Below are 57,430 nucleotides of genomic sequence, written 5' to 3'. Positions count from 1 at the left end.
TTCGTTCTACGCTGTGCAACCGGTTGTGATTGCGCAGTTCGGTCACAAACAGTGCGCCGGCGCGCATTGGCCCGACGGTGTGCGAACTGGACGGCCCGATGCCGATTTTGAACATGTCGAAGACGCTGATAGCCATCACGAAGGTCCTTCAGGTGAGATGATGCACGGGAATTTGGTATTCCCCTTTTTCTGTTACTCATCTTTGGCTTCGGCTGTCGAAACGACAAACGATTGTTGCTATGCAACGCTTTAGCGGAACTCTTCAATGAGCAGAATCTTCAACGCACAGATGCACGCCTGGCTACAGGTGTTCGCCTGCGCGGCCCGTCACCTGTCCTTCACCCGCTGCGCGGAAGAATTGCACGTCACCCCCGGCGCGATCAGTCAGCAGATGCGCCAGCTCGAAGAGCGCCTGGGCTTTGCGCTGTTCCACCGGGTCGGGCGCGGGCTTGAGCTGACCGCTGAAGGTCAGCGTCTGGCGGTGGTCGCCAACGAAGTGCAGAGCCGTATCAGCGAAGAACTGCGCCTGCTGTATTCCGGGCGTATCGGCGGGGTGTTCAAGCTGCGTTGCATTCCATCATTCTTGAGCAAATGGCTGATGCCGCGCCTGCCACGCTTGCAGGCGGCGTTTCCCGACATTCAGTTGCGTATCATTGCCGAGGACAGCAGCGGGTCGTTGCGTGATGACGATTTCGATCTGGCCATCGACCTGAACGACGGCAGCTATCCGGGGTTGTCGACTACGCCCTTGCTGGAGGAAGAGCTGTTTGCGGTCTGCTCGCCTGACTTGCTAGTGGGCAAGCCGCCGCTGGATACGCCGAGTCAGCTGGTGCACTTCCCGTTGCTGCACGACATCACCGCCTGGCGCGGCAGCTATGAATATGCGGAGTGGGAGTTCTACCTGACGGCCATCGGTGCCGATGGCATCGATGTGCGTCGCGGTCACACGTTCAATCGTAATCACCTGACCATCGACGCCGCGCGCATGGGCATGGGCGTGGCCATTGCGCGTAAGGCGCTGATCACCGATGAGCTGGAGCAGGGCTTGCTGATCGTGCCCTTCGGCCATCCGATCAAGGCCAGAAAGAAATACGTGCTGGCCTATCGCGAAGGGGCGCTGAGCACCCCGTCACGTCGCGCAGTGCATGACTGGCTGGTGAACGAGGCGCTGGGCTGACTCGCGCCGAATCAGGCAGTGTGGATCAATGGAACAGCTCAGCGATCAATACCGCGCCAATGAACGTACCGAAGTTGGCGAGGAACGACACCAGTACAATCCTCCAGCCCAAACGGCGGAAGGCCGGGAGGTCCTTGGCAATCGACAGACCGGCGAAGGTCAGCATCGGAGTAATGACCGCCAACAGGTTGATCGAACTGGTGATCCGCGCAATCTCGGCGGCCCAGGGGCAAGCTGGCGAGGTCAGGAACATTGCCACCAGCGACACCATGCACACCGCAGGGATCTTGCGGCGAAGCAGGTTGCAAAACACCTCACCCACGAAGGCACAGAAAATCATGATGCCCATGCCGGTGAAGGCATCGCCTGACAGTGTCTTGTAGCCGACATAGTTGGCAATCAGTGCCAGTGCACCCGCAGCCAGCCACGCACTGATCTTGCCCGACCAGCCCAGTTCCGGCACCTCCAGCGACACGTCGCTGTGGCGCAGGCCTTCCTCGCTCATCGATGCCTTGGTGGTGCGGCCGATCAGCGGCTCGAGCACACGATAGCCCCAGACCGCCAGTGGCAGGGAGATGAACAGGGTGAAGTAGGTACCGATGGTGGTGGTGATCAGGTTCGAGGCTGCCGCCAGCGTCATGACTTCCTTGGCGACTTCCGGTGTTTGTTGTGCGGCAATCGCCCCGGCAGCGGCGGCCATCATGCTGCCCGAACCGATGCCTGAGCCCATCGCCAGCGAGTTGGGATGGAAGATCCCCAGGCTGGCGATAAACCCGGCGACGATGGCAATGAACAGCGCGCCGAACAGGGTGCCCGTCAGGTACTCGGCCAATACGCCGCGACCTTCAGGAGAGTCCATGCCATAGCGCTCGCCGATGATTGCCAGGCTCGGCTCACGGCCGACCGAGAAGGTCGCACCGATGGCTTCGCGCTTGATACCGAGCATCAGTGCGACCGGCAGACCGAGCATCACGGTGCCGACGAAGTGGCCGAACTCCTGAAACATCAGCGCCCACCCGGAGGCGAACACCACCGGCAGCGAGCCGCCGACCACCAGGCCGAGCTTGGCAATGAAAAGCAGCAGGGCAGGTTGCAGGATGGAGGCCGAGCGCAGTTGCGTGCCGTGATCGATGCCAATGGTGCCTGGCATACGGCGGCTGGCAAGGCCGATCATCGCGCCCAGCAGCAGCGCCCACACCATCGGCAACAACACCACCTTGCCGGGGCCCAGCGGGATACTGACGGCACCGATCATTTCGGCAATGGTGAGGATAACGGCGGCCCAGACATACAGTTTCACCGTCGATGAAACGGCCTGATTGTCACCCGACACTGCAGCGTGTGAGTTTTGCATGATGATCCCCTTGCCTGCTGAATGGCCTTTTTCAGGCCTTATCAATCGTTATTCTGTTTTTCAGGTCGGCGCGGTGAAGCGCCAGGGCAGCGTTGAAAAGTCCATGAAGTCATGGAGACCGTTATCCGGCCAGGTATTTTTATGAGGTCTGAATGTGATCCAGACCCAGGCTGCTTCGAGCCTTTGCAAGGGGATCACAGGGTGCGCTATTTGAAGGGATGAGCCTTTGAATACGGCACTTTGCTGTCCACACGCAACCGCAGTATGCATAGCACGAGGTTGCACACCAATATTGCGAATTTTATTTATCGTTGCTTTAAACAGAACACAGAACGCCCCGGAATGTGACGCAGCGCGCTCATCATTATGCACAAGTGCGCTTTTGATTCTGGCCGAAGGCCGTAGGAGCGAACTTGTTCGCGAAAACGATGTTTCAGGCGATACATTCTCGTGAAGGCTTGCGGCCCCTTCGCGGACAAGTCCGCTCCTACGCCCGTTGGGCAGAATCAAAACGGCCTTTTGCCCAAGGGGTAGCGAACCGGGAATGTGACGCAGCGCGCTCATCGTTATACACAAATGCGCTTTTGATTCTGGCCGAAGGCCGTAGGAGCGAACTTGTTCGCGAAGACGACGTTTCAGGCGATACATTCTCGGGAAGGCTTGAGGCCCCTTCGCGGACAAGTCCGCTCCTACGCCCGTTGGGCAGAATCAAAACGGCCTTTTGCCCAAGGGGTAGCGAACCGGGAATGTGACGCAGCGCGCTCATCGTTATACACAAGTGCGCGTTTGATTCTGGCCGAAGGCCGTAGGAGATTCTATGGTTTTGGCAAAGCCCTCAAGCCACTTTTGTTTGATATTCGCTCTGGTTCTTTAACAGAGCGAAGACTACTCGAGCCAACTTTCGGGAGAGCATGACCAGCGCTTGAGTTGTACTAAAGCCACGCTTTCTCTGCTCTTCATAAAAAGGCTTCCAGGCCGGCGTACGGCTCCCGGACATAGCCGCGTTGTGCAGCAACCGTCGGGCTTCTGGATCGCCGCGTTTGGTCAATCGACGAGGTCCATCACTTTGCCCTGATTTGGATACTCTCAGGTCCAGCCCAAGAAACGCGATAAAGGCGTTCGCTCCGCTGAACTCGCCTCGCTGAAAAGAAGTGACCAAACGAGCTGCAGTCAGAAAGCCGATCCCTTCTACTTTCATACAGCGGTTGACCTGCCTCATCAGACCGGCTTCCTGCAGTACATCGCGAATCTTCTTTTCAACGAGCGCCTCAAATCGTTTCATCGAGTTGACCTGATTGGCGAACGCTGTTCTCAGAAAAGGCTCGTTGGTCCAGCTTTGCACCAGGCCAGTACGAGCCTGAACCAAGGCTGCACGACGTCGGAACAGGCTCAGAAGCTGCCGATAAAGCGGGCTCGCAGGTATCCAGGGCCGCAACTCATCAAGCTCGTTTTTCAGGTATCGGGCCAACAAACGAGCATCTTGGGCATCGGTTTTGGCGCGTATGTTGACGCCTTTACGGTAATGACTGAGCTGATAGCCATCCACCATATAAATGTCACAGCCTGCTTCGTGGGCCGCATCCGCGAACAGGACGTGATAGACGTTAGTGGCTTCGATGGCGATGGCGCAGCTGCTCGCCAAGGCCTTCAGCCATTGGGTGATGGCGACTTTGGTATTGGGGATTGCCTCAAGTCGATCATATTGATCGTGGTAGATCACCAGCTCATTCTTGGCGACATCTACACCGATGATCGGTTTTTCCAGAGTAACCCGCATTGCCATAACGCCTCCTCGGGGATAAGGTTTACAGACTTGAAGGGGCCACCCAGAGGCGCAGGCTTGTTTCTATCGTAGGTTGTGAGCCTTAAGCATTCTTTATCGGCGCTTGGGTGAAAGGAGGAGGGGTGAAATCTCCTACGGGTCTGTACTGCGCGAACAGTCAGAAGCGAACTAAGTCCCTCCTCCTCCCTTCAAGTCTTACCATACAAGCGAACTTGTTCGCGAAGACGATGTTTCAGGCGATATATTTTCGGGAAGGCTTGCGGCCCCTTCGCGGACAAGTCCGCTCCTACGCCCGTTGGGCAGAACCAAGACGGCCTTCTGGACAAGGGGTAGCGAACCGGGAATGTGACGCAGCGCGCTCATCGTTATACACAAGTCCGCTTTTGATTCTGGCCGAAGGCCGTAGGAGCGAACTTGTTCGCGAAAACGATGTTTCAGGCGATATATTTTCGGGAAGGCTTGCGGCCCCTTCGCGGACAAGTCCGCTCCTACGCCCGTTGGGCAGAACCAAGACGGCCTTCTGGACAAGGGGTCGCGAACCGGGAATGTGACGCAGAGCGCTCATCATTATGCACAAGTGCGCTTTTAATTCTGGCCGAAGGCCGTAGGAGCGAACTTGTTCGCGAAGACGACGTTTCAGGCGATACATTCTCGGGAAGGCTTGCGGCCCCTTCGCGGACAAGTCCGCTCCTACGCCCGTTGTGCAGAACCAAGACGGCCTTCTGGACAAGGGGTAGCGAACCGGGAATGTGACGCAGAGCGCTCATCGTTATACACAAGTCCGCTTTTGATTCTGGCCGAAGGCCGCAGGAGCGAACTTGTTCGCGAAAACGATGTTTCAGGCGATATATTTTCGGGAAGGCTTGCGGCCCCTTCGCGGACAAGTCCGCTACTACGCCCGTTGGGCAGAACCAAGACGGCCTTCTGGACAAGGGGTAGCGAACCGGGAATGTGACGCAGAGCGCTCATCGTTATACACAAGTGCGCGTTTGATTCTGGCCGAAGGCCGTAGGAGCGAACTTGTTCGCGAAAGATTCGGTATGGGCGCCAAAAAAGCATCGCCTGAAACATCATCTTCGCGAGCAAGCTCCCACTAATTAGCAGGCGGGACTGCTCAGTTCCAGTTCCCTGGCGCATCTCTCCAGGGAACGCCGTTGGGTGTCGGCATACAGGTCCAGTTCGTTGAGCGTCCCGCGTCCCAGCGCCCGCTCGAAATCCTGCTGATTTGAATTCGTCGCGTAATGCGCCTGTGCGTTATCGCCCAGATTGGACTGGAAGATGCCCGCCGCACTGACCGGCAAAAAGTCTTCGTACACCAGTGGCTCGAAGCGCACATGACCTGCTTCGACAAGCTGCTCCAGACTGCCGGATGCGCGCGCGGAAATGCCTGACTCGGTCGGGAAATAGCGAAAGTAGGCCAGACCCTGCCTGCGCATTTCAGCGTGGCTGTCCGGAAACGCTTTGAACGTTTCTTCCAGCAGCCCGGCATAGCGAACGGCATTAGCCTCATTGGGGAACTCGCCCAGCGCTTCGCGGGCATCGTTCAGCAGCCGGTCATACAGCTCACGGCCTTTGGGCGTCAGTGCAGCGCCACGCTGTTCGATCTCGCCGAAGCGTGCCGAGTGGCTACCTGACTGACTGTCACCCTGGCCGATGAAGGCAATCGGTTCTTCCAGCGCCTTGAAACTGGTCTGGCGCAGCAGGATCGGACATTGGCGACGTGGCGGCCCTTCAACCACCGCTTTGGGTGTGATGCCCTTGCCAGGCATGCCGGCCTGAACCGCATCGATGTCCAGCGTACGTGGCGTCAGGTGGTTGATATGCGGACCTCGAAACGCCACCACATCAACGATCAGGCGATGCTGAGTGTTCAGCTTCTGATAGTCGTCCAGCGAAACCGTCGCCGTGTTGTGCCAGCGAAAGGTTTCCAGCGCCTGCTGAATGAACTCGGACGCATCGGCTTCGCTCAAGCCGCCGTCTGCTTCATGCTTGTCGATTAACGCCAGGGCGCCGGGCGTGAAGATATTGCGTTTGCCCAGCACCTGACCGGCGAATTCACGCAGGCTGTCGCTTTCGATCAGCTCCAGACGCAGCAACGAAGTGAACACGCGAAACGGACTGACCTGCAGCGCCTGCTCATGCACGGCGCGAAAGGCGGTGGAGTGAACCGGCACGCCGGCCGCGCTCAGGTCGTAGTAACCCACCGGCTGCATGCCCATGACCGCGAACAGGCGGGCGAGGGTGGCCAGTTCCTGTGCCGTGCCGACGCGGATCGCACCGTGCCGTTCCATGTCCAGGCGCTGGATTTCACCGGTCTGGCGCAGGCTGTCCAGCACACTGCTGTCATGGGTCATGACCTGTTCGTTGACTTCACTCACCAGCGCCATCAGCGTCCCGTACAGCGGCACTTCGTGCTTGTACATCTGCGACATGGCGCGAGAAAAACCCGCGCGGATCTGATCCGGGTCGGCAAAGCGTGCTGTGCTCATCAGGGTGTTTTCTCCGTACGGGTTCAAGCCAGCGCCGCCAGGCAGCGCTCGAAAATATCCAGCCCTTCGTGCAGCACGTCGGGCTCGATGGTCAGCGGGATCAGCAGGCGGATAATATGCCGCGATTTGCCGCTGGGCATCAGCAGCAGCCCGGCGTCCCTGGCTGAGCTCAGCAGCTCGGCGAGCTGTCGGGTGCCGGGCTCGCCCTCCGCCGTGATCAGTTCGATACCGCGCATGCAGCCAACACCGGTCAGCTTGCCCAGATACGGCGACAGTTTGCTCGCCTGCCAGGCTTCATAGCGTGAAACGATGGCGTGCTCCTGCTGCTCGCCCCAACTGGACAGGTTGGCATCGGTCATCTGCGCCAGTGACGCAAGGCCCGCTGCGCAGCCAATCGGGTTGCCGGAATAGGTACCGCCCAGGCCGCCCTTGGGCAGGTTGTCCAGCAACGGCTTGCGACCTACCACGGCGCCCAGCGGGATGCCGCCCGCAATGCTTTTGCCCAGCAGAATCAGATCGGGCTCGATGCCCAGACGACTGAACGCGAAACGCTGCCCGGTACGGCCGAAGCCGGACTGGATTTCATCGGCGATCAGTACGATGCCGTGCTTATCGCAGAACGCTCGTAATACCTGGGCAAAGTCCGGCTGCATGGCCAGAAAACCGCCTTCGCCCTGAACCGGTTCGAAGATGATGCAGCCCACGTCGTTGACGTCGATCTCGACGCTGAACAGCCGGTCCATGGCCTTGAGTGCCTGCTCGGTGGACACGCCGTTATCCTTGCTGGGGAACGGAACGTGAAAGACCGGGCCGGGCAGTACGCCGACTTTCTGTTTATAGGGCGCTACCTTGCCGTTGAGGTTCAGGGTCGCCAGCGTTCGGCCATGAAAGCCACCATCGAATGCGATGACCGAAGTACGGCCAGTAGCGCCACGTACGATCTTCAACGCATTTTCGGCCGCTTCCGCACCGCTGTTGGTGAGCATGCCGCTGAGGGGGTAACTGACCGGCACGAACTGCGTGAGCTGCTGCATGAAACGGATGTACGGGTCATGAGGCGTGGCGTTGAAGCAATAGTGGGTCAGCTTTGCCGCCTGATCCTGAATGGCCGTGACCACCTGCGGGTTGCAATGCCCCAGATTGAGCACCCCGATGCCGCCGACGAAGTCGATGTAGCGTTTGCCGGCGGTGTCCCAGACTTCAGCGTTGCGGCCGTGGGACAGCGTGATGTTGTGGACAAACGAAATGGATTCGCTGATGTGTTCGCTCATCGGTCTGGCCCCGACTCCGGGTGATCATGATGGGCTTATCCAAACAAACATCGGGCAGCGCTCGCAAACGAAATAAAATCACCGGGTCATTCCAATAATTCCCGATGTAATGGCTTTTCTGGCTGCTAGTGATCAGAAGTTCATTCCTAAAAGGAATCATGTTTTTCAAAAACGTCGTTTGTAGCCCGACCCTGAGTGGCTTGATACTGAGGTCATCGATGATTTCCACCGTGGTTTCATGACAGGAGAATCAACATGGTTGCCGAGTTACTAGCACGTCTGGGCGTGGCGAACAGTGCCCACACACAAGGGGACTATCCGGTTTACACCCCGATTGATGGCAGCCGCATTGCCTCGGTCACGCTTGAAGACAAGGCACAGGTCGTGGCGCGTATCGACAGCGCCCACAGCGCGTTTCTGAAGTGGCGCACAGTGCCGGCCCCACGGCGTGGCGAGCTGGTGCGGATCTTTGGTGAGGTGCTGCGTGAGCATAAGGCTGATCTGGGCGAACTGGTGTCGGTCGAGGCCGGCAAGATCACTCAGGAAGGTCTGGGTGAAGTGCAGGAAATGATCGACATCTGCGACTTTGCCGTCGGTCTGTCGCGTCAGCTGTACGGTCTGACCATCGCCTCCGAGCGCCCCGGTCATCATATGCGCGAAACCTGGCACCCGCTGGGTGTGGTCGGTGTAATCAGCGCGTTCAACTTCCCGGTCGCGGTCTGGGCCTGGAACACCACGCTGGCGCTGGTCTGCGGCAATCCGGTGATCTGGAAGCCTTCGGAAAAGACCCCGCTGACGGCACTGGCCTGTCAGGCGCTGTTCGACAAGGCGCTGAAGATTTTCGGTGATGCCCCCGCAGCACTGGCGCAATTGGTGATTGGTGATCGTGACGCCGGCGAAGCGCTGGTCGATGACCCGCGCGTGGCGCTGATCAGCGCCACCGGCAGCACCCGCATGGGCCGTGAAGTCGGTCCGCGTGTCGCCGCCCGTTTCGGGCGCAGCATTCTGGAGCTGGGTGGCAACAACGCGATGATTCTGGCCCCGAGCGCCGATCTGGACCTGGCCGTGCGCGGCATTCTGTTCAGTGCGGTAGGCACCGCCGGTCAGCGTTGCACCACGTTGCGCCGCCTGATTGTGCACCGTTCGATCAAGGACGAAGTGGTCGCCCGCGTCAAGGCGGCCTACGCCAAGGTGCGCGTCGGTGATCCGCGTGAAGGTAATCTGATCGGTCCGCTGATTGACCAGCAAGCGTTTTCGGCCATGCAGAACGCGCTGACCAAGGCCCGTGACGAAGGCGGACAGGTGTTCGGTGGCGAGCGTCAGTTGCAGGACAAATACCCGAACGGCTACTACGTCACGCCGGCCATTGCCGAAATGCCTGGCCAGAGCGACGTCGTGCGTCACGAAACCTTCGCGCCGATTCTCTACGTGCTGGCCTACGACGACTTCGAAGAGGCCCTGCGCCTGAACAACGAAGTACCGCAAGGCCTGTCGTCTTGCATTTTCACTACCGACCTGCGCGAGGCCGAGGCTTTCCAGAGCGCCGCGGGCAGCGATTGCGGGATTGCCAACGTCAATATCGGCACCAGCGGTGCTGAAATCGGCGGGGCATTTGGCGGCGAGAAGGAAACCGGTGGCGGCCGCGAGTCCGGCTCCGATTCGTGGCGCGCCTACATGCGCCGGCAGACCAACACCGTTAACTACTCCCGCGAGTTGCCGCTGGCTCAGGGCATCGTGTTCGACTGATGTGAACCGGGCGCTTATCACCGACATTGCTGGAGTTTTTCGATGGTGCAGTTTGCTGAAGGCTGTCTGTGGGAACAATTGACTCCGCAACGTCCGGTCAGCCCGGCCCTGAGCGGTGAGCGGAGCGCCGACGTGTGCATCATCGGCGCCGGGTTTACCGGTCTGTCCGCGGCGTTGCGCTTGCTGGAAGGCGGCAAGTCGGTGTGTGTGATTGAAGCGCACCAGGTCGGGCATGGCGGTTCCGGACGCAACGTCGGCCTGGTGAATGCCGGGACCTGGGTGGCGCCCGATCAGCTGGACAAAGTACTGGGCAGCGTCGACGCCAGTCGACTGAATGGCGCATTGGGCGCGGCACCGGCACTGGTGTTTGCGACCATCGACCAGTACCGCATCGATTGCCAGGACACGCGCACCGGCAACCTGCACATGGCGCATAACGCCAAGGGCCTGGCTGACTTGCGCAGCCGCGCCGCACAGTGGCAGCGGCGCGGTGCCAACGTCGAATTACTGACCGGCAAACCCTGCGAAGACGCCTGTGGTACCGACAAGGTCAGCGGTGCCTTGCTCGATCACCGCGCCGGCACGGTGAACCCGATGGCCTATGTCTCGGGCATGGCGCTCAACGTGGTGGCGCAGGGTGGGCAAGTGTTCGGTGATTCTCCTGTCAACGGCTTGCAACGCACCGCTGACGGCTGGAAGGTCTCTACTGCTGCGGGCAGTGTGAGCGCCGAGAAAGTGATCATCGCGTCCAATGCCTACACCGAAGGCGAGTGGACCGATATCAAGGATCACATCTTCACGGGCTACTACTATCAGGTCGCTTCGCAGCCACTCAGCGGTGCCGAGCAGGCGCAGATTCTGCGCGGCGGGCAGGGTTCGTGGGATACGCGCACGGTGCTCAGCAACATTCGTCGTGATGCCCATGGGCGCCTGCTACTGGGCAGCCTGGGTAACGCCGGCAATTATCCGCTGTGGTTCATTCGTCAGTGGGCGGATCGCGTCCAGCAGCATTACTTCCCGCAACTGGGCCGGGTCGAGTGGCAGAGCACCTGGACCGGGCGCATCGGCTTCACGCCGGACCACTTGTTGCGCCTCTTCGAACCAGCGCCAGGCTTGCTGGCGGCGACCGGTTTCAATGGCCGCGGGGTGACCACCGGGACGCTGGTGGGCAAGTGCTTTGCCGATTACCTGCTGACTGACGATGCAACTGCGTTGCCGATGAGTTTTTCAAGCGGCAAAAAGGTCTCGGGCAGTTCGTTGCGCAGCCTGGCCTACGACGCGGGCTTCACCCTGTATCACGCCGGGCAATGCCTGCGCGTGGTGCTTTGAGCCGAGCAGGGTTCAGCTCGTCCTGCTCTTGATGCGCAGCTCTGCACACAGTCCGCCCTGGGCCGAGTTGCGCAGGTGCAGACTGCTTTCCAGTTTGCGCACGATCATGTCGACGATCGCCAGCCCCAGTCCTGCGCCATTGCTGTGACCCTGACTGTAAAAGCGTTCGAACAGGCGCGCCTTCTGTTGTTCGTCGATACCCGGCCCTGCGTCTTCGACTGACAGGTGCGCGCTGCCATCTTCCTGGGTGTGCAGGACGACGCGAATCTCGCTGGCGGTCGGGGCGAAATTCAGCGCATTGGTCAGCAGGTTCTGCAGGGCAATGGTGATGGCTGCCGGGTCGCTGCGGATCACGCAATCCTCGCCTTCCTCGAACACCAGATCGACGCGCTTTTCCAGGGCCAGTGGCGTGAGTTCGGCCATCTCCTCGCGTACCAGTGTGTTTAGCTCGAAGGTCTGTAACTGGCTGACTTCAAGACGCGGTTCCAGGCGTGCCATGGTCAATAACTGACTGGCCAGGCGGGCGGCGCGGTCGACGCCATGCACGAGGAAATCCAGTGCTTCCAGGCGTTGCTCCGGGGTTTCGGCCTGGCGTGCGTTCTGCGCGTGGATGCGCAGAATGGTCAGCGGCGTGCGCAGTTCATGGGCCGCGTCGGCGATGAAGCGTCGCTCGCGCTCCAGCACACTCTCGATCTGGGTCAGCAGGCGGTTGAGCGCGTACTGCATGGGCTCCAGTTCTTTGGGCAGGGGCGTTACATCAAGCGGTTCGAGGCTTTCGGCATCGCGTTTGCGGATGACTCTGGCCATCGCTTGCAGCGGGCGCAGGCCCCAGCCTATGGCCAGCCATATCGCGACCACCAGCAGAGGCACACCGATCAGCGTTGGCCACAGCGTGTGACTGACAATGCGCTGAATCAGGTCCTGGCGCACGTCATCGCGCTCACCCACCCAGATCAGAAAACCCTGCTGTGGATCGGCGAGGAGAAAGCCGCACCACTCGTGCCCGTTCTCGACCAGATCATGGGAGCCTTCGGTTGCCGGAGGTGCACTGAGCAGCGGCGCTTCGGCCGAGCGCACCAGCAGCTCGCCCGAGGTACGCCAGACCTGAAAGGTCAGCCGGGTTTCGTAAGGATGGGCCACGCCGCTGGTGCCGACCCGGCTCATGGCCTGATCGAACGCCTGATACAGCTTGTCGAGGTCCTGCTCACCTGCTGCGCGCTGACGCAGCACACCTTGCAGCAGGCGTGCACTCTGGGCCAGTTGTGCATCGTAGACTTCTTCGATTTCGTGATGGCTGTCGCGCAGGGCGAGCAGGCTGATGGTCAGGTCGCCGAGCAGCAACAGCATCAGTACCGGGATCAGAATGCGCGCGCGTACCGAGGTCATGCCTTGAGCTCCAGCAGGTAGCCGACGCCGCGCACGGTACGGATCAGCTCGGTAGACAGTTTCTTGCGCAGGTTGTGAATCAGCACTTCCAAGGTGTTGCTTTCGACCTTGTCCTGCCAGCCGTACAGGGTATTGGACAAACGCTCGCGGGTGACCACTTTGCCGGGGCGGATCATCAGTTGATGCAGCAGTTGGTACTCCATCGGCGTCATCGGTACTTCGCTGCCCTTGAAGCTGACCTGTTGCGACGCCGGGTCGAGGCTGATGCCCGCGTGCTCCAGCAGCGGTTGCGCACGGCCCTGGCTGCGCCTGAGCAGGGCGCGGACCCGGGCTTTCAATTCATCGACGTCGAAGGGCTTGATCAGGTAGTCGTCCGCACCGGCATCCAGACCGGCAATACGGTCGGCAGTCCCGTCGCGTGCAGTCAGGATCAGCACCGGCAGGGTGAGCGCTTCAGCGCGCAACTGGCGCAGCAGGTCCAGGCCATCCATGCGTGGCAATCCGAGGTCGAGCAGCAACAGGTCGAATGGCTCGCTGCGCAAGGCGTGCAGCGCGCTCAGTCCGTCCTCCAGCCAGTCAAGGGTGTAGCCCTCGGTATTCAGGGCCACGCGGATGCCTTGACCAATGGCTCGATCATCCTCGACGAGAAGCAGGCGCATAGGGTTTGACCGGTGAGTGTGGGAAGAAGGGCGCCATGATGCCGTCAGCAGGCAGCAGCGCGAAGTGCCGTGTGTCCGGGAAGATGTTACGAGCTATTACGTATTAAGCTTTTCCTAAGATTCGTTTCGCACAGTAGGCGCTCCTTAACTGCTTGCGAGTATCTGTCATGCGTAAAGTCCTGCTGATTTCCCTGTGTCTGGCCAGCCCGCTGGCACTTGCCGGCCCGCAATGCACCACGGCTGACAAGTCCCAATGGCAGGATCAGGCCAAATTCCAGGAGCAGCTCAAGGCTCAGGGTTACGAGATCAGCAAGTTCAAGGTGACTGACGGCAACTGCTACGAAATCTATGGTTTCGACAAGGACAAGCGCAAGGTCGAGATCTATCACGATCCGGTGACGGGTAAAGCGGTGAAGACCGAGACCAAGTAATGAGCCGTGTTTCCCTGCGCCTGTGGGACCCGCTGGTCAGGCTGTTTCACGTCTCGATCGCGGGTGTTTTTGTTGCCAATTATTTCTTCAATGAAGCAGGTGGCGACTGGCACATCTGGCTGGGCTATTACGCGGTTGCCTGGCTGGCGGTGCGCGTGGTGTGGGGATTCATTGGGCCGCGCAGCGCACGCTGGAGCGATTTCTGGCCACATCCGGCGCGCCTGCGTGCGCACATGCGCTCGCTGGTCGACCGGCGGCCGATCCATCGGCTCGGCCATTCCCCGCTCGGCGCGCTGGTCATGGTACTAATGATGGTGCTGATCTTCGGCATGGGCCTGACCGGCTTTCTGATGGAAGAGGTCGATGCCTTGTGGGGCGCCGACTGGCCGCAGGACATCCATGAAATTCTCGCCAACACCTTGTGTGCCCTGGTGGTACTGCACATGGCCGCCGCCATCTTCGAAAGCTTTCAAGTGCGTGACAACCTGCCCTTGTCGATGCTGACAGGCAAGCGACGTCCGTTGCCCGAAGATCGCCATCGCTGAAACCACACCTTTGTTCCTCTTTACAGTGATGCCTCCCGATGCGTGTTATTTCCCGAAACCTGACTGCATGGAGCGCAGGCCTGATTGTTGTGGCGATTTTTCTCAGTGCGTGGCTCAGCCATCCACAGCACCGTATTGCGCCCTTTGCGGTCAGCCCCGCGCCAGTTGGCGCTGAGAGCGTGGCGCCCAAGGCGTCCTATATGTCGCGTTTCGCGTCTTCCGACCTTGACGACTTCGTGCATTCCTCAGCCGTGACGGCATTGCCCGGCGGCGATTTGAGGTCGGTGTGGTTCGCCGGTTCTCGCGAAGGGGCGGGCGACGTTGAAATACGCACCTCGCGCTTCGATGCGGCCAGTGGTGAGTGGGGCGGCGAGCAGGTGCTGGCAACCCGTGAGTCCACCCAGTCAGGCACCGGTAAATACATCCGCAAACTGGGCAATCCTGTGATCGCCCTGGCTCCGGACAATCGCCTGTGGCTGTTCTACGTTTCAGTCTCGGTCGGCGGCTGGGCGGGCAGCACGGTCAACGCCATGGTCTCCAGCGACATGGGCGCCAGCTGGTCGCCGCCATGGCAACTGGTGACAACACCGTTCCTGAACATCAGTACGCTGGTGCGCGGCGCGCCGGTGTTTCATGCCGACGGTTCGATCGGCCTGCCGGTCTATCATGAGTTTCTTGGCAAGTTTGCCGAATACCTGTACCTGAGTGCCGACGGTGAAGTGATCGACAAGTTTCGCATCAGCCGTGGCAACAATTCCCTGCAGCCCACCGTGGTGCCTTTGGATGGGCAGCGCGCCGTGGCCTTGTTGCGCTATGCCGGCGAGACGTTCCACCGGGTGCTGGCCAGCCGCACCGAAGACGGCGGGCAGAGCTGGAGCGAGCCGTATCCGCTGACCCCGAGCAACCCCAACTCTTCGCTGGCTGCGGTGGGTGTGCCGGGCAGGGGGCTGCTGGTGGCGCTCAATGACCTGCGCGAGGGGCGCTTCAAGCTCAGCCTGTACGGCACTGATGAAGAGATGAACGTCTGGAGGCCCTTGATGGATTTCGACAAGTCGCCCGATCCGCTGGGCACGCCGTTTACCCTTGAGGCGTACAAGGAGGTGATCGGCGAGGGCTTCCGCAGTTCCAGTGGCGCCCTGCGTCAACCGATGGAAGAGGCGTTTCTGAGCAATCTGGACCAACGCGTCTGCTCGCCCCAGGGCTGCGACTTCGAATACGAATACCCGTACTTCATCCGTAGCCCGGACGGCCTGTATCACTTGGTCTACTCATGGAATAACACCTTCATCAAGCATGTCAGCTTCAACGAGGCCTGGCTGGCGGAGCAACTTTTATGATCGCGTTGGGATTGGCTCATCTGGCGTTTGCCTGGACCCTGTTTGTACTGTTGGCGCCCTTGACCGCATCGTTATGGTGGCGCTGCGGCCTGCTCGCCGCCGTCTCGCTATTGAGTGTGATCTCGATCGACGGTCTGTCGATGGCGTCTTATGCCCGTAGCCTGACCGATGACCTGGCCATCAGCAGCCTGGTGCTGCTGGGCTGGCTGACCCTGCAGCGACTGGGTGTGCTCCAGCCGCTGGCCGTGTCCAGGCGCGCGGTGGTGCTGCTGGTGTTTGCTGCGCTGGCACTGACGCTGTACCCGGCCACACTGGGCCTGACGTATTTCGATCCGTACCGCTGGGGTTACAACCCGCGGCCGATGATCATGATTGTCGCTGTCATCGCACTGGGGCTGGTCTTTATGCGCAATGCGCTGGCCGCGGTGATGCTCAGCGCTGCGACGCTGGCCTTCACTTTCCGCATCAAGCCATCGGAGAATTATTGGGATTACCTGATCGATCCGCTGCTTGGCCTTTACTGTTGTGGGGCATTGCTGATCCTGGCTGTCCGTTTTGTTTATCGCCGGGCAATGGAGACGCGCCGTCCGGCCGCTCTGTCTGTCGGCAATGTCTAGAGGAATGACGATGAGTTGGTTGCAATCGCGACGCCTGCATTATTGGCTGGGCGCGGTCATGGTGGTGTTCCTGCTGTCGGCGTTGCTGAGGGGTGTGTTCTTCTTCGGGTTTTCCGGCATCGAGCCGGGCACGCTGTTCACGCATGGCGAGGTCGCACAGACGCTGGGCATCGGTTTGCGCTTCGACTTGCGCCTGGCGCTGCTGATACTGCTGCCGGTCGCGGTGCTGCTCTGGTTGCCGGGCTGGAACCTGATCAGCGTGCGTGCCTTGCGCTGGCTGGCGCGAGGCTATCTGATCGTGGCGCTGGCGATCCTGACGATGATTTACATCGTCGATTTCGGCCATTACGCCTATCTCGGCGTCAGGCTCAACGCCAGCGTGCTGCGCTATCTGGAGGATGCGCAGATTTCCCGGGACATGCTCTGGCAGACCTATCCGGTGTTGTGGATCACTGTCGGCTGGCTGCTCACGGTCGCCGTGCTCGGCTGGGTATTGATCAGGCTTGAACGTGTCACCCTGGACCGTGAGGCCAGGCCAATCAAACGCGGGTCCGTGGTCTGGGGTTCGGCGCTGATGGTCTGTGCAACCTTCCTCGGCCTGCTGGGCCGGGTCGAGAATCTCAATCTGGAAAACCCGGTACCGTTGCGCTGGAGCGATGCGTTCTTCTCCGGCAACAGTCAGGTGGCGGCGCTGGGGCTCAATCCAGCGCTGTTTCTGTACGACACGCTCAAGGTCTCGCAGTCGAACTTCGATGAACCCGAGGTGCGTAAGCACTATGCACGGGTCGCGCGTTATCTGGGCGTTCCCCAGCCAGACGTGCAGGGGTTGAGTTTCAAGCGTCACCAGACCGTGCAGCCTTACCGGCTGCCGGGCGAGCGGCCGCCGAATGTCATGTTCGTCATGCTCGAATCGCTGGGCACCAGTGCCGTCGGCGCCTACGGCAACCCGCTGAACCCGACGCCGAACCTGGACCATCTGGCCACCCAAAGCTGGTTCTTCAAGCACTTTTACGTGCCGGTTACCGGCACTGCGAAAACGGTCTGGGCGAGCATCACTGGGGTGCCTGACGTGACACGACAGGAGACCGCCACACGCCATCCGCTGCTCACACGGCAAAACACCATCATCAACGACTTCAAAGGGTACGAGAAGCTGTACATGATTGGCGGCAATTCCGGCTGGGCCAACATGAACGCCTTGATCCGTCGCAGTATCGACGACGTACGGCTGTATGACGAGCGCGACTGGAAGTCACCGCAGGTGGATGTCTGGGGGATTTCCGACCTGGACCTGTTCAAGGAGAGTGACCGGATCCTGCGTGCGTTGCCAGCCGACAAACCGTTCTTTGCCTACGTGCAGACTGCGGGTAATCACCGGCCGTTTACCATCCCCAAAGACAACGACGGTTTTCAGGTCAGCGACAAGACTGTTGAGCAGGTCCAGGCCGCTGGTTCGCGCAGCGTGGAACAGTACAACGCCGTGCGCCTGCTGGACTTCAATATCGGGCGGTTGATGGAACTGGCCAAGGCGGGCGGTTACTACGAAAACACCATCTTTGTGCTGTTTGGCGATCACAACACGCGGATAAGCCAGATCCCGCACATGGCGCCGGCGTTCGAGCAACTGGGCCTGGAGAGCAACAACGTCCCGCTGTTGATTCACGCCCCCGGCCTGCTGGGCACACGGGTCGTCGACGAAGCGGTCGGCCTTGCCGACCTGTTGCCGACAGTCGCCGGGATGGCCGGTATGGACTTCACCAGCGGCACCATGGGCCGTGACATCCAGCAAGCGGCTCCAGAAGGTGAGCGTGTGGTGCCGCTGGTACTGCGCGAAGGTACGTTCCCGCTGATCGGCGGTGTCACGCGCAACTACCTGCTGCAAATGGAGCACGACGGCAGTTCGCCAACGCTCCATGACCTGTCTTCCCCCACGCCGCTGGACAACGTTGCCGAACAGAACCCGCAAGAGTTCGAACGGCTGCGCGACCTGACCCGCGGCCTGCATGAAACCTCGCGAATGATGCTGTATCAGAACGTGCGTTGACAGAGCGAGCCAGCTTTATTCAGGGGGGCACGTGAGCCGCCGATCGAGTCGGTGGCTTACGAGAGGATGGCATCATTATCGGATGATGTTAAAGTGCTTGCCTGCGCGAACCGCGCACGCGCCGAACGCGTATGGGCTGGGTTTCGACTATCGTCGTTAGTTGAGCGCGTATTTTGCGGGCAGTTGCAAACCGTCGTCTTGTAACGCTGACTGTTTTTCTTTGTGAACGGTGGTATTTCATCGTAAGCCTAGGAAAGACCTGTCAGATTTTGCTCTGAATCTGTATTTTGGCGGCCTGTTTTCGCTCGGATGCGTTTTCTGCCCATTGCACACTCAAGAGCCTTCCTGGATGCCGGCAAGTTTTCCACGTGTTCCCCCGCCCAAACTGCTTGATGCATTGCGTGCTGAAACCAGTCAGTTGCACGTCGGGCTCGAAAAACGCATGCCGTTTTTTTCATCCACTCTGGATCACGCTCTTTACCTCCGTCTGCTACAGGCTTACTACGGTTTTTATGCACCGCTTGAAGCGATACTGCATGCCAGTGCCTTGATACCTGCGGAGCTTATCCCGCTCGAGAGGGTCAAAACCCCTGTGTTGGTCGAGGATCTGCGTGCATTGGGGCTGTCCGACCATGACATTGGCCAATTGCCCCGCTGCGACCAGTTACCCGCTGTTGATTCTCCCGGCGCCTGTATGGGGGTGATGTATGTGCTGGAAGGGGCGACATTGGGCGGGCAAGTGTTGCGACGCGAAATAAACAAGCGTCTGGGTCTGGATGAGCAAAGTGGAACGGCCTTTCTCGATGTGTATGGTGCCCGCACCGGACCTCGCTGGAAGGCATTTCTTAATCATCTGGATGAAGTAGCCCGAGAAGTTGCCTTTACTGATGCCGCCGCCTCTGCAGCGCACTCCACATTTGCATGTTTCGAGCACTGGCTCGAGGGTCAAAAGGTACTGTTATGAGCCAACTCGACAAAGACGCCTTTGAAGTCCTTCTGGCCAATTGTGCAGATGAGCCCATTCAGTTTCCCGGTGCCATTCAACCTCATGGTCTGCTGTTCACACTGACAGAGCCCGAGCTGAAAATCCTGCAAGTCAGTGCCAACGTCAAGGCTGTGCTGGGCCATATGCCCGAGCAGGTGCTCGGCAAGGGGCTGGACTGTGTGCTGGGCGCTGGCTGGGCCGACGTGATCCGAAGCGCCAGTGCTCATGATTCGTTCATTGACGCGCAACGCCTGCTGATGTCGATCAACGGTATCGAGTTCGAAGCCATGTTGCACCGCCATCAGGGCGTTCTGGTTCTGGAGCTCGAAATTCAGGGCAAGGATGCGCAATCGGTCAGTTATTCCGAGCGCACCGGCAACATTGGGCGCATGTTGCGCCAACTGCACGCCGCGACTGATCTGCAGACCCTGTATGAAGTCAGCGTTCGCGAGATCCAGAAAATGACCGGTTATGACCGGGTGCTGATCTACCGTTTCGAAGAAGAAGGCCATGGTCAGGTGATCGCCGAAGCCTCGGCGCCAAGCATGGAGCTCTTCAACGGGTTGTTCTTCCCGGCATCGGACATTCCCGAGCAGGCGCGCGAATTGTATCGCCGCAACTGGCTGCGCATTATTCCCGATGCCGATTACACCCCGGTGCCCTTGGTGCCTCAACTGCGCCCGGACACTCAGCAGCAGCTTGATCTGAGTTTTTCGACGTTGCGCAGTGTTTCACCGATCCACTGCCAGTACATGAAGAACATGGGCGTGCTGTCATCCATGAGTGTGTCGCTGATTCAAGGCGGCAAGTTGTGGGGATTGATCAGTTGCGGCAACCGTACGCCGCTGTACGTGTCCCACGAGCTGCGCAGTGCCTGCCAGGCGATAGGCCAGGTGCTGTCGCTGCAGATCAGCGCCATGGAAGCGCTGGAAATAAGCCGTCAGCGAGAGGCGAAGGTCAGGGCGCTCGAGCAATTGAATCTGGCCATGGCCGGGTCCGAAGAAAACGTCTTCGATGGCCTGGCGCAGCAACCACAGTTGTTGATGGATATGGTGGGCGCAACCGGCGTCGCCATCATCGAAGACCGGCAAACGCATTGTTTCGGCATCTGCCCTGAGCCGTCCGACATACGTGCTCTGCATGCGTGGATGATCGCTGGTGGCGAACCAGTGTATGCCAGTCATCATCTATCCAGTGTCTATCCGCCTGCCGAGGCTTATCAGCCAATTGCTAGCGGCGTGTTGGCGATGAGCCTGCCAAAGCCGGTCGACAACGGCGTTATCTGGTTTCGTCCCGAGGTCAAGGAAACGGTCCAGTGGAGCGGTAATCCGAAAAAACCACTGGATATGGAGAGCTCGGCAGGCGGCATGCGTCTTCGGCCGCGTACCTCGTTTGAGATCTGGAAGGTCGAGATGACCGGGATCGCTACGAAGTGGAGCTATGGCGATGTGTTCGCCGCCAATGACCTGCGCCGCTCCGCCCTGGAAAACGACCTTGCCCGTCAGGTGCGCAGGGAGCAACAGGCTGTTCGCGCCCGCGACGAGCTGGTCGCGGTTGTATCCCATGACTTGCGCAACCCGATGACGGTCATTTCCATGCTCTGCGGAATGATGCAGAAGTCGTTCAGCTCCGATGGGCCACACACGTCGCGACGTATTTCCACGGCAATCGATACCATGCAGCAAGCCGCCAGCCGCATGAATGTGTTGCTGGAAGACCTGCTCGATACCTCGAAAATCGAAGCAGGCCGTTACACCATTACGCCGCAGCCGCTGGAGGTCAGCCAGATATTCGAGGAGGCTTACACCTTGCTTGCCCCGCTGGCGATGGACAAGTCCGTCGAGATTTCCTTCAGCGCCGAGCCGGACATCAAGGTCAATGCTGACCCGGAGCGCCTGTTTCAGGTGCTGTCCAACCTGGTTGGCAACGCTATCAAATTCACCCCGAAACTGGGCAAGATTGACGTGTCAGCCATGTCCAACGGCACTGAAATCGTGTTCACTGTGAGGGACTCCGGCGAGGGTATCCCTCCCGAGCAGTTGCCGCATATCTTCGAACGCTACTGGACCGTCAAGGAAGGCAACCCGACCGGCACCGGCCTGGGCCTTTACATCTCCCAGGGCATCGTCAAGGCTCATGGTGGAGAACTGGTAGCGCAAAGCCGCGTGGGCGAGGGCAGCGAGTTCCGCTTCACGGTGCCCATGGCAGTTTGATCGCTTTCTCAGGCTTGCAGTGAGTTTCAACTCAAGCCTGAGTTGCATCAGCCCTGATACCAGTGGGTAGCCTTTTCGATGTATTCAACCTTTGCTGGAAGTACCTCGCGCAGGAAGGCGAGGTACTTGTCCATCAACGCCTTGCTGGGAAAGCGCGCGGCAAAGCCGGTGGTGACATCGTCGCAATGGATGATGACCATCAGGCGTTTGTGATCGACCGTGACGAATTCGTGCAGTTGCCATGGGGCGGTTTGTCGATGGTGGACAGGGTTTTCCCAGTTCAGCAGTTTGATGGCGGCGATGAAAGCCATCGCTACCGGACCGACCAGAAAGAGTAACGATCCGGTCAGGATGGCGACGAGTCCGAATACCAGCATGACGAAAATGGCGATGCCTTTGAAGAAGCTTGAGGCGAAGTCGGGGTAGTGGAGGTAATACTCGACCGTGGCTCCATCGGTTTTTAGGTTGTAGTTGAAGATGGTTTTTTGGCGGATGAGCAGGCCTACGAAATAGGCAAGATACCCTACAAGTGCAAGAACTGTGTATACCAAAGAATAAAGGCTATCCGAAAACATTATCCAGCCTCCCCAAATAAAAAGTGAGCTGGCGGTCAGATAGAAGGCGATAAATCCAAGCTGTGTGATCATGATCTCTTTAGGTGACCTCGCCAGCGTTTTGACTTTCCAGTTTAAAATGTCTTTGCCTTTCGGCAGGTCTAAAGCCTTTTCTTGCTGAGTCATATAGGTGTGCCCTCTGCGACTTCCAGGGTAAGGGAACCAGTTCTGCTTGATGCCTTTACCGCGAGTTCCATGGCCGCCAAGCCGTCAATAGAGGTATCGCCTCTTGTGCCAAGCTCCATCTGAAAAAGATAGCTTCTATCGTCCTCGCCGGAATTTATAAGGTCAGATGGATACCAGAGTTGTAGCTCCAGAAAAGTTGCTTCCTTATCAAGCGGCACCCAGGTTTCCCAGATGAGGTCCTCGTTCTCAGGGGGCGTTAGAGGATAGGTGAAGTCTTCACTAGCCTTGGCAGTTGGTTTGTTAGTGAGCATCCCGAACTGCTCGACCTTCCTGAATTTTCCGCGGTTCAGAAACGCTTCATATATTGGGGTATCTATTTTTTCTACAGGTAGCACGCCCCACGGGCGCTTGCTACTTACAATGTTGAAGTGGACAGATTTGCCGCGTAAAAAGTGTGGGAAATACACCTGTACCCCAGCGCCATTTTGCACAGCGATACTCATATAGTCGCCTTTGCCAAGGTAACGATCCTCATAATGCACGGTACTTTTTACATGAACCTGCGGAGATAATTGAATTTCCATCAACGCGCTCACTTCTTCATTCTTACCTTTTGCAGTCTCGTCGTAGCGATAGTCTATGGTTCTTGACCAACAGCACTTACGTAGCCACCAGCCCACACTGTCTTGCTTGAAATAGTTTAGGGTCATCGTGGCAAGGAGATAAATAAAGCCAACTGCCATCAGGGCTACGCTGAACCACGAACTCATCGCAATAATCGTAAAAGTGCTAGCAGGGAAAACGCCTGCTAATAGCTGTGCCGAAGAACCTAAACCCATTAGGAATACAGCAACTCTCTTAATACGGAGTCCGTGTTTTTCATCTGAAGTTTTAGCTGCGTAAAAATCATCCAAAGCGTCAAATAGCTCTAATATAACCGCCGCGATCCCAAACGCCCCCATCGCCACCATCGAACCTCTAAACCCCCTTATCGCATCCCCCCAAACCGCATTACCCCGTGCTTTCCAGTAAGCCGCCGATTTATCGAGAATGCCTATGTTATAGCCGCCAATAGAAAGGGGCTTCGCATCCCTGATAACCGCCCACGGCGCTTCAACAAACACCGCCATCAGCAGGTTAAAGCTGTACCCCAATCCATACGTCACCTTGCCAATATCCTTGGCACTGAAGTCTCCGTCCCGAGTAAGGTCGCGATAGGTGAAAGCGGTGTTGATGAAGTTGAGCATTATCACGCCCCAGGTGACCGAGCCGGCAATCCCTCCCAGTCCATCGAGCCAGCGCCTGGCGGTGCTCAGCCATTCTTTGGTGATGGCTTTGCCGGACTGGAAGTGCAGGCGAATTTCGTCCTGCAACTGCTTGGCGTATTGGTTGTTCTGATAGTCGAGCAGGGCGGGCATGCTCAGTTCGTGCAGGCGAAGTTCTTGCTCGAGCGCGCGCAGGTGACTGGCGATGCTTTTGCGGGGGTTGTAAGCGGTTGGGTAGAGCCAGCTGCGACGGATATCACTGATCTGTTTGTTGAGTACCCGCCATTCGCTGATCCAGTTTTTCAGCTTCGCGAGCATGGTGTGATCGATCGCAATACGCGCCTTCGAGTCGAGCAAAATCTGGCCGATCAATAGCGTGCGAATCAGTGCAACGATGTTCTGCTGCTTGCCCACCGCCAGACGGCTGTCGATGGGCACCCAGGCCAGCAGGAGACTTTCGAACGTCGCTTTGCCTGCGTTGCTGGCCAGTTGGCCGAGGGCTTTGAAGGTGTCCTGAACGGGGTGTTTCAGCGCCTTCATCCACGGCTTGTCGGCAAAGCCCTGATGATTGAGCGTGCCGTTGAGTTCGCCGATGCGGGTGGCCAGGTTGGTGATGTCGCCGAGGCCGTTCAGCAGCGCGTTGGCCTCCTGATGCAGCGCGTGCTTGAGCGCCGGTGAGAAGCCGTAGCGCAAGGTGCCAAACAGGCTGCTGTCGTTGGCTTCCTGCTCGGCGAGCCAGGCGCTGGCGGCGTTGTCCTGAGCGTAAATGATCTGCAGGTTGAGCATGACTGTTTGCAGATACAGCAGGCTTTCTGGGTGGGTGGTGTCGACAAACAGCTTGAGCGGTTCTGTGCCCAGATGGGTCGACCATTGCCGAAAGTCGCTTTGCGTGTCACGCACCTGTTGCAGCAGTGTGTCGCCGGTTGGCAGGTGCTGTTGAAGGTACTGGCGCGCACCGCTCAGATCGACCTCGCGCCGCCATTTTTGGCGATCTTTCCAGGCTTGCAGGGCGTCGTCGGAGGGCGCGCTGCCGTAACGCATTTCAATCGATCTGCGCATCTCCGGGCTTTTGAAAATATCCGGCAGCAACAGCACGCCACCGGGAGCGGTGTTGTTACCGATCTGCTCTTGTTCAAACATGCATTGTTCAAAATAGGCTTCGACGTCGCTCAGGTACTGGTGAGTGAGCGCGGCATTGTCGCGCACCGATGCCGGCAGTTTCTCCGGTTCGCCTTCAGCGCCACATAGCGTGGTGACGGTCTGGGCGATCTGGAGCTTGTGTTCGTGCTCGGCTTGCCAGTTACGATAGGCGGCCTGATCGGCGGCCAGTTGCATGCCCAGATCGTTGAAAATGGCCAGCGGGTCATCAAGGGCAATGAGCAGAGAGCTGTCCTGATCTTCAACGCTGCCCTGCCAGAAAACGTCAGCGCCGATTGGTGAAAACAGCGCCTTACCTTCATCGCTATCCGAAGGCGGGCGAGCAGCAGGAATCGCCGAGTCTGCAAACCGGTCATCTTCAACCACATGCTCCTTGTCGATGTCCGCCACCGCCTCGGCGATACGGTTCAATGGCAAGGTATCCGGCTCGGCCATGGTCATGCAGTAGCGTTTCAGATCCAGCATTTTCATCCATGACGCGCGGCTTGCCGGATTGGAGCGCAGGTGTTCGCAGATTCGCCAGGTCCACTGCTGCGCTGAAAAGGCGATGCGCAGCAGGTTGCTTCGCGGATAGAGCAAGAAGGGTTTGCCATCGTCGGTACCGCTTCGCCGGTCACTGCCGATCTGCGCATCGGTCCAGACAATACGGCTCAGGTTGCCGGTGGCGGCTGACACCGCGTACTCGTGCAACGTCTCTGCCGTTTCGTCATAGACATACACATAGCCGTCATACAGCTGGCGAAGGGTATAGCTGCGTGTTTTCAACTTCGGCATCACCGCCCAGCGGCTGCCCTTGAGTAGCGGTTTCAGCTTCTCGGGAGCGGCATCGTAGCGGGAGCGGTCCAGCGCATAGCGCACCGGCACGATAGCCACGTCAGGTCCTCGGAAGGGACACAGGCTGGTGGCCGTGGCGGGTGTTTTGGCGAACGTTGCAGCACGTCGTTGTGTATGGGTGCCGGATTTGTCGGTCATGCATGGAATCTCTGCGCAGAAACGGGCGATATCGCCCGCTGTATGCAGAGGTGCATTCCAAGATATGTGCCGACTGTCTATTTATCCATAAAAAACAAATAGATAGAGATTTAAAGCAAAGACATCGAGCAAAAAAACGTGAAATAGTGCGCAAACGTCTGCGCACATGCGCTGACTCATACCTGTGTGCTGCAGCGCTTTAAATACGAGCCTTGGTCAGTTTATGCGGGTATCGGGTGCGCAAAAATCTGCGCATCCCGCTTCATGCCAAATACGCAGGATCACGCTGTCTTCGGCCATGGCGATCAGGCGGGGCCTGCCACCTTGACCGCTGACGAACGACTGACCCGCAATGCCACCAGGCTACCAACGATGGTCAGCGCGGCCAGTGCATACAGCGCCAGGGTAGTCGAGCCGGTTTGATCCTTGATCCAGCCCTCCAGGTAAGGGCTGAGAAAGCCTGCCATCTGCCCAATCGAGTTGATCAGCGCCAGCCCGCCTGCGGCAACGCTGGCGCTCAGCAGAGCGGTCGGCAATGGCCAGAACATCGGCAGGCCGGTCAGCGCACCCATGGTGGCGATAGTCAGCCCGATGATGGCTACGATGGGCAGCGTCGCGAAGTTGGCGGCAATGAGCAGGCCGGTCGCGCCCATCAGCATCGGAACCACCAGATGCCAGCGCCGCTCATTGCGCAGGTCGGCAGAGCGGCCGACCAGCAGCATGAACACGCCCGCCATCAGGTACGGCACGGCGCTGATCCAGCCGATTACCAGTGCATCGCTGAAACCGAGGTTCTTGATGATCGACGGCAGCCAGAAATTGATCGCGTAGACGCCGCTTTGAATGCAGAAGTAGATAAAGCCCAGAATCCATATGAACGGCATGCTCAGCACTGAAGCCACCGAGCTTTTGCCGTGTACCGGACGGCTCAGTTCATCATTGGTGATATCGGTCTTGACCCGCTGACGCTGCTCGGGCGTCAGCCAGCGGGCATCCTCGACCTTGTCGCACAGCAGAACGAAGGCCAGCGCACCCAGCGCTACGGTGGGCACGCCCTGAATCAGAAACATCCATTGCCAGCCGGCCATGCCGCCCTGGCCCGCAGCGAAATGATTGAGAATCCATCCGGAAAACGGGCCGCCCAGCAGGCCGGAGACCGGAATCGCCGACATGAACAGTGCCATGATTCGCCCGCGCCGCTGATTCGGATACCAGCGCGAGAGGTATAGCACGATGCCGGGGAAGAAGCCGGCCTCTGCCATACCGGTCAGAAAGCGCAGCACGTAGAACTCGACCGGCGTGGTGACGAACAGCAGGCAGGTCGAGAAGATTCCCCAGGTAATCATCATCAGACCGATCCAGCGACGCGGCCCGAAGCGGTTCAGCGCCAGATTGCTGGGCAGGCCACACAGCACGTAGCCAATGAAGAAGATACCGGCACCGAGGCCATAGACCGTCTCGCTGAAATTCAGGGCATCGAGCATCTGCAGCTTGGCGAAGCCGACGTTCACGCGGTCGAGGTAATTGAACAGGTAACAAATGAAGATAAACGGGATAAGGCGCAGGGTGATGCGACGGTAGACAAGATTGCCTTCAGCGTCGCCCACCTCGTGGGTCGAAACAGGTGTCATGGCGGGTGTTCCTCTGTGCTTGTTGTTTTTATATAGCCCGATAGCTATTGGATGCACGCTTGATCATAGGTGGCCGGTGACGAAAACGCTTTGGGGGTTTGCACGGCGGAAGGGGGCATGCGTTGTGTGATTGCACAACGCAGGTACGCGGGGGAGGTTATGGCTTGTCGCCAACGTCAGTATGCAACGAACATCACAGCGCCGGGGCCAGCGCTCTACTCGACCGCCTCGTACGGCAAGCCCACGTAGTTCTCGGCAATGGTCCTGCGCCCGGCTTCCGAGCCGACGTAGTAGTCCAGTTCGGTCTGCTGGATGCGCTGGCTGAAGGCGTCGGTGTCGGGGAAGTTATGCAGCACCGACGTCATCCACCAGGAGAAACGCTCGGCTTTCCACACCCGGCGCAGGCAGATTTGTGAATACTTCTCCAGCAAGTCAGTGCGGCCTTCCTGATACACCTTGAGCAGGATGCGGTATAGCGTGCTGACATCGCTGGCCGCCAGATTCAGCCCCTTGGCACCGGTTGGCGGGACGATGTGCGCGGCGTCACCGAGCAGGAACAGGCGACCGTACTGCATGGGTTCAACCACAAAGCTGCGCAGCGGCGCGATGCTTTTCTCGATGGACGGCCCGGTGACCAGACGCTCTGCCAGATGCTCGGGCAGGCGGGATTTGAGTTCCTCCCAGAAGCGCTCGTCCGACCAGTCTTCGACCTTCTCGTCGGCACTGACTTGCACGTAATAGCGGGTGCGAATGGCCGAGCGCATGCTGCACAAGGCAAAGCCGCGCGGGTGATTGGCGTAGACCAGCTCTTCGTTGACCGGCGGCGTATCGGCCAGTACGCCGAGCCAGCCGAACGGATAGACGCGTTCGAATACCTTGAGAGCATCAGCGGGAATCGATTGCCGTGACACCCCGTGAAAGCCGTCACAACCGGCAATGTAATCGCAGTCCAGGCGCACGGTCTCGCCGTCTTTCACAAACGTCAGGTACGGACTATCGCTCTTGAGGTCATGCGCTTTGACGTCCGCGGCATCATAGATCGTCATTGCACCGGTCGCTGCGCGTGCGGCCATCAGGTCGCGGGTGACTTCGGTCTGACCGTAGACCATTACCGTCCTGCCATTGGCAAGACTCTTCAGGTCGATGCGCTCGCAGCGACCGGCGAACGCCAGCTCGAAACCGTCATGGATCATGCCCTCTGCGTCCATGCGTTCACTGACGCCCGCTTCACGCAACAGGTCGGTCATACCTTGTTCCAGAACGCCTGCGCGGATGCGCGAAAGGATGTAATCGGGGTCCTTGCGCTCGACGATGACGTTGTCGATGCCGGCACGCTGCAGCAGTTGGCCCAGCAGCAGCCCGGAAGGGCCTGAACCGATAATGGCAACCTTGGTCTTCATGGCGATAGTCCTGTCTTTTGATCCCTGCCAGGTTTAGCCAGCGGGATGTGTTTGTTTTTGTCTCCTGCATTTTTAATGGATGCCGTCTGGATAAGAAGGCAATATCCGCTGCATTATCTGGACTTTTCGAGGGTCCGGACGAGAGAGGACGACATGGCCAGACCTGCCACAGCAGCGATACCGGTGTTCAAGCTCTACGGAGAAACCACGGCCTGGCCCACCCCGGACCTGATCCATTGCGAGTCGATCCCCGAGCGCAGCAGGATTCACGAATGGGAGATCAAGCCGCATCGGCATGGCGATCTGGTCCAGCTGCTTTACGTGCAGTCGGGCAAGGCGATGCTCAAGGTCGAGGACCGGGTCAGCGAGGTCGAGATGCCTGCGCTGCAGGTCGTGCCCGCGCTGAGCGTGCACACCTTCAGGTTTTCCAGAGATATTCAGGGCCATATTCTCAGCCTGGCCAGACCCTTGGTGGAGCAACTCGAGGCTGCGCTCGACGTCTCAGCCCTCAGCACCGCACGGTGTTATGCGCTCGGGGCAGAGAGCGATTATGTGGACACGCTGTTCGATGCCATTGCCAATGAATACCGGCAGCCCAGAGCGGGCCGCGATCTTATGCTGCACTCGCTGGTCAATGTGCTGGCGGTGTGGCTCAGTCGGCGCAGCAGTGAGCATGCCGGCGAAGAGACTCATGCGATGGATCGCGGCCGCGAGCATTTGCAGGTGTTCATGCATCAACTGGAAGCGAGTTTTCGCGAGCACTGGTCGATTGACCAGCATGCTCAGGCGATGGGTATCAGCGCCGCGCACTTGAATGCACTGTGTCGGCGGCTGTGCAATCAGTCGGCCTTGCAGATCATCAGTGAGCGCTTGTTGCTGGAGGCCAAGCGCAACCTGATCTACACCACCCTGACCATCAATCAGGTCTCAGACAGCCTGGGTTTTTCCGAGCCGGCGTATTTTTCGCGCTTCTTCAAGCGCGCTACCGGGCAGTCGCCCAAGGCGTTTCGCCAGCAGAAATAGAAACGGGGTGCTCAAGAGCACCCCGTCGGCTTGCAGCATGCCGTTATGCGGTCAGGTCACGACCTGGTAGCACGGCACATACGCCGCGCCGCCTGGCAGCTTCATGCGGTGCTGATCGACGAAGGCCTGCAACAGCTTGTCCAGCGGGCCCATGATCGATGGGTCGCCGTGGATCTGATAAGGACCATGCTGCTCGATCAGACGAATGCCCTTGTCCTTGACGTTGCCGGCGACGATGCCGGAAAACGCCCGGCGCAGGTTGGCGGCCAGTTCGTGAGTCGGCACATCGTGGTTCAGTTGCAGTCTGGACATGTTCTCGTGGGTCGGATCGAAAGGGTGCTGGAAGCTTTCCTCGATCTTCAGCAGCCAGTTGAAGTGAAACGCGTCGTTACGCTCGCGGCGGAACTGCTTCACTTCCTTCAGGCCCTGCGTCATCTGCCGGGCAACGTCCGCCGGGTTGTCGATGATGATCTGGTAGTGACGCTGCGCCTCTTCACCCAGCGTGGCACCGACAAACGCGTGCAGCTGCTGCAGGTAAGGTTCGGTATTTTTAGGGCCGGTCAGGATTACCGGGAATGGCACGTCCTTGTTGTCTGGATGCATCAGAATACCCAGCAGATACAGGAACTCTTCGGCAGTGCCCGCGCCGCCAGGGAAAATGATAATGCCGTGGCCGACGCGCACGAACGCTTCGAGGCGTTTTTCGATGTCCGGCAGGATGACCAGCTCATTGACGATCGGGTTGGGCGCTTCGGCGGCGATGATGCCCGGTTCGGTCAGGCCCAGGTAGCGACCGCCGACGATGCGCTGCTTGGCGTGCGCGATGGTTGCGCCTTTCATCGGGCCTTTCATCACGCCGGGGCCGCAGCCGGTGCAGATGTCCAGGCTGCGCAGGCCCAGCTCGTGGCCGACTTTCTTGGTGTATTTGTATTCTTCGGTATTGATCGAATGGCCGCCCCAGCACACCACCATCTTCGGCTCGACACCGGCGCGCAGGGTACGAGCGTTGCGCAGCAGGTGGAACACGTAGTCGGTGATGCCCTGGGAATTGCTCAGGTCGATGCGCTGGCTGTCCAGCTCGCTTTCGGTATAAACGATGTCGCGCAAGGCGCTGAACAGCATTTCGCGGGTGCTGGCGATCATCTCGCCGTCGACGAATGCATCGGCCGGCGCGTTGAGCAGCTCCAGGCGAACGCCGCGGTCCTGTTGATGGATGCGGACTTCAAAACTCTCGTACGCTTCAAGAATGGTCTTGGCGTTATCGACGTGGGCGCCGGTATTGAGAATGGCCAGGGCGCACTGGCGAAACAGGGTATAGGTGCTGCCTGACCCGGCCGCGCTGAGCTGCTGCACTTCACGTTGGGACAGGGTTTCAAGGCTGCCTTTCGGGCTTACGGTGGCGTTAATCACTTGTCTTGGGATCATTCTATTTTCCATTAGAGCGATGCAGTCGAGCATCAGGATGGCGAATATCGAGAACATTCGCCCCTGTGGAGCCTTTTCTACAGCACTTGGCCGGGAAAGCAAACGCCGGACCGCAGACGTCCCCTGTTTGAGCCGTTGTGCGTCATCGCAGGATTGAATCGGCAGGCGAATTCTTTTGAAAGCAGGCACTTGCTTCGCTGACCGTGCGGCTGAATTTTGGCGCGGACAACGGGCAATAGTGAACCTGACCCCTTTAACGGAGTCTGTTAGCTGGTGGACTTTCTGGACGGCCTGCATGAAAGGGATCATCAGGTGCTTTTTCAACGCGCCTGATAGGCAGACATTCCGTCCGGGCAGGAGTTGCAAAACCGTTGATCACTTGCCGCTCCCATCCTTAGCCGGCCCGTTAAACGAGGCTTTATTTTCATTTCAGATAAAGATAATTATCGCCATGTCTCGTCATTTTTCCGCACTTCTTTCCCGAGCCCCTGGCCTGTTCGCCGTTTCGCGTCGCTTGCTCGGCGCAGGCCTGGTCGGCGCTGCATTGACCGTTGTCATGCCTGGCAGCGCACAGGCCGCAGGCAGCGATCGCTGGGTCAGCGACAGCCTCACCACCTATGTACGCAGCGGACCAACCGATGATCACCGGATCGTGGGGACGCTGAAATCCGGGCAGAAGGTCGAGCTGCTCAGCGCTTCGGGCAAGTTCAGCCAGGTGCGTGGCGAAGGCGGTTCCACGGTGTGGATTCCGAGCAGCGACTTGCAGGAAGTCCCTGGGCAGGCCGAGCGTGTGCCACAGCTGACTCAGCAGGTCGCCGATCTGACCGAGCAACTGGCGGGCATCGACAATACCTGGAAGACCCGCGTGCAGGGTATGCAGGAAACGCTGGACGCGCGCAAGAAACTGGTCGACGAACTGGAGGCGCGCACCAAGACCCTCAACGATCAACTGGCCGACTCTCAGGCTGAATTGCGTGCGACTCAGGCGCGACTTGGCGATGAGAACAAGCAGGTGATGATGCGTTACATGGTCTACGGCGGCAGCATTGCCGGTGCCGGCTTGCTGGTCGGCCTGATCCTTCCGGCGTTGACCAAGGGCCGCAAGAAGAACGACGGCTGGGTGTAAACCGCCTGGACCACCTCACATGCCAGCGCCCCGCGCTGGCATGCTGTCCACCACGTTGTGCGTTATATCGAGTGCGCAGCCGATGTGTGACGGACCTCTCCGAAAATGCCTTTACCCCGTCTTAATCAAGATCCAGCCCACACTCTTTATGTCTGCCTGGCATAGGGTTCGTGTGCGAAGTTGATGTTCGTTCTACAGTTTCTGCGTGGATGGTCGAAAAACTGAGTGTTGCCCTCAACCTCGCGCTTTGATGCGCGGGGAGGGGTCATGGCAAGTTGTGTTATGGCTCTTTGCCATCAGTTATTATGTGCGTCCTGAAAAATGGGCTGCCGAGTCGGGTCTGAATGATGTTCAGGCCGCGGATCTCATATTTTCACCCTCTCCTGTGCAGGAATCCGGATGCTGGCGTACAACCAAAAAAGCTTTCTTATCGTTGATGATTTCTCTGACTTTCGCAGTTCAGTGAGATCGATGCTGCGTGAACTGGGCGTCAAGGAAGTGGACACCGCCGACTCCGGCGAGCAGGCTCTGCGCATGTGCTCGCAAAAGCGTTATGACTTCGTGCTGCACGATTTCAACCTGGGTGATGGCCGCAAGAACGGCCAGCAGGTGCTGGAAGACCTGATGATCGAGCGCCTGCTGAGTTACGAAAGCGTATTCATCATGGTCACTGCCGAAAACAGTCAGGCGATGGTCATGAGTGCGCTCGAGTGGGAGCCGGATGGTTACCTGACCAAGCCGTTCAACCGCGCCGGGCTGGCCCAGCGGCTGGAAAAGCTGGTGCAGCGCAAGACCTTGCTCAAGCCGATTCTGCAGGCCCTCGACCGTCGCAAACCGGCCGAGGTGCTGGCCGCGTGTGACAAGCTGATCGAGCAGGACCCGCGTTATGCGCCGTTGTGCCTGCGCTACAAGGCCGATGCCTTGCGTGACCTGAAGCAGAACGAGCCCCTGGAAGCGTTCCTCAAGACCATTCTGGCTGATCGGGCCACGCCGTGGGCCTACGGCGCATTGGGCAGCCTGCTGCTCAAGCGCGGCAAGACCGCCGAGGCGCAGGCTATCTACGAACAGGCAATCAAGGCATTTCCGACCATGCCTGCGCTGTTCGATGGCCTGGCTGATGTGCTGGTCGCGCTTGGCGATGGCAAGCGCGCGCAGTCTGTGCTGGAAAGCGCAGTGCGCCTGTCGCCGCTGGCGGTGCGTCGGCAGAAGCTGCTGGGCAAGCTGGCACTCGGCAACGATGACTTCGAAAGTGCTTCCAAGGCCTATCGCCAGGCCGTCTCCCAAGGTCAGCATTCGCGTTTCAAGGATCCGGAAACCAACCTCGGGTTGGCGCATGCGTTGATCAGCAAAGGTGGCGATCAGGGGCTCGATGCGCGTACCCGTGTCGAGATCAACAACGCCCTCGTCGATGTCGCCAAGGAGCATGGTGATGACGAGGGGCTGCAAGTACGTACCCGGCTAATGAAGGCGGCCAGCCTGCAGCATTCGGACCCCGAAGCCGCAGCCAAGCTCACCGAGCAGGCAATGGCCAGGCTGGATGGCATGGAGCAGGTGCTCAGTGCCGACGCCGCACTGATGGTGGCTGCGCAACTGAAGAAACTCGGTCAGGAAGAGGCCGGTGCCGGCGTCTTGAAGAGTTGTGCCGGGGCCTACGGCGACGATCCTGCAGTGATGAAAAGCATTGCCAGCATGACCGATGATCCGGCGATTCTGGGGGCCAGCAAGGCGGCTGTCGATTTCAACCTGCAAGGCGTGCGCAGTTACAAGGCCGGCAACCTCACCGAAGCACAAGCGTTTTTTCGCAGTGCGCTTGGCTTGCAGCCAAAGAACATCAGTATTGCGCTGAATATGGTGCAGTCGCTGCTTCACCCTGGCCAGAATCTGGGCCAGGCCGGAATTGACGAGTGTCGTGCCAGCCTGACCATGCTTGGCAAGATCCCGGAAAGCGATCCACGCTATGAGCGCTACCATAAACTCAGGGAGAGGGCGTTTAGCGCATGAATGAAGAGACAGAGCAGGGCCTCGATTTTTCCATGGTGATCGCCTCCACGGTGCACGACATGAAGAACTCGCTGGCGACCCTGACCCAGGCACACAGCCAGTGGCAGGCGAAGCTTTCGGTCCAGCAGCGCGAAACGTCCGAGCATGGCATCATCGACTATGAATTTGCCAACCTCAACGGCATGCTCGTGCAGTTGCTCGGCCTCTACAAGCTGGGTGTCAACCAGATGCCATTGCGTCCGGACTACCACGAACTGGACGATTTCATCGAAGCGCAACTCGCCCATCATCAGGACGTGCTGGCCAGCCGCGGGATTGCCGCGCGTCATGCGATCGACGTGGCGAGTCCCCTGGGCTTTTTCGACCGCGAACTGATCGGCTCGGTGGTGGGCAATATCATCGTCAACGCCATCGGTTTTGCCCGCGAGCAGATCGTTGTCAGTGTCGGCGATGAAGGCGGGCAGCTGAAAATCACCATCAATGACGACGGCCCCGGCTACCCGGCGTATCTGATCGAGCGCCAGACCGACTATGTGCAGGGCATCAACCAGGGCAGCGGCAGTACCGGCCTGGGCTTGTACTTCGCTGCACACATTGCCCGGCTGCATATACGCAACGGCATGCGCGGGCGCATTGAAATCGCCAACGGCGGCGTGCTGGGCGGGGCAATGTTCAGTATGACCCTGCCCTGAGGCAGCGGCCTTGCAACGAGGGCCCCGCAACGCCTTGTCAGGATTGCGGGGCGGGCTCGGCGCTTAGATATTCAATCCGAAGTTCTGTTTGATACTGTTCAGGCTGTCCATCAGTTCCTGATCAGACGCCAACGGATGTTTGACCGGTTCGCAGCCGTGCTTGAGCGTGAAGTGTTCAATGGCTGCGAGGGCGTTTTTGCGGTGTAGGGTATCGGACGAAATCGTTGAGCCCTCGAGCGTCCAGGGCTCGTCCCCCAGATACAGCTGCGAATTATCGATGTCGGCGAAAAACCAGAAAGGTGGGTGCATGTTCTGGTTGATGATGGCCAGTGTGTGATCAACGTGTTCAAAGGCGTTGTGATACGTCTCGTCCATCAGGCCGGCGGCTTCCAGGCTGCGTCTGGAATAGTAGGAAAACGCACCGACGCAATGGCGGTACAAGGGTAGGTTGATGCCATTGCCGTAGTCAATCCGGTACACCGCGTTGGCCTCGCCGGACGGCGTCTTGTTCATCAGACCATGCTGGCTGTAATTGAGGTGCTGAATGCCGGTCAGCGTCGAGGTCAGAATATAAAGCTCGAAGACTTCCGGGCTTTTTATATAGATGTCGTCTTCGATCAGGAACAGGTGTTCACACCCGGCGTCCATGAGTCGCGACAAAGCTCTGTTCTTGGATTTTCCAACGCCGAGGTTGGTCTCGTTGTTGAAGAAGACCTCGCTGTCATACGCGGAAAACTCCGGGTACACCTCGCCGTCATTGACGATGACAACGCAGTCGATGATCTCGGCAGGCAGGGAATCGTAAAGCTTTTTCAGCAGCGCAGGACGGTTGTAGGTGACGATTCCGCAGCCAACCTTTTGACCATTGATCATGGTGATCCTCTGTTCTCTCGGGCGTTAGCGTGATTGTTGTTGATTGGCGTCGCCGCTCGGCGGGCAGTTCAAGCCCGCGCTGACGTAAATCGATGTATGTACGCGGTGGATTGCAATATTTGCGCCAATTGCTGGCACGCCAAAGGCCTGGAGCGGTGCTGGTTAAAGTTTTAGCGGACACCGCCGAAATCGTTGAAAGGCTGTATTCGATATCACGATGAGCGGTGGGTGGGTGATGCTGTTAGCTAAAAAGTACTGCCAGGGGCATGGTATAGAGTTGGGCGCCGCGGCTCACAACGCGTTCAATCTTGCCCATTGCCTGAACGTTGCGCCGTGCAACGGTGTGGATTTTCTGCACCCTCGCGACATGGAAGACTATCAGCAGTACTTCGTCGAGCAGATGAAAGTGTCGGGCGACGTTTCAAAGGTCGACATGCTGGGCGATTTTCAATGCATCCATACGGCAGACTCGTCGGTTGACTATCTGATCAGTTCGCACGTCATCGAGCACGTCCCCAACCTGCTTTCTGCCTACGTCGAATCCTTCAGAGTGCTGAAGAACGGCGGGGTATTCTTCTGCATCTTTCCCAAGCGCACCGCAGCCAAGACTGATCGGGCGCGTCGTTTGACGACGCTGGCGCAGATAATCGAGGACTATGAAAACAAGGTCGACATGACCACCGTCACTGAAGGCGAGTGGCGCGGTCACTATCAGGTCTTTTCCCTGCAAAGTATGCTCCGCGCGGTCAATTACGTTAACTCGTCAGGCCTGGGTTGCTGGTACATCGAGTGCGTCGAAGAAACCGATTCGAAAGTAGGCAACGGCCACACCGTCGTGCTGCGCAAAGTGGAGGGCTTGTCTGCCGAAAAGTGGCAGGACGTCGGCGACTTCAACACGCAGTTCAACCAATTGTTGATGGTGGGCAAGCTCGAGAACGCGCTGACGCTGACCAAGATTATGCTGTCATTCAATTTTTTCGATGCCACCAGGCTGCACCTCGCCGGTGCCCTGAGTCGTCAATTGGGTAATGTGGCCGAAGGCGTCGAATTCCTGCGCCAGGCCCTCGTGGTCGACCCGGAAAACGAAGACTACCGAAAAGAGTTCATCGAAGTGACCGGGACACCTTTCCACAACCCGGTTCTCTGACGCGTTGAGCGGCAGGCCTACAGCCTGAAGCGCGGTGCTTGAAGATTGCAGCCTGAAGGTTGAAGCTTGGCGTTTGCTGCTCAACTAAAAGGACTGACCCATGACACGCAATGAACCCCATTCGCAGAAAGAAATGCTGATGGGCATTGATGAAGTGGAGTGTGTAACCCCGGATTTGAACGGTGTGCCGCGCGGCAAGGTGATGACGGCTGAAGGTTTTCTCGAAGGTCGCCGTTTGCAGTTGGCGCGCGGCGTGTTGCTGCAATGCATCATGGGCGGCTATCCGCCGGCGCGCTTTTACGGCAGTGACGACGGCGATCTGGCTCTGATCAGTGATCCACAGCAGCTCCACCGTCTGCCCTGGAGCACGTCGCCGCGTGCCCTGGCCATTTGTGATGCGCAGGACCTCGATGGCCAGCCCTGCATGCTCTCCACCCGTAATCAGCTCAAGGCGGTTATCGCCCGTTACGCTGCGCAGGACCTGGTGCCAGTGGTGGCCACCGAACTTGAGTTTTTTATCTTCGCGCCCAATCCCGAGCCGCTTTATCCGTTTGAGCCGCCGACTGGGCTGGACGGGCGACGCGAACAGGGGCACTCGGCATTCAGTGTCAGCTCCAACAACGGTTTGCGGCCTTTTTTTGCCGAGGTGTATGCCTGTATGGCCGCGCTGAGCCTGCCACGTGACACCGTGATGCACGAGATGGGGGTCAGTCAGTTCGAGATCAACCTGCTGCATGGCGATCCGCTGCTGCTGGCCGATCAGACTTTTCTGTTCAAGCACTTGCTCAAGGAGGTTGCGCTCAAGCACGGGCTCATCGTGGTGTGCATGGCCAAACCGCTGGCCCATACGGCGGGCAGTTCGATGCATATTCATCAGAGCGTAGTGGCAGCAGAGACCGCAGTGAACGTCTTCAGTGATGCGCAGGGTGAGCCGACTGACGCGTTTCGTCATTTTATTGCTGGCCAGCAAGCCTGCATGGCGGACTTCACCGCGCTGTTCGCGCCCAATGTGAATTCCTACCAGCGCCTGTGCCATCCTTATGCGTCACCCAATAACGCCTGCTGGTCCTACGACAATCGCGCTGCCGGATTACGCATTCCGTCGAGTGCAGCGGCGGCCAGAAGGGTGGAAAATCGTCTGCCGGGCGCTGACGCCAATCCTTATCTGGCTATTGCCGCAAGTCTGGCGGCCGGGCTGCATGGCATCGAGCAACGACTGCAACCGACGCCGCCGCTGCAGGGCGAACTGGAGGTGCCGGAAGAATTGTTATTGCCGTGTACCTTGCACGCTGCTCTGGAGCGTCTGAAAAGCAGTCAGTTGGCCAAGGAACTGTTTGGTCATGAATTCATCGAAGGCTACATCGCGTCGAAGACCCTGGAACTGACCAGTTTTTTTGACGAGATAACCCCCTGGGAACGGCGCGTGCTGGCTGCTCAGGTTTAAGAATCGCAGTGTCGGGCTCGCCCAGTCGGGCGACTCCCTATTTTTGGAAAGTTGATGCGCCAAATCTGGAAGTCCTTTCGAGCGCTTTATTTTGCCTCGTTGATGATGTTGATCGGCTCGGGTCTGCTGAGCACTTATCTGGCCCTGCGCCTGGCCGCCGATCAGGTTGACAGCCTGTGGGTGGGTGCGTTGATGGCTGCCAACTATTTCGGTCTGGTACTGGGCGGCAAGATCGGTCACCGCCTGATCGGCCGTGTCGGGCATATTCGCGCCTACGCCACCTGTGCCGGCATCGTCGGTGCGGCAGTGCTCGGGCATGGCCTGATCAGCTGGTTGCCAGCCTGGCTGGTGCTGAGGGTGATCGTCGGTCTGGGCATGATGTGCCAATACATGGTCATCGAGAGCTGGCTGAACGAGCAGGCGGCTGCCAAACAGCGCGGCATGGTCTTCAGCGGCTACATGATTGCGTCCTACCTGGGGTTGGTGCTGGGTCAGTTGGTGCTGGTGGTTCACCCGCAACTGGGGCCTGAACTGCTGATGCTGGTGGCGATGTGTTTCGCTCTGTGTCTGGTGCCCGTCGCCATGACCCGGGCGATTCACCCGGCACCGCTGCATCCGGCGCCACTGGAGCCGCGCTTCTTCATGAAGCGTGTGCCGCAGTCGCTGACGGCGGTACTGGGCGCCGGTCTGATCATCGGTTCGTTCTATGGTCTGGCACCGGTCTACGCCGCCGAGCAGGGTCTGTCCACCGAGCAGGTCGGTCTGTTCATGGGCTGCTGCATTCTGGCCGGTTTTCTGGTGCAGTGGCCGTTGGGCCTGCTGTCCGACCGCTATGACCGCTCCGTACTGATGCGTATCTTTGCCGCCGCGTTGGTGGTGGCGTCGTTACCGCTGGCGGTGTTCCCCAGCGTGCCGGTCGAGGTGCTGTTCGGTGTCGGTTTTCTGGCTTCGCTGATGCAGTTCTGCCTTTATCCGCTGGCAGTGGCCTTCGCCAATGACCACGTCGAGGCCGAGCGCCGAGTGTCGCTGACGGCCATGTTGCTCATGACCTACGGCATCGGCGCCAGTATCGGTCCGCTGGCTGCGGGTGTGGTGATGAAGCTGTTTGGCGGGCACATGCTGTATGCGTTCGTGTGTGGCGCTGGTGTGATTCTGGTACTGCTGATCAGGCCAAAGGCGGTCACTCACCTGCACCAGGTCGAAAACGCACCGCTGCACCACGTTGCGATGCCGGACAGTATGTCCAGTTCACCACTGGTGGTTGCACTTGACCCGCGTGTCGACGAGCAGGTGGTTCAGGAACAGATGCAGGCAACCGTTGAGCCGGAGCCGGAGCCGGAGCCGGATTCCGAGGTCGTGTCCGAAGCAGAGGTCGATACGGAAAGCGAGGTTCTGGTTCAGGCCGAGCCGGCTGCCGAGGCGGAAACGGCTGAAGCCGATGAGCATGAACGCGAGCGTGAAAGCGAGACCTGGAAGGCCTGACGAGTAGCGCAGGGCAGTTCACGATTGCGGCAGCAATGCCGCAATCGTTGGGCGATTCAGATGAGTGTCAGAAGTCGTCGTCTTTGTCGAAGCGTCGTGCTTCTCGCTGTAACTGATAGACGAAACGTTCGACCTGACGCTGCACCAGCCCACTCATGTTGTGGAAGCGCACGCCGGCAAAGGTAGTGTTGATTCTTTCTTCGAAATGCAGATGGCGTAACTCGACAGGCGCTGTCATGGCGCCGAAAGGCAGCTTGGCAACGAAGCGTTCGTATACCTGGCCCAATTGCATGCGATCGGACACGTCGCCCTCGAAGCGCAACTTGCAACCGGTAGCAGAAATATCCAGCAGCTTGCCGGCCAGCGTAAATTTCAGGCGGTCACCGCCGATTTCGACGTCGACCAGTTGCGCCAGCTTCAGCGCGGCCCGGAATGCGTTGCGGCGCTGGTGATAAACCACTTCCTCAGGCATCGGGCCGCGGTACATGCGTTGACCGTCGGTGCTGAGGATGTCCATTTGCGCAGTACTTTCCCAGGCAATCCGCACCCCGTCGTGAAAGCCTTCGACACGGAAGGATTCGCCGTTGCTCAGAAAGCGTTCGCCATCGCGGGGGATCATTTCGTCGAGGGCCATGACGTTGTTGTCGCGGTCGACTTCAAGCATATAGCTCTGAAAGCGCTGGGGGCGCTCATGAAAGGTAATGATCAGAGGATCATGACTCTCGAGTAGCAGCCGCAGGTTAGCGGCAATTTCCAAAGGTGTATTGAGAACCTTCGGGGGCTGCGGAGCATCGTCCGCGCTTGAGCCATTCACGTTCTTGAATCTCCAGGCAAAATACTACGGCAACGCAACATCAGGCATTCTGCCACCATGCACGAAACCTTGATACAGGAAGTTACGCCTGACTCAGAGGGCGTGGTTTTGCTCTAAGTGCAGTCGACCCGCGGCTGTCATAGAGTGTAGGCGTATCGCCACCGTTCAAGATGCGAAGCTGGTGAGCGGTACTGACCTGCTGCATCTGGATCAGACTACCATTGCGCTCGTTGAGCGTCTGGCATTCATTGATCAACGTATTCAGTTCGTCGGCAGCCAGCAGCAATTGCTCACCGATATCCGACTGGCTGGCCAGTTGCTGGAGACCACTGCGATTGGCTGGCAGCCCCATGCCCGCAAGCACCTGGCTACGTTTGCGCCCATGTTGATCGAGAAGAATGACCAGCGCCTGTTTCTGCGCCAGCACCTGCTCCATCTCGCCCATGTCGCGGCCGTGAAGAATCAATGATTCGGCCTGCAACAGCTCAAGGAGCTGTCGGGCCGAAACCATGTCGTCAGTGATCATCTGCAGCAAAGTAGTGTCTTGCATCGCATGCTCTGGTTTTTAAGCGTCCAGAATATCCAGCGCCAGCCTGAGCTTAGCGTTGGGTTTCGAAATTCAACAGTTTGCTGGCGACACGGTTGCTGTCCACTGTGTAGCTACCGTCGGCGATGGCCTGTTTGAGCTCGGCAACGCGAGCACTGTTGACGGTTGGCAGATCGGTCAGCTTGTCCGTGATTTTCTGCAACTGTTGAGCCTCACTGCTCAAGGAAAAAGTTTCCCCGGTGCTTTTGACGCCTGCGGTGACGGCAGGGTCTGGGGCAGCGGTTTTGGCGGTGTCTTTACTGGGGCTGGTACGCGAAGCACCGGCAACAGACTGTGAGTTGTTAAGGCGACTGAAATCTATGACCATGATTGAAAAAACCTCTGGGTGTTTGGACGCTTGCCTTGTTTTCGGCCAACCCCTATCAAACTTTAGGCTGATTGTGAGAAAGCTTCCCAATAGACGACATTTGCCGTCGGGCATTCCCCGCAGTCTAAAAAAAAACACACCCTTCGCGCCACCATCAATGCACTACATAGCGACTTCCACCTGCCCTGGGCCGGTGACACTTGCCTTGATCACCCGCTGGGAATTGAGGTTTTTCACCCGTATCTGTTCGTTGAAGCCTCCATCGGACATCGCTTCGCCGGGCATGCGAACCGCCAGCGAGCCGCTGCGGGCGATGATCACAACCTGATCGCCCTTATGAACCATTTGTGGCTGCTCAAGCGCCACCGGGGTGATGACCTGGTCGATGACCATTTGTCGGACAACCTTCTGACCGACTGCCTGATCCAGCGATGCCAGGAAACCCTGACCCAGGCTGCTGACATCCCGCTCGCGCATCGCAACGTCTTCTTCGGTGACGATCGCGTCACGCTTGAGCGGGCGCATCACGGTCACGACGTTGCGATACAGCAGCACCTGGGCGGGTACAAACACCGTCCAGGGTGAAGAACCTTCGCAGCGCACCCGCACGGTGACCCGGCCAACCGGGCGCGGACTTTCCAGTGTGGCTGTCAAATCCTTGTCGCAGGCACCCATCCTTAAACGCGGGTCGAGTTGCTTGACCTGTATCTCATGACGCCCGTCAATCTGGTTGGTTGCCAAATAGTCTTCTACTGTGAACTCAAGAAACCCTTGGGTGACGCCGATAAGCTGCTCAGGCAGTGTGAAATTCTCGGCACGAGCGAGGGTCACCGTGCTGGAAAGGCACAGCAGGGCGATTGCGCACAGAAGCCTGCGGGTTTCTAATGCGAGGTGTCGAGAAATTGTCGTCTTTGCGTTCATGAAGTAATAAATAGCAAAGCCCGTGCCGCTTGTTGATCTGGTGTCTGGGCGGCGGTCATTTTGTAAGGGGGTTCGGCATGGCAGGTGTAATGGATTCGGTAAACCAGCGAACTCAGCTGGTGGGTCAGAATCGCCTGGAGCTGCTCTTGTTCCGTCTCGACGGCAAGCAGCTCTATGGGATCAACGTCTTCAAGGTAAAAGAAGTACTGCAATGCCCGAAACTCACCATCATGCCCAAATCGAGCAAGATCGTTCGGGGCGTGGCCAATATTCGTGGCGGCACGATCCCGATCATGGATCTGGCAATGGCGACAGGTTCCACAGGCATGATTTCGCTGGTTAATTCCTTCGTCATCATTACCGAGTACAACACCAAGGTTCAGGGCTTTCTGGTGCATTCTGTCGAACGCATCGTCAACATGAACTGGGAAGAGATTCATCCACCACCCAAGGGCACCGGGCGCGATCATTACCTGACCGCCGTTACCCGGGTTGATAACCAGCTGGTGGAAATCATCGACGTCGAGAAAATTCTCGCCGAAGTGGCGCCAGTGTCCGAAGAGATCTCGGTCGGTGTCATTGATGCCGAGGTTCAGCACAAGGCTGTCTCCCTGCGCGTGCTGACGGTCGACGACTCGTCGGTGGCCCGTAAGCAGGTGAGCCGCTGCCTGGAAACCGTCGGGGTGGAAGTCGTAGCGCTCAACGATGGTCGTCAAGCGCTGGATTACCTGCTCAAGATGGTCGCAGAAGGCAAAAAACCTGAAGAAGAGTTCCTGATGATGATCTCCGACATTGAAATGCCGGAGATGGATGGCTATACCCTTACCGCAGCAATACGCAATGATCCACGCATGCAGAAGATGCACATCACTTTGCATACCTCGCTGTCAGGGGTATTCAACCAGGCGATGGTCAAGAAAGTTGGCGCGGATGATTTTCTCGCGAAATTCAGGCCTGATGATCTGGCGGCCAGGGTCGTTGCGCGGATCAAGGCAGCAGAATAACCAGCCGGGGGCGTCGTCCCCGGTGATTCACATGATTTGAGAGGCGGCACTTTGTCTACAGGTAATTTGGATTTTGATCAGTTCCGGGTATTTCTGGAAAAAGCCTGTGGCATCCTGCTTGGGGAAAACAAGCAGTACCTGGTGTCCAGCCGCCTCAACAAATTGATGGAGCAGCAAAGCATCAAGTCGCTTGGCGAGTTGGTCCAGCGCATTCAGACCCAGCCGCGCAGTGGTTTGCGCGAGCAGGTAGTCGATGCGATGACCACCAACGAAACCCTGTGGTTTCGCGATACTTATCCATTCGAAGTGCTGAAGAACAAGGTGTTGCCCGAGCAGATCAAGGCAAGCCCTGGTCAGCGACTGCGCATCTGGTCGGCCGCCTGTTCGTCGGGTCAGGAACCGTATTCGCTGTCGATGTCCATCGATGAGTTCGAGCGTGCCAATCAGGGTCAGCTCAAATCGGGCGTACAGATCGTCGCAACCGATCTGTCGGGCTTGATGCTCAATAACTGCAAGACCGGCGAATACGACAGTCTGGCCATTGGCCGCGGCCTGTCGCCGGATCGTCTGCAGCGCTTTTTTGATGTAAAAAGCCCGGGCCGCTGGGTGGTCAAGGCGCCGATCAAGAGTCGCGTGGAGTTCCGCTCGTTCAACCTGCTCGACAGCTACTCGGCGCTTGGCAAGTTCGACATCGTTTTCTGCCGTAACGTATTGATCTACTTCTCGGCCGAAGTGAAGAAAGACATCCTGCTGCGTATCCACGGCACGCTCAAGCCAGGCGGCTACCTGTTTCTGGGGGCTTCCGAAGCACTCAACGGTTTGCCGGATCACTACCAGATGGTTCAGTGCAGCCCCGGGATCATCTACAAGGCCAAGTGACGATCTGTCAGTTGCCTGTCATGAAAAAAGAGACCTTCGGGTCTCTTTTTTTGTGCGCGGCCGAAAACAGCTCTGATCGTCTGCCCATCGGTTTCATGTTTGCGTACTGCTGCCGCTCACCAGTTTTGCAAAAGCGTTGGCAGCGGCGCTCTGGTAGCCGTTTTTACGTCGCAGCAGCGCAACCGTCCGCCCAGGCAGGGCAGGGATTGTCTGAACTTCGCGCAATCCAGGCTGCTCGCGAACGATGGCATCGGGAAGAATGGTCGCCATGCGGCCCTGGGCGACGACCTTGAGCAAAATGGCAATCGAGTTCGCCTCAAGGCCGACTGTCGGCTTGAAGTTTTGCATCTGGCACCAAGCATCCAGCAACTGGCGAGTGGCGAATCCGGGGGCGAGCAAGGCAAAGCGAAGCGCTTGTAGGTCCTCAAGTGTCAAAGCGGCCTGCTTTTCGGGGCCAGGCTTGGCCATGACCAGGCACAGTTGTTCATCGAACAGAGCCTGGCTGTCTATCTCGACAGCATGACTGCCGGCAAAACCGATGGCCAGATCAAGCGCGTCACTGATCAATGCCTCGGTAATCTGCTCCAGAGGCAGCTCTGTGAGGATAATTGCCACTCCGGGATACAGCGCGCTGAAGCGGTCGATCAGTGGTGCTATCAGGTATTCACTGAAGGTGGGCGTGACGCCGAGGCGCAATTGTCCGCGTGACAGATCGCTGACATCGTCGAGCGCACGCTTCCCGGCCTCCAGCTCAAGCAGGCAGCGACGCGCGTGGTCCAGATACACCCGGCCGGCATCGGTCGGCACGACACTGCGGCGGGTGCGGTCGAACAGTTGCACACCCAGACTGCTTTCCAGCTGCCTGATCTGCTGCGACAACGCCGGTTGCGAGACATGCAGGGCCTCGGCTGCCCGGGTGAAATTGCTATGGTCGGCGACTGCCAGCAAATAACGTATATGGCGTAACAGCACAGCATCACCATAAGTCAGGGTTATGGCGATGATCATAAATCAGTCTTGGATCTTATGGTGATAGTTGCCGATGCTGTGATTGACGTGAATTCATTCCGGAGGGTTACCTATGCCGCACAGCAATATTTCCAGAGCGCCGCGCCAGCATCTGACTGAACGTGTGCTGCAGGCCAAGACTGCAAAGAACCTGACCTGGGCGGGGCTCGCAGAAGGTACGGGGTTGAGCGTGGTGTATGTCACCGCTGCCTTGCTCGGTCAGCACCCTTTGCCGGAAGCGGTGGCCGAGGTGGTCGCCGAGCGTCTCGGGCTGGACCGGGACGCGGTCGCCGAACTGCAAACCATCCCGTTGCGCGGCAATGTCGAAGACGTCTCAAACGACCCGACCATCTACCGCTTCCATGAAATGGTTCAGGTCTACGGCACAACGCTGAAAGCATTGGTGCATGAGCAGTTCGGCGACGGCATCATCAGCGCAATCAACTTCAAGCTCGACATCAAGAAAGTCGATGATCCGGAAGGGGGCGAGCGAGCCGTGATCACCCTCGATGGAAAATTCCTGCCCTACAAACCGTTCTGAGGACGCCGAGATGAGTGATAAAGCAAGGCCGCCATTGCCACCCTTCACCCTGGAGACTGCAGTCCAGAAAGTCCGTGGCGCCGAGGATGGCTGGAATTCGCGCGATGCGGCGAAAGTCGCGCTGGCCTACACCGAAGACACCTATTGGCGTAACCGCAGCGAGTTCGTCAATGGTCGCGCAGAGGCTCAGGCCTTTCTGGAACGCAAGTGGCGCAAGGAACTGGACTACCGGCTGATCAAGGAACTCTGGGCATTCACGGATAACCGCATCGCCGTGCGCTATGCGTACGAATGGCATGACGACTCCGGCAACTGGTTCCGTTCGTATGGCAATGAAAACTGGGAGTTCGCTGCAAACGGCCTCATGCAACGGCGCTTTGCCTGCATCAACGATTTGCCGATCGCCGAGTCCGAGCGCAAATACCATTGGCCATTGGGGCGCCGACCGGATGATCACCCGGGGTTGAGTGAGCTGGGTCTCTGATCAATCGTCAAAGGGACCTTCGGGTCTCTTTTTTATTGGGTGTCTGATTGAGGCAATGATGAATGGCCGCCATTGCCAGGCGGCAATCCGGTACTGGCAAAAAAACGGCACCCACCTTGCCGCTTTACCCCTCCACAGCGGAAATGCCTTGCCGCTTTTCTGGCATTGCCGCCTCGCCGCCGCCTGCGGGCCCTGCAAACATTGGCTTTTACAACATGGCACGCCGATTGCTTTGTCAGTAACAACAGAATCAGGTCAACCGGCAAAGGTTTCCCGAAATGAGCATCAGCTTCGATAAAGCGCTAGGCATACATGAAAAGGCCCTCAACTTCCGGGCTCAGCGGGCAGAGGTGTTGGCCAACAACATTTCCAACGCCGACACCCCGAACTTCAAGGCTCGTGATCTGGAGTTTTCTTCGGTGCTGGCTGCCGAAACCGACAAGGCCCAGAACGGTCACTTCGCGCTGAACAAGACCAACAGCCGCCATATCGAAGCCGAGGGCATGGGCAATGACGACGGGACGCTGATGTATCGCACGCCGTCGCAGCCTTCGCTGGACCAGAACACCGTTGATTCCCAGGTCGAGCAGGCCAGCTACACCGAGAACGCCATGGGCTTCCAGGCCAGCTTCACATTGCTCAACAGCAAGTTCAAGGGGCTGGTTGCAGCCCTTCGCGGAGAATAATTCATGTCACTAGCCAATGTGTTCAACATTGCCGGTAGCGCCATGAGTGCCCAGACCACGCGTCTGAACACCACGGCCAGTAACATCGCCAACGCCGAGACCGTGTCTTCGAGCATGGACCAGACCTATCGTGCCCGTCACCCGGTGTTCGCCACCGTGATGCAGGGTCAGCAGTCGACTGGTGGTTCTTTGTTTCAGGACCAGGGCGAAGCCGGGCAGGGCGTTCAGGTCAACGGCATCATCGAAGACAGCTCGAACCTGGAAGCACGTTACGAGCCCAATCATCCTTCCGCTGACAAGGACGGGTATGTCTATTACCCCAACGTCAATGTCGTGGAAGAAATGGCCGACATGATTTCTGCCAGCCGGTCTTTCCAGACCAACGCAGAAATCATGAACACCGCTAAATCCATGATGCAGAAGGTTCTGACCCTCGGTCAGTGATAGAAGGCGAACGTTATGGCCGTTGATAGCACCACAGCAAACAGCGTTTCATCGACATTTTTGAATACGCTGCAGAATCCGACGCCGACCGCGACGAATTCTACCGGCACGCTGGGCAAGGACTCTTTTCTGCAGTTGCTCGTGACGCAGATGAAGAACCAGAACCCTCTGGATCCGCAGGACAACACGCAGTTCGTTGCGCAACTGGCGCAGTTCAGCAGCCTTGAAAGCATGCAGAATCTGACCTCGACCGTTGACACGATCGCCAGCAGCTACAAGTCGTCGCAGGCCTTGCAGGCCTCGTCACTGGTCGGACGCTCGGTAATCATCGATGCGAGCAGTACCTCGGTCGATACGACCAAAGGCCTGACCGGGTCGATCGTAGTGCCGAGCGAAAGCTCGCTAACGACCGTCAAGGTGTACGACTCGCAATCGAATCTGGTAGACAGTGTTGACCTGGGCACGCAAAAAGCCGGTACCACCAGCTTTGCCTGGGACGGTACGGACTCAAGCGGTACTCAGTTGCCATCGGGAACTTATACCTTCAAAGCTGAAGGCTCGGTCGAAGGCAAGAACACACAGCTTTCAACTTACCTGCCCGCCACGGTCAACAGTGTCACGATGGGTGTCAATGGCGCAGAAACAACGCTCAACCTGGCCAGCGGCAGTGTTGCCCTGTCCAAAGTTCAAACTATCGGATTGTAGAGCCGCTACGGCGCAGGAGTGAAACATGTCTTTCAATATCGGCCTTAGTGGGCTCTATGCTGCAAACAAAAGTCTCGACGTTACCGGCAACAACATTGCCAACGTCGCGACAACCGGTTTCAAATCGTCACGTGCCGAGTTCGCTGATCAATACGCTCAGTCGATTCGTGGTACTTCCGGCAATACCAGCGTCGGCAGTGGCGTGAGGACCGCTGCGGTTTCCCAGCAGTTCTCCCAGGGCAGCCTGACTACCGGAACAGCTAACAGTCTGGACCTTGCCATCAATGGCGACGGTTTCTTCATGATGAGCAATAACGGCGAGAAGCTGTACACCCGTGCCGGTGCATTCCACACCGACAAGGAAGGCTACGTCGTCAATAGCAGCAACATGAAGCTGCAGGGTTACAACGTTGACGCCAATGGCTCTGTCGTGACCGGCGCGCTCAGCGATCTGCGTGTGAACGCGTCCAACCTGGACCCCAAGGCGACGAGCACGATCACCAACTCCGCCAACTTGAACTCGACGACGCCATTACCGACCGTTGCGACGTTCGATGCGACCGACACCAAGAGTTACAACAACAAGTACAGCACCCCGACTTACGACACTCAGGGTAATGCTCACACCCTGGATCAGTATTTCGTCAAGACCGGCACCAATACCTGGTCGATGTATTCCCTGATGGACGGGCGCAGCATTTCCGATCCGACGTCTACCGCGCCGGACAAGAATGACCTGACATTCGATTCCTCGGGCAACCTGGTGACCACCGCCGGCGCCGCTGTTCCTACTGACAGCGCCAACATCAAGTTCAATGCTGACGGTACGTTTGCCGTGAACAACTGGGTACCTGGCGTGCAGGTCGGTACTGGCACGACGGCCACTTGGGCAGCCAACGGCGCTGCTGGCGCAGCTTCGATCAAGCTGGACATGTCGTCCACTACCCAGACCGCTTCGGTATCGGGCCTGCTCAAGCAGGATCAGAACGGTTACGCCACTGGCCAGTTGAGCGGCATGAACGTCGACTCGAGCGGCAACCTGTTCGCCACCTACACCAACGGCAAGTCGCAGGTCATCGGCCAGACTTCGCTGACCAGCTTTGCCAACGTGCAGGGCCTGGCGCAGGCCGGCGGCACCAACTGGCGTGAAACGTTCGCTTCCGGCGTACCGGTGAGCGGCGCTCCACAGTCGGGTACATTGGGTTACATCACTGGTCAGGCGCTGGAAGAATCCAACGTCGACCTGACCATGGAGCTGGTTAACCTGATCAAGGCGCAGAGCAACTATCAGGCTAACGCCAAGACCATTTCCACACAAAGCACCATCATGCAGACCACTATTCAGATGACGTAACAAACGTTGTTTGAACTGTATTGAAAAAGCCCCTGTAAAAGGGGCTTTTTTATGCCTGCCTGCCCAGTACGTTGTTATATCTTTTAGTGCTGAAAGTTACGGATTACTCCCGCACCCTACTTGGAAACTTCCTACGCACGATGATGTGAGAATAAAACTCCTCTATGAATTGCCTTTGCGGCAAGGGAGTCCTCATGTCATTCAATACAGCGATCAGCGGTATTCATGCTGCCAATAAACGACTGGAAGTGGCGGGTAATAATATTGCCAACGTCGGTACTCTGGGTTTCAAGTCGTCCCGTGCGCAGTTTTCGGCTTTATATGCGTCCGCACAGCTGGGGGCCGGGCAGCACGCTGTCGGGGATGGTGTACGACTTGCTTCGGTGCAGCAGAATTTCAATCAGGGTGAAACCGTGATCAGTTCCGGCAATGCGCTGGATATGCGTATTCAGGGCAACGGTTTTTTCGTGGTCAGTGATCAGGGTTCGCTGGCCTATACGCGGGCCGGCGCCTTTTTGAAAGACGCTGCCAACTTTGTCGTCGACAGCGATGGCGGACGTTTGCAGGGGTATGCCGCAAACGATAAGGGCGAGATTGCCAGTGGTATCCGCACGGACTTGCAGATCGATACGTCCAACGTCGGTGCCAGGGCTACGACCACGGTGGCTGAAACTATCAATCTGGATGCCTCGCTGCCTTCGCTTGCTCGCTTGCCGACCTTCGACCCGGACGACCCCGCGACCTACACACGGGTCGCCACCCGGACCATCCAGGATGTGGGCATCACTCCGGTGCCCGCAGCCGATCATGAGCTCAAGCAGTATTTCGTCAAGACCGAGGCCAATCAATGGTCGATGTATGTGCTGGTGGACGGGCGCAATCCGGTGGATCCCGACAGCGTAGCGCCGCTGCAGGTAAGCCTTGAGCTCAAGCCTGACGGCTCGCTGTCGTACAGCGGCAATGATCAGCACCTGAGCAAAGTCTCGGACACCGAATTTGCCTTGCAGGGTTGGGTGCCTGCCGCGCAGATCAATGGCGCTTGGGCGGCGAATGGCTCGCTGAACGGCGGGGCTGTTTCGTTGCCGTTGAACGATGCCGGGGCCAGTCTGCTCGATCCCGGTGATACGGTCATGCATCGGCCGGTTCCAGACTTCAATCCGGCAGACCTGAACACCTACAGCAGGATGTTCGGTAACCAGATCTTTGACAGTCAGGGCAACACTCATGAGCTGAAACAGTATTTCGTGAAGGACGGCACCAACAGTTGGCGCATGCACGCACTGATCGATGATCGAAACCCGCAGAACTCCGCTTCCACCACGCCGCTGACGGCGAACATCGTCTTCGATTCCCATGGCGCCGTCGCGTCGTTGACCGGCAGTCCGGGCCTGAGCAGCAATGGCACTCAGCTGAAACTCACTGGCTGGTCGCCTGTGATGGCGGTTGATCCTGGCACCGCGCGCGAGCGCTGGATATCCAACGGGGCGGCTGGCAGCGCTGACGGCATCACCATCGACTTCACCCGTCTGCTTCAGCACAACGCTACCAGTTCGCGCTCGGCTGCCTACGTGGATGGCCACTCGGCAGGCGAACTGAAAAGTCTCGACGTTGGCCGGGACGGCATTCTGCGTGCCGGGTTTACCAATGGCATGACCAAGTCTATCGGTCAGGTGATGCTCGCCAGTTTCGCCAATCCGCATGGCTTGCAGCCGCGTAGCGATACACGCTGGACCGCCACCGCTGATTCCGGAGTGGCTGAATATGATGTGCCGGGCATCGGTACGCTGGGCAGCATCGTCAGTGGCGCGCTGGAGGGTTCTAACGTCGTGCTGGCCGATGAGCTGATTGCGCTGATCCAGGCCCAGACAGCCTATCAGGCCAACTCGAAGGCGATATCCACCGAAGTGACGCTGATGCAGACGCTGATTCAGTCGACCTGATTACATCGAGCAGTCGGCTTTGCTGAAGTGGCCTTTCAATCGTTTCCAGCCTGGGCCCGGGCTGGCCTGGGCGCAGACGATCCGGCTGTCGCCCTGCCATTTGTAATAGTGGGCGGGAGCGGCCTGAGAGAGCAGGGCAAAGGTCATCAGGCTCGCGCTCGCGATACCGATGATGCACGCACGAAAAGGCATGACGGTTCCCGATCAGGGTTGCGGTGTCGGCAAGATTATCACTGTCGATCCGGTTGGAAGCGCAGTTCGATGAAGTTTTTTTGGCGGTGTTTCCTACCTGGCAAGCGGCAGGCGGCAGTCCGCCGCCGCTATTGGCTGGCGCTCTGTCCTCAGGTCATCGGCGAACACCAGTTTTTACTGGTTAATCAGGCATTTGTATCGAGCCTGACAAGTTGGTTCAAAAATTGCTTTAACCCTTTCAGAACAGCTACAGGCGGCAAGCGTCTGTCGGAGGAGGAAGACTGTGGACAAGTTGCTTTACGTCGCAATGAGCGGTGCATCCGAAAACGCGATCGCGCAAAAGGCTCATGCCAACAACCTGGCAAACGTCTCGACCAACGGTTTCATGCGTGACCTTGAACAGGCCCGCTCGATGCCGGTGTTTGGCGAGGTCATGCCATCGCGCGCCTACGCCATGAGCGAGCGTCCCGGTACCGACTTTTCCGCCGGTGCCATGGTGCAGACCGGTCGCGAGCTGGACATCGCCGTCAAGGGTGATGGCTGGATCGCCGTGCAGACGCCCGACGGCGGTGAAGCCTATACCCGCAGTTCCGGCATGAACATCGATGCCCTGGGCGTGTTGCGCGACGGCAGTGGTTTGCCGGTTATGGGCAACGGCGGTCCGATCGCCGTGCCGCCTCAGCAGCAGATCGAGATCGGCGCCGACGGCACGATCAGCATTCGTTCGCTGGGCGAGAGTCCGCAGGTGATGGCGCAGGTTGACCGCATCAAGCTGGTCAGGCCTGACCTGAAGACCATGGAGAAGGGCCCTGACGGCCTGATCCACACCAAGACCGGCCGGCCTGCCGACGCAGACGCCACCGTTCAGGTCGAGTCCGGCTTTCTGCAGGCGAGCAACGTCAATGCGGTCGAGGAAATGACCTCGGTACTGGCCTTGTCCCGTCAATTCGAATTGCACGTCAAGATGATGAAGACCGCCGAAGAAGACGATCAGTCTATGGCTCGCGTCTTGCAACTTGGCTAATCAATGACAGCTTGCGCCGACAAACCGGCGCTCGAGGAGAACACACATGCTTCCTGCACTATACGTCGCCAAAACCGGCCTTGCCGCTCAGGACACCAACCTGACCACCATCTCCAACAACCTGGCGAACGTCTCGACCACGGGTTTCAAGAGTGACCGTGCCGAGTTCCAGGACCTGCTGTATCAGATCAAACGCCAGCCGGGTGCCCAGTCCACCCAAGACAGCGAACTGCCTTCCGGCCTGCAACTGGGTACCGGTGTGCGCATTGTCGGCACGCAGAAGAACTTCACTGCCGGTAGCCTGCAGACCACCAACAACCCGCTGGACCTGGCGGTCAACGGTCGTGGTTTCTTTCAGGTGACCCAGCCGGACGGCACCATTGCCTACAGCCGTGACGGTACGTTCCACCTCGACGCCAACGGCCAGATCGTGACCGCCAACGGTTATGCCCTCGAGCCTGCGATTGTCGTTCCGCAGAACGCCCAGACCTTCACGGTCGGCCAGGACGGTACTGTTTCCGTCACGCTGGCAGGTGCAACCGCTACGCCGCAGATCATCGGCAACATCCAGACTGCAGACTTCATCAACCCGGCCGGTCTGCAGGCCATGGGTGGCAACCTGTACCTGGAAACCGGTTCGAGCGGCGCGCCGCAGATCGGCACGCCTGGCCTTAACGGCCTGGGTCCGACCCTGCAGAACACTCTGGAAAACTCCAACGTCAGCACCGTTGAGGAACTGGTCAACATGATCACTACCCAGCGCGCTTACGAGATGAACTCCAAAGTGATCTCGACCGCTGACCAGATGCTGCAAAACCTGACGCAGAACCTGTAAGTCCTTGATGTCGCTGCTCGTAGAACCGCTCAATCCGATGGGGCGCCTGATAAGCGCCTGTTACACCGCGAGGTTTCAAGTGTCATGAACCGCCTTAGTGTTCCGCGTTTTTCAGTGTTGATCGCTTCATTGTGCGGGATCACCCTGCTGTCCGGCTGTGTTGCGCCGACGGCCAAGCCCAATGACCCTTATTACGCTCCGGTGTTGCCGCGTACGCCCATGTCGGCGGCTGCCAACAATGGCGCCATCTATCAGGCCGGTTTCGAGCAGAACCTGTACGGTGACCGCAAGGCCTTCCGCATTGGCGACATCATCACCATCACGCTTTCCGAGCGTATGGCGGCGAGCAAGGCGGCCACTTCGGCGATGTCCAAGAACAGCAACAACAGCATTGGTCTGACCTCGCTTTTCGGTTCGGGTCTGACCACTAACAACCCGATTGGCGGCAATGATTTGAGCCTCAACGCCGGTTACAACGGCGCGCGGACCACCAAGGGTGACGGCAAGGCCGCACAGAGCAACAGTCTGACCGGCTCGGTCACCGTGACGGTTGCGGATGTGCTGCCCAACGGCATTCTGGCGGTACGTGGCGAGAAGTGGATGACCCTCAATACCGGTGACGAGCTGGTGCGCATTGCCGGTCTGGTCCGGGCTGATGACATCGCGACCGACAACACTGTGTCGTCCACCCGTATCGCTGATGCACGTATTACCTATTCGGGGACCGGAGCCTTTGCCGATACCAGCCAGCCAGGCTGGTTCGACCGGTTCTTCCTCAGCCCGTTGTTCCCTTTCTGATAGCGGGATAAACATGATCAAGTTCAAGCAACTGATAGCGGCGACCTTGTTGTTGTCCACAGCGTTCGGCGTCCACGCCGAGCGTCTGAAGGATATCGCGAGCATCTCCGGCGTACGGGCCAACCAGTTGATCGGCTACGGTCTGGTCGTTGGTCTCAATGGTACAGGTGACCAGACCACCCAGACCCCGTTCACCCTGCAGACCTTCAACAACATGCTGTCGCAGTTCGGCATCAAGGTCCCGGCCGGCTCTGGCACCGTACAGTTGAAAAACGTTGCAGCAGTTGCGGTGTACGCAGATTTGCCAGCATTTGCCAAACCGGGCCAGACGGTCGATATCACCGTTTCCTCGATCGGTAACTCCAAGAGCCTGCGCGGTGGTGCGCTGTTGATGACACCGATGAAAGGTGTCGACGGCAACGTTTACGCCATCGCTCAGGGCAACCTGGTGGTCGGCGGTTTCGACGCGGAAGGCCGTGACGGCTCGAAAATCACTGTCAACGTTCCGTCGTCGGGGCGCATTCCTGGCGGAGCGTCGGTCGAGCGTTCGGTGCCGAGCGGCTTCAATCAGGGCAATACCCTGACCCTGAACCTGAATCGCTCCGACTTCACCACTGCCAAGCGGGTTGTCGACAAGATCAACGAATTGCTGGGCCCGGGCGTCGCTCAGGCGCTGGACGGTGGTTCGGTGCGTGTGACCGCGCCGCTTGATCCGGGCCAGCGTGTCGACTACCTGTCGATTCTGGAAAACCTGGAAGTCGATCCGGGCCAGACCGCTGCCAAGGTCATCATCAATTCGCGGACCGGCACCATCGTCATCGGCCAGAACGTGAAGGTTTCGCCTGCTGCCGTGACCCACGGCAGCCTGACCGTGACCATCACCGAAGACCCGATCGTCAGCCAGCCGGGCGCATTGTCCGGTGGTCAGACTGCGGTCGTGCCACGCTCGCGGGTCAATGCCCAGCAGGAGTTGCACCCGATGTTCAAGTTCGGTCCAGGCACGACGCTGGATGAGATCGTTCGCGCGGTCAATCAGGTGGGCGCTGCGCCCGGTGACCTGATGGCCATTCTCGAAGCCCTTAAGCAGGCCGGCGCGTTGCAAGCCGACCTGATCGTGATCTGAGGATTCGAGCATGGATATGCCCAAGAGCGGAATTTCGTCGGCGGTCGATTCGGGTGCCTATACCGACGTCAACCGTCTGGCGTCGCTGAAGCATGGCGACAAGGACAGTGTGGAAAACCAGAAGAAAGTGGCCCGCGAGTTCGAGTCGCTCTTCGTCAGCCAGATGCTCAAGGCCATGCGCTCGGCCAACGAAGTGCTAGCCAAGGACAATCCGATGAACACCCCGGCCACGCGGCAGTATCAGGATATGTATGACCAGCAACTGGCGGTCACGCTGTCCACCCGTGGCAACGGTATCGGCTTGCAGGACGTGCTGATGCGCCAATTGTCGAAAGACAAGGGGATAAACCACGCCGCGCCGATCAATACGACCGACGCCGCCAAGGCTGCAACGGCCGCTACCGACGCTGCGCCGGCCAAGACCGGCCTGGCGACCAGTGTCTACCAGCGTCCGTTGTGGGCCACACGCTCGGTGGCTGCCGATCAGGCGGCGGCTGCGGCATCGGCGTCCGGAGAAGGGCGCAATGACATGGCGATGCTCAACTCGCGCCGTCTGTCCTTGCCCGCCAAGCTCACCGATCGTCTGCTGGCTGGCATCGTGCCTTCCGCTACAGCGGCGGTCAGCAACAGCCCGGTACCTGCTCGCGCGACAGCCGGCAGCACAGGCAACAACGGCGACTGGACTCTTGATCCGAACCTGGCACCCGCGCCTGAGTACGTGCGCTCCATGGCCCAGCCACCGCTGGCACCGGCCAAGCGTGCGTTCAGCAACGCCGATCAGTTCGTCGAAACCATGCTGCCACTGGCCAAGGAAGCCGCAGCACGAATCGGCGTCGACCCGGTCATGCTGGTGGCGCAGGCGGCACTGGAAACCGGTTGGGGCAAATCGATCATGCGTCAGCAGGACGGCAGCAGCAGCCACAACCTGTTCGGCATCAAGGCGGCGGGCAGCTGGAAGGGTGCCGAAGCACGCGCGATCACCAGCGAGTTCCGCGACGGCAAGATGGTCAAGGAAACGGCGGACTTCCGTTCCTACGATTCCTACGCCGACAGCTTCCACGACCTGGTCAGTCTGTTGCAGAACAACAGCCGGTATAAAGAAGTGGTCAATTCGGCCGATAAACCGGAACAGTTTGTAAAAGAATTGCAGAAGGCCGGCTACGCCACTGACCCGGACTATGCCAGCAAGATTTCGCAGATTGCGAAGCAGATGAAGAGTTACCAGACTTACGCCGCTGCAGCGGGCTCTTCCACGACTTTATAAGGTTTGACTCATGTCGCTGATTTCAATTGGGCTCTCAGGTATCAATGCCAGCAGTGCCGCGATCAACACCATCGGTAACAACACGGCCAACGTGGATACCGCTGGTTACTCGCGTCAGCAGGTGCTGACCACGGCGTCGGCGCAGATCGCTCTTGGTCAGGGTGTAGGCTACATCGGTACCGGCACTACGCTGTCCGACGTACGTCGCATCTACAACGGCTATCTGGACACCCAATTGCAATCGAGCACCGCCCTCAGCGCGGATGCAGTGGCTTATTCCGGTCAGGCCAGCAAGACCGATACATTGCTGTCCGACAGTGCGACGGGGATCTCTGTGCAGCTGGCGGACTTCTTCACCAAGATGCAGGGCATCGCCACCAGCGCCACGCAGTCGGCCGAACGCTCGTCGTTCCTGACCCAGGCTGGCGCGTTGAGCGCACGCTTCAACTCGGTGTCGTCGCAGTTGTCCACGCAGAACGACAACGTCAACACGCAGCTCGACACGTTCACCAAGCAGGTCAACGAACTGACCACCACCCTGGCGAGCCTGAACAAGCAGATTACACAAGCGTCGGCGGGCAACGCCACGCCGAACACCTTGCTCGATTCGCGCAGCGAGGCGGTTCGTAAGCTCAACGAGCTGGTCGGTGTGAAGGTTGTCGAGAACAACGGCAACTTCGACATCTATACCGGCACCGGACAATCACTGGTCAGTGGCGGCACGTCCTACAAGATGTCGGCCAGCCCGAGCCCGT

The 57,430-nt window shown here is 58.6% G+C and carries 52 protein-coding genes (2 of these 52 only partly in view); 33 read left to right on the top strand and 19 right to left on the bottom strand.

Going from position 1 to position 57,430, the window contains the following annotated elements:
* Window positions 1-136, bottom strand: partial view of an L-serine ammonia-lyase gene (locus V476_RS02705; RefSeq protein WP_024664098.1) — the 5' portion only. Its footprint begins 1,241 nt before the window's first position; the window shows 136 of its 1,377 coding nt (coding positions 1-136); it begins with the start codon at window positions 134-136; the stop codon falls past the left edge of the window.
* 129 nt (window positions 137-265) lie between these two features.
* Here V476_RS02705 and V476_RS02700 point away from each other — a divergent pair, with 129 nt between their 5' ends.
* Window positions 266-1,177 carry a LysR substrate-binding domain-containing protein gene (locus V476_RS02700; protein WP_003314779.1) on the top strand — a complete coding sequence of 304 codons (912 nt, stop codon included), beginning with the start codon at window positions 266-268 and terminating at the stop codon, window positions 1,175-1,177.
* A 25-nt stretch (window positions 1,178-1,202) separates the two neighbouring features.
* Here the strand turns inward: V476_RS02700 and V476_RS02695 are convergent, their stop codons facing one another.
* Window positions 1,203-2,531 (bottom strand): DUF3100 domain-containing protein, encoded by a 1,329-nt coding sequence (locus tag V476_RS02695; protein ID WP_003314780.1) that lies wholly within the window; start codon window positions 2,529-2,531, stop codon window positions 1,203-1,205.
* Between V476_RS02695 and V476_RS28430 the strand changes: the two genes are divergently transcribed.
* Entirely contained in the window at window positions 2,530-2,676 is a 147-nt protein-coding gene (locus tag V476_RS28430) for a hypothetical protein (RefSeq protein WP_154284840.1), read from the top strand. The two genes, V476_RS02695 and V476_RS28430, sit on opposite strands and share 2 nt — an antisense overlap.
* A gap of 690 nt (window positions 2,677-3,366) precedes the next feature.
* On the opposite strand, the gene V476_RS02690 is transcribed toward V476_RS28430, so the two are convergent.
* The 3 genes from V476_RS02690 to V476_RS02680 form a co-directional block, all read right to left on the bottom strand.
* Window positions 3,367-4,314, bottom strand: a complete 948-nt coding sequence (locus tag V476_RS02690; protein ID WP_051128927.1) for an IS110 family RNA-guided transposase — start codon at window positions 4,312-4,314, stop codon at window positions 3,367-3,369.
* Window positions 4,315-5,411: 1,097 nt separating this feature from the next.
* Entirely contained in the window at window positions 5,412-6,803 is a 1,392-nt protein-coding gene (hglS, locus tag V476_RS02685) for a 2-oxoadipate dioxygenase/decarboxylase HglS (protein WP_024961501.1), read from the bottom strand.
* 23 nt (window positions 6,804-6,826) lie between these two features.
* Window positions 6,827-8,074, bottom strand: coding sequence for a 2-aminoadipate transaminase (locus V476_RS02680; RefSeq protein WP_027902965.1), 1,248 nt, complete (start codon window positions 8,072-8,074; stop codon window positions 6,827-6,829).
* Window positions 8,075-8,329: 255 nt separating this feature from the next.
* Between V476_RS02680 and amaB the strand changes: the two genes are divergently transcribed.
* Window positions 8,330-9,820 carry an L-piperidine-6-carboxylate dehydrogenase gene (gene amaB, locus V476_RS02675; RefSeq protein ID WP_027902966.1) on the top strand — a complete coding sequence of 497 codons (1,491 nt, stop codon included), beginning with the start codon at window positions 8,330-8,332 and terminating at the stop codon, window positions 9,818-9,820.
* 42 nt (window positions 9,821-9,862) lie between these two features.
* On the top strand, window positions 9,863-11,149 hold the full coding sequence (gene amaA / locus V476_RS02670) for an L-pipecolate oxidase (RefSeq protein ID WP_024960314.1): 1,287 nt from the start codon (window positions 9,863-9,865) through the stop codon (window positions 11,147-11,149).
* Between the two features lie 12 nt (window positions 11,150-11,161).
* Here the strand turns inward: amaA and V476_RS02665 are convergent, their stop codons facing one another.
* Together V476_RS02665 and V476_RS02660 are read right to left on the bottom strand one after the other, a co-directional pair.
* Entirely contained in the window at window positions 11,162-12,535 is a 1,374-nt protein-coding gene (locus V476_RS02665; RefSeq protein ID WP_003427583.1) for a sensor histidine kinase, read from the bottom strand.
* Window positions 12,532-13,194 carry a response regulator gene (locus tag V476_RS02660; RefSeq protein ID WP_003412541.1) on the bottom strand — a complete coding sequence of 221 codons (663 nt, stop codon included), beginning with the start codon at window positions 13,192-13,194 and terminating at the stop codon, window positions 12,532-12,534. The genes V476_RS02665 and V476_RS02660 overlap by 4 nt, the downstream gene beginning before the upstream one ends.
* Window positions 13,195-13,361: 167 nt before the next feature.
* Here V476_RS02660 and V476_RS02655 point away from each other — a divergent pair, with 167 nt between their 5' ends.
* From V476_RS02655 to V476_RS02625, 7 genes are all read left to right on the top strand, one after another.
* On the top strand, window positions 13,362-13,625 hold the full coding sequence (locus V476_RS02655) for a PepSY domain-containing protein (RefSeq protein WP_003349279.1): 264 nt from the start codon (window positions 13,362-13,364) through the stop codon (window positions 13,623-13,625).
* The gene (locus tag V476_RS02650) at window positions 13,625-14,170 is read left to right on the top strand and encodes a cytochrome b/b6 domain-containing protein (RefSeq protein WP_024960313.1); all 546 of its coding nucleotides are present in this window, start codon (window positions 13,625-13,627) and stop codon (window positions 14,168-14,170) included. The genes V476_RS02655 and V476_RS02650 overlap by 1 nt, the downstream gene beginning before the upstream one ends.
* Before the next feature lie 38 nt (window positions 14,171-14,208).
* A complete protein-coding gene (locus tag V476_RS02645; RefSeq protein ID WP_024960312.1) occupies window positions 14,209-15,507 on the top strand; it encodes a sialidase family protein in 1,299 nt (432 codons plus the stop codon).
* Window positions 15,504-16,124, top strand: coding sequence for a hypothetical protein (locus tag V476_RS02640; protein ID WP_003349274.1), 621 nt, complete (start codon window positions 15,504-15,506; stop codon window positions 16,122-16,124). Before V476_RS02645 ends, V476_RS02640 begins: the two co-directional genes overlap by 4 nt.
* Window positions 16,125-16,134: 10 nt before the next feature.
* Window positions 16,135-18,168, top strand: a complete 2,034-nt coding sequence (locus V476_RS02635) for an LTA synthase family protein (RefSeq protein ID WP_024960311.1) — start codon at window positions 16,135-16,137, stop codon at window positions 18,166-18,168.
* 349 nt (window positions 18,169-18,517) lie between these two features.
* Window positions 18,518-19,132, top strand: a complete 615-nt coding sequence (locus V476_RS02630; protein WP_003314791.1) for a biliverdin-producing heme oxygenase — start codon at window positions 18,518-18,520, stop codon at window positions 19,130-19,132.
* Window positions 19,129-21,366 carry an ATP-binding protein gene (locus V476_RS02625; protein ID WP_016568623.1) on the top strand — a complete coding sequence of 746 codons (2,238 nt, stop codon included), beginning with the start codon at window positions 19,129-19,131 and terminating at the stop codon, window positions 21,364-21,366. The genes V476_RS02630 and V476_RS02625 overlap by 4 nt, the downstream gene beginning before the upstream one ends.
* A gap of 47 nt (window positions 21,367-21,413) precedes the next feature.
* Here V476_RS02625 and V476_RS02620 read toward each other — a convergent pair whose 3' ends face one another.
* The 4 genes from V476_RS02620 to pobA all read right to left on the bottom strand — a co-directional run bounded on the left by V476_RS02620 (window position 21,414) and on the right by pobA (window position 28,532).
* On the bottom strand, window positions 21,414-22,106 hold the full coding sequence (locus tag V476_RS02620; protein WP_024960310.1) for a hypothetical protein: 693 nt from the start codon (window positions 22,104-22,106) through the stop codon (window positions 21,414-21,416).
* Window positions 22,103-25,501, bottom strand: coding sequence for a toxin VasX (locus V476_RS02615; RefSeq protein ID WP_024960309.1), 3,399 nt, complete (start codon window positions 25,499-25,501; stop codon window positions 22,103-22,105). Before V476_RS02615 ends, V476_RS02620 begins: the two co-directional genes overlap by 4 nt.
* 305 nt (window positions 25,502-25,806) lie before the next feature.
* Window positions 25,807-27,132, bottom strand: coding sequence for an MFS transporter (locus V476_RS02610; RefSeq protein ID WP_024960308.1), 1,326 nt, complete (start codon window positions 27,130-27,132; stop codon window positions 25,807-25,809).
* A gap of 215 nt (window positions 27,133-27,347) precedes the next feature.
* Window positions 27,348-28,532 (bottom strand): 4-hydroxybenzoate 3-monooxygenase, encoded by a 1,185-nt coding sequence (gene pobA / locus V476_RS02605; RefSeq protein WP_024692621.1) that lies wholly within the window; start codon window positions 28,530-28,532, stop codon window positions 27,348-27,350.
* A gap of 153 nt (window positions 28,533-28,685) precedes the next feature.
* Between pobA and V476_RS02600 the strand changes: the two genes are divergently transcribed.
* Window positions 28,686-29,555, top strand: a complete 870-nt coding sequence (locus V476_RS02600; RefSeq protein ID WP_024960307.1) for a helix-turn-helix domain-containing protein — start codon at window positions 28,686-28,688, stop codon at window positions 29,553-29,555.
* A gap of 51 nt (window positions 29,556-29,606) precedes the next feature.
* Here the strand turns inward: V476_RS02600 and ppnN are convergent, their stop codons facing one another.
* Window positions 29,607-30,980, bottom strand: coding sequence for a nucleotide 5'-monophosphate nucleosidase PpnN (gene ppnN / locus V476_RS02595; protein ID WP_003391287.1), 1,374 nt, complete (start codon window positions 30,978-30,980; stop codon window positions 29,607-29,609).
* A 451-nt stretch (window positions 30,981-31,431) separates the two neighbouring features.
* Between ppnN and V476_RS02590 the strand changes: the two genes are divergently transcribed.
* From V476_RS02590 to V476_RS02580, 3 genes are all read left to right on the top strand, one after another.
* Window positions 31,432-32,106 carry a TIGR04211 family SH3 domain-containing protein gene (locus V476_RS02590; protein ID WP_003316760.1) on the top strand — a complete coding sequence of 225 codons (675 nt, stop codon included), beginning with the start codon at window positions 31,432-31,434 and terminating at the stop codon, window positions 32,104-32,106.
* Window positions 32,107-32,505: 399 nt separating this feature from the next.
* Window positions 32,506-34,107 (top strand): tetratricopeptide repeat-containing response regulator, encoded by a 1,602-nt coding sequence (locus V476_RS02585; RefSeq protein ID WP_024960306.1) that lies wholly within the window; start codon window positions 32,506-32,508, stop codon window positions 34,105-34,107.
* The gene (locus V476_RS02580) at window positions 34,104-34,799 is read left to right on the top strand and encodes a sensor histidine kinase (protein ID WP_024960305.1); all 696 of its coding nucleotides are present in this window, start codon (window positions 34,104-34,106) and stop codon (window positions 34,797-34,799) included. Before V476_RS02585 ends, V476_RS02580 begins: the two co-directional genes overlap by 4 nt.
* Window positions 34,800-34,862: 63 nt before the next feature.
* Here V476_RS02580 and V476_RS02575 read toward each other — a convergent pair whose 3' ends face one another.
* Window positions 34,863-35,672 (bottom strand): glycosyltransferase family 2 protein, encoded by an 810-nt coding sequence (locus V476_RS02575; protein ID WP_024960304.1) that lies wholly within the window; start codon window positions 35,670-35,672, stop codon window positions 34,863-34,865.
* Between the two features lie 235 nt (window positions 35,673-35,907).
* Between V476_RS02575 and V476_RS02570 the strand changes: the two genes are divergently transcribed.
* The 3 genes from V476_RS02570 to V476_RS02560 all read left to right on the top strand — a co-directional run bounded on the left by V476_RS02570 (window position 35,908) and on the right by V476_RS02560 (window position 39,745).
* Window positions 35,908-36,819, top strand: a complete 912-nt coding sequence (locus V476_RS02570; RefSeq protein ID WP_032629316.1) for a methyltransferase domain-containing protein — start codon at window positions 35,908-35,910, stop codon at window positions 36,817-36,819.
* Window positions 36,820-37,021: 202 nt separating this feature from the next.
* Window positions 37,022-38,263, top strand: coding sequence for a glutamine synthetase family protein (locus tag V476_RS02565; protein WP_161780159.1), 1,242 nt, complete (start codon window positions 37,022-37,024; stop codon window positions 38,261-38,263).
* Window positions 38,264-38,317: 54 nt separating this feature from the next.
* The gene (locus V476_RS02560; protein ID WP_003316767.1) at window positions 38,318-39,745 is read left to right on the top strand and encodes an MFS transporter; all 1,428 of its coding nucleotides are present in this window, start codon (window positions 38,318-38,320) and stop codon (window positions 39,743-39,745) included.
* Window positions 39,746-39,812: 67 nt separating this feature from the next.
* Here the strand turns inward: V476_RS02560 and V476_RS02555 are convergent, their stop codons facing one another.
* The 4 genes from V476_RS02555 to flgA all read right to left on the bottom strand — a co-directional run bounded on the left by V476_RS02555 (window position 39,813) and on the right by flgA (window position 42,394).
* Window positions 39,813-40,559, bottom strand: coding sequence for a flagellar brake protein (locus V476_RS02555; RefSeq protein WP_003316768.1), 747 nt, complete (start codon window positions 40,557-40,559; stop codon window positions 39,813-39,815).
* Window positions 40,560-40,641: 82 nt separating this feature from the next.
* A complete protein-coding gene (locus tag V476_RS02550) occupies window positions 40,642-41,109 on the bottom strand; it encodes a flagella synthesis protein FlgN (RefSeq protein ID WP_003316769.1) in 468 nt (155 codons plus the stop codon).
* Between the two features lie 49 nt (window positions 41,110-41,158).
* On the bottom strand, window positions 41,159-41,473 hold the full coding sequence (gene flgM / locus V476_RS02545) for a flagellar biosynthesis anti-sigma factor FlgM (RefSeq protein WP_003316770.1): 315 nt from the start codon (window positions 41,471-41,473) through the stop codon (window positions 41,159-41,161).
* A gap of 162 nt (window positions 41,474-41,635) precedes the next feature.
* Window positions 41,636-42,394, bottom strand: coding sequence for a flagellar basal body P-ring formation chaperone FlgA (flgA, locus tag V476_RS02540; protein ID WP_003417867.1), 759 nt, complete (start codon window positions 42,392-42,394; stop codon window positions 41,636-41,638).
* A 77-nt stretch (window positions 42,395-42,471) separates the two neighbouring features.
* Here flgA and V476_RS02535 point away from each other — a divergent pair, with 77 nt between their 5' ends.
* Both V476_RS02535 and cheR read left to right on the top strand, forming a co-directional pair.
* Complete coding sequence (locus V476_RS02535; RefSeq protein WP_003316772.1) at window positions 42,472-43,398, top strand: chemotaxis protein CheV; 927 nt, start codon at window positions 42,472-42,474, stop codon at window positions 43,396-43,398.
* A 51-nt stretch (window positions 43,399-43,449) separates the two neighbouring features.
* Entirely contained in the window at window positions 43,450-44,277 is an 828-nt protein-coding gene (cheR, locus tag V476_RS02530) for a protein-glutamate O-methyltransferase CheR (protein WP_003316773.1), read from the top strand.
* 93 nt (window positions 44,278-44,370) lie between these two features.
* Here cheR and cynR read toward each other — a convergent pair whose 3' ends face one another.
* The gene (gene cynR, locus V476_RS02525; protein ID WP_024960301.1) at window positions 44,371-45,285 is read right to left on the bottom strand and encodes a transcriptional regulator CynR; all 915 of its coding nucleotides are present in this window, start codon (window positions 45,283-45,285) and stop codon (window positions 44,371-44,373) included.
* 73 nt (window positions 45,286-45,358) lie between these two features.
* Between cynR and cynS the strand changes: the two genes are divergently transcribed.
* The 7 genes from cynS to V476_RS02490 all read left to right on the top strand — a co-directional run bounded on the left by cynS (window position 45,359) and on the right by V476_RS02490 (window position 51,439).
* On the top strand, window positions 45,359-45,826 hold the full coding sequence (gene cynS, locus V476_RS02520) for a cyanase (RefSeq protein ID WP_024960300.1): 468 nt from the start codon (window positions 45,359-45,361) through the stop codon (window positions 45,824-45,826).
* A gap of 10 nt (window positions 45,827-45,836) precedes the next feature.
* The gene (locus V476_RS02515; RefSeq protein ID WP_024960299.1) at window positions 45,837-46,310 is read left to right on the top strand and encodes a nuclear transport factor 2 family protein; all 474 of its coding nucleotides are present in this window, start codon (window positions 45,837-45,839) and stop codon (window positions 46,308-46,310) included.
* Between the two features lie 278 nt (window positions 46,311-46,588).
* Window positions 46,589-46,996 carry a flagellar basal body rod protein FlgB gene (gene flgB, locus V476_RS02510; protein WP_003316778.1) on the top strand — a complete coding sequence of 136 codons (408 nt, stop codon included), beginning with the start codon at window positions 46,589-46,591 and terminating at the stop codon, window positions 46,994-46,996.
* A 3-nt stretch (window positions 46,997-46,999) separates the two neighbouring features.
* On the top strand, window positions 47,000-47,440 hold the full coding sequence (gene flgC, locus V476_RS02505; RefSeq protein WP_002554316.1) for a flagellar basal body rod protein FlgC: 441 nt from the start codon (window positions 47,000-47,002) through the stop codon (window positions 47,438-47,440).
* Between the two features lie 15 nt (window positions 47,441-47,455).
* On the top strand, window positions 47,456-48,145 hold the full coding sequence (flgD, locus tag V476_RS02500) for a flagellar hook assembly protein FlgD (protein WP_003316779.1): 690 nt from the start codon (window positions 47,456-47,458) through the stop codon (window positions 48,143-48,145).
* A gap of 25 nt (window positions 48,146-48,170) precedes the next feature.
* Window positions 48,171-49,499: a flagellar hook protein FlgE gene (flgE, locus tag V476_RS02495; RefSeq protein ID WP_003422150.1), complete on the top strand. Its 1,329-nt coding sequence runs from the start codon at window positions 48,171-48,173 to the stop codon at window positions 49,497-49,499.
* A gap of 194 nt (window positions 49,500-49,693) precedes the next feature.
* Entirely contained in the window at window positions 49,694-51,439 is a 1,746-nt protein-coding gene (locus tag V476_RS02490; protein ID WP_024960298.1) for a flagellar hook-basal body complex protein, read from the top strand.
* Here the strand turns inward: V476_RS02490 and V476_RS28425 are convergent, their stop codons facing one another.
* The gene (locus V476_RS28425; RefSeq protein ID WP_024960297.1) at window positions 51,440-51,631 is read right to left on the bottom strand and encodes a hypothetical protein; all 192 of its coding nucleotides are present in this window, start codon (window positions 51,629-51,631) and stop codon (window positions 51,440-51,442) included.
* A gap of 283 nt (window positions 51,632-51,914) precedes the next feature.
* Between V476_RS28425 and V476_RS02480 the strand changes: the two genes are divergently transcribed.
* From V476_RS02480 to flgK, 6 genes are all read left to right on the top strand, one after another.
* Window positions 51,915-52,655, top strand: coding sequence for a flagellar basal body rod protein FlgF (locus V476_RS02480; protein ID WP_003316785.1), 741 nt, complete (start codon window positions 51,915-51,917; stop codon window positions 52,653-52,655).
* Between the two features lie 46 nt (window positions 52,656-52,701).
* A complete protein-coding gene (gene flgG, locus V476_RS02475) occupies window positions 52,702-53,490 on the top strand; it encodes a flagellar basal-body rod protein FlgG (protein ID WP_003404338.1) in 789 nt (262 codons plus the stop codon).
* Between the two features lie 84 nt (window positions 53,491-53,574).
* Window positions 53,575-54,288 (top strand): flagellar basal body L-ring protein FlgH, encoded by a 714-nt coding sequence (gene flgH, locus V476_RS02470; protein WP_003316787.1) that lies wholly within the window; start codon window positions 53,575-53,577, stop codon window positions 54,286-54,288.
* A gap of 13 nt (window positions 54,289-54,301) precedes the next feature.
* Entirely contained in the window at window positions 54,302-55,411 is a 1,110-nt protein-coding gene (locus V476_RS02465) for a flagellar basal body P-ring protein FlgI (RefSeq protein WP_024960296.1), read from the top strand.
* A gap of 10 nt (window positions 55,412-55,421) precedes the next feature.
* Window positions 55,422-56,675, top strand: coding sequence for a flagellar assembly peptidoglycan hydrolase FlgJ (gene flgJ, locus V476_RS02460; RefSeq protein WP_003422153.1), 1,254 nt, complete (start codon window positions 55,422-55,424; stop codon window positions 56,673-56,675).
* Window positions 56,676-56,685: 10 nt separating this feature from the next.
* Window positions 56,686-57,430, top strand: partial view of a flagellar hook-associated protein FlgK gene (gene flgK, locus V476_RS02455; RefSeq protein WP_003391318.1) — the 5' portion only. 1,316 nt of this gene lie beyond the right edge of the window; the window shows 745 of its 2,061 coding nt (coding positions 1-745); it begins with the start codon at window positions 56,686-56,688; its stop codon lies beyond the right edge, outside the window.

Source organism: Pseudomonas syringae KCTC 12500, assembly GCF_000507185.2.
GTDB classification, from domain to species: Bacteria; Pseudomonadota; Gammaproteobacteria; order Pseudomonadales; family Pseudomonadaceae; genus Aquipseudomonas; species Aquipseudomonas syringae.
The sequence above is the reverse complement of the archived record's forward strand: the minus strand, read 5'-3'. Positions and strand labels throughout refer to the sequence as shown.

Bases quoted from the DNA above. Each gene is read 5' to 3' on its own strand.
- V476_RS02700 (WP_003314779.1), top strand. From the start codon at position 266: ATGAGCAGAATCTTCAACGCACAGATGCACGCCTGGCTACAGGTGTTC.
- V476_RS28430 (WP_154284840.1), top strand. From the start codon at position 2,530: ATGATGATCCCCTTGCCTGCTGAATGGCCTTTTTCAGGCCTTATCAAT.
- V476_RS02695 (WP_003314780.1), bottom strand. From the start codon at position 2,531: ATGCAAAACTCACACGCTGCAGTGTCGGGTGACAATCAGGCCGTTTCA.
- V476_RS02690 (WP_051128927.1), bottom strand. From the start codon at position 4,314: ATGGCAATGCGGGTTACTCTGGAAAAACCGATCATCGGTGTAGATGTC.
- hglS (WP_024961501.1), bottom strand. From the start codon at position 6,803: ATGAGCACAGCACGCTTTGCCGACCCGGATCAGATCCGCGCGGGTTTT.
- V476_RS02680 (WP_027902965.1), bottom strand. From the start codon at position 8,074: ATGAGCGAACACATCAGCGAATCCATTTCGTTTGTCCACAACATCACG.
- amaB (WP_027902966.1), top strand. From the start codon at position 8,330: ATGGTTGCCGAGTTACTAGCACGTCTGGGCGTGGCGAACAGTGCCCAC.
- amaA (WP_024960314.1), top strand. From the start codon at position 9,863: ATGGTGCAGTTTGCTGAAGGCTGTCTGTGGGAACAATTGACTCCGCAA.
- V476_RS02665 (WP_003427583.1), bottom strand. From the start codon at position 12,535: ATGACCTCGGTACGCGCGCGCATTCTGATCCCGGTACTGATGCTGTTG.
- V476_RS02660 (WP_003412541.1), bottom strand. From the start codon at position 13,194: ATGCGCCTGCTTCTCGTCGAGGATGATCGAGCCATTGGTCAAGGCATC.
- V476_RS02655 (WP_003349279.1), top strand. From the start codon at position 13,362: ATGCGTAAAGTCCTGCTGATTTCCCTGTGTCTGGCCAGCCCGCTGGCA.
- V476_RS02650 (WP_024960313.1), top strand. From the start codon at position 13,625: ATGAGCCGTGTTTCCCTGCGCCTGTGGGACCCGCTGGTCAGGCTGTTT.
- V476_RS02645 (WP_024960312.1), top strand. From the start codon at position 14,209: ATGCGTGTTATTTCCCGAAACCTGACTGCATGGAGCGCAGGCCTGATT.
- V476_RS02640 (WP_003349274.1), top strand. From the start codon at position 15,504: ATGATCGCGTTGGGATTGGCTCATCTGGCGTTTGCCTGGACCCTGTTT.
- V476_RS02635 (WP_024960311.1), top strand. From the start codon at position 16,135: ATGAGTTGGTTGCAATCGCGACGCCTGCATTATTGGCTGGGCGCGGTC.
- V476_RS02630 (WP_003314791.1), top strand. From the start codon at position 18,518: ATGCCGGCAAGTTTTCCACGTGTTCCCCCGCCCAAACTGCTTGATGCA.
- V476_RS02625 (WP_016568623.1), top strand. From the start codon at position 19,129: ATGAGCCAACTCGACAAAGACGCCTTTGAAGTCCTTCTGGCCAATTGT.
- V476_RS02620 (WP_024960310.1), bottom strand. From the start codon at position 22,106: ATGACTCAGCAAGAAAAGGCTTTAGACCTGCCGAAAGGCAAAGACATT.
- V476_RS02615 (WP_024960309.1), bottom strand. From the start codon at position 25,501: ATGACCGACAAATCCGGCACCCATACACAACGACGTGCTGCAACGTTC.
- V476_RS02610 (WP_024960308.1), bottom strand. From the start codon at position 27,132: ATGACACCTGTTTCGACCCACGAGGTGGGCGACGCTGAAGGCAATCTT.
- pobA (WP_024692621.1), bottom strand. From the start codon at position 28,532: ATGAAGACCAAGGTTGCCATTATCGGTTCAGGCCCTTCCGGGCTGCTG.
- V476_RS02600 (WP_024960307.1), top strand. From the start codon at position 28,686: ATGGCCAGACCTGCCACAGCAGCGATACCGGTGTTCAAGCTCTACGGA.
- ppnN (WP_003391287.1), bottom strand. From the start codon at position 30,980: ATGATCCCAAGACAAGTGATTAACGCCACCGTAAGCCCGAAAGGCAGC.
- V476_RS02590 (WP_003316760.1), top strand. From the start codon at position 31,432: ATGTCTCGTCATTTTTCCGCACTTCTTTCCCGAGCCCCTGGCCTGTTC.
- V476_RS02585 (WP_024960306.1), top strand. From the start codon at position 32,506: ATGCTGGCGTACAACCAAAAAAGCTTTCTTATCGTTGATGATTTCTCT.
- V476_RS02580 (WP_024960305.1), top strand. From the start codon at position 34,104: ATGAATGAAGAGACAGAGCAGGGCCTCGATTTTTCCATGGTGATCGCC.
- V476_RS02575 (WP_024960304.1), bottom strand. From the start codon at position 35,672: ATGATCAATGGTCAAAAGGTTGGCTGCGGAATCGTCACCTACAACCGT.
- V476_RS02570 (WP_032629316.1), top strand. From the start codon at position 35,908: ATGCTGTTAGCTAAAAAGTACTGCCAGGGGCATGGTATAGAGTTGGGC.
- V476_RS02565 (WP_161780159.1), top strand. From the start codon at position 37,022: ATGACGGCTGAAGGTTTTCTCGAAGGTCGCCGTTTGCAGTTGGCGCGC.
- V476_RS02560 (WP_003316767.1), top strand. From the start codon at position 38,318: ATGCGCCAAATCTGGAAGTCCTTTCGAGCGCTTTATTTTGCCTCGTTG.
- V476_RS02550 (WP_003316769.1), bottom strand. From the start codon at position 41,109: ATGCAAGACACTACTTTGCTGCAGATGATCACTGACGACATGGTTTCG.
- flgM (WP_003316770.1), bottom strand. From the start codon at position 41,473: ATGGTCATAGATTTCAGTCGCCTTAACAACTCACAGTCTGTTGCCGGT.
- flgA (WP_003417867.1), bottom strand. From the start codon at position 42,394: ATGAACGCAAAGACGACAATTTCTCGACACCTCGCATTAGAAACCCGC.
- V476_RS02535 (WP_003316772.1), top strand. From the start codon at position 42,472: ATGGCAGGTGTAATGGATTCGGTAAACCAGCGAACTCAGCTGGTGGGT.
- cynR (WP_024960301.1), bottom strand. From the start codon at position 45,285: ATGATCATCGCCATAACCCTGACTTATGGTGATGCTGTGCTGTTACGC.
- cynS (WP_024960300.1), top strand. From the start codon at position 45,359: ATGCCGCACAGCAATATTTCCAGAGCGCCGCGCCAGCATCTGACTGAA.
- V476_RS02515 (WP_024960299.1), top strand. From the start codon at position 45,837: ATGAGTGATAAAGCAAGGCCGCCATTGCCACCCTTCACCCTGGAGACT.
- flgB (WP_003316778.1), top strand. From the start codon at position 46,589: ATGAGCATCAGCTTCGATAAAGCGCTAGGCATACATGAAAAGGCCCTC.
- flgC (WP_002554316.1), top strand. From the start codon at position 47,000: ATGTCACTAGCCAATGTGTTCAACATTGCCGGTAGCGCCATGAGTGCC.
- flgD (WP_003316779.1), top strand. From the start codon at position 47,456: ATGGCCGTTGATAGCACCACAGCAAACAGCGTTTCATCGACATTTTTG.
- flgE (WP_003422150.1), top strand. From the start codon at position 48,171: ATGTCTTTCAATATCGGCCTTAGTGGGCTCTATGCTGCAAACAAAAGT.
- V476_RS02490 (WP_024960298.1), top strand. From the start codon at position 49,694: ATGTCATTCAATACAGCGATCAGCGGTATTCATGCTGCCAATAAACGA.
- V476_RS28425 (WP_024960297.1), bottom strand. From the start codon at position 51,631: ATGCCTTTTCGTGCGTGCATCATCGGTATCGCGAGCGCGAGCCTGATG.
- flgG (WP_003404338.1), top strand. From the start codon at position 52,702: ATGCTTCCTGCACTATACGTCGCCAAAACCGGCCTTGCCGCTCAGGAC.
- flgH (WP_003316787.1), top strand. From the start codon at position 53,575: ATGAACCGCCTTAGTGTTCCGCGTTTTTCAGTGTTGATCGCTTCATTG.
- V476_RS02465 (WP_024960296.1), top strand. From the start codon at position 54,302: ATGATCAAGTTCAAGCAACTGATAGCGGCGACCTTGTTGTTGTCCACA.
- flgJ (WP_003422153.1), top strand. From the start codon at position 55,422: ATGGATATGCCCAAGAGCGGAATTTCGTCGGCGGTCGATTCGGGTGCC.